Here is a 57,671-nt window from a genome sequence, read left to right as displayed (position 1 = left end):
TATTTAGATCCTTTCATGGATTTCTACAATAGTGAAATTCTATCTTATCGGATTTCTGAAAAACCAAACGCACTAGCCATAATGGAAGGATTAGAAGAAGCAATCCAGATGACAAATGATTGTCCATTTCGTAGAACCTTCCATTCAGATCAAGGATGGGCCTATCAAATGAATGCTTATAAGAATAAATTGAAGCAGCACAAAATCTTCCAGAGTATGTCTCGTAAAGGGAATTGTTTAGATAACTCACCTATGGAAAACTTCTTTGGTTTATTAAAGCAAGAGATTTTTCATGGAGAAGTCTATCGGAGTTTAGATGAATTGAAAACAAAAATTGACCAATATATCTATTATTACAACCATAAACGCATCACAAAGAAATTAAATTGGCGAAGTCCGGTTCAGTTTCGAGAAGCTGTAAAAACAGCTGTCTAACAGTTAATCTTATCGTACAAAAAAGGAGTGGATTTCTCCACTCCATAAAAGTCTAACTTTTTGGGGTCACTACACCCTCAAAGGAAGGGATCGTTGGTCTTTTTTTCATTACACTGTTTTTTTCAAGCCTCGTTTGCCCCACCAATAGAAGGCAAAAAAGAAGACTTCAATCAAGACGAAAAAGAGAATAAAGCAATGCATGAAAAACGTTTCTGGCAGCACGTTGATGATCGGATCGGTGGCTGGATTAAAGAGCCAATCGTCGTTACTGAAGAAAATCTCATGGAACGTAACGAAAAAGCGGTCAAAGCCGACAGCCATCAAAAAACCGAAAATCAGCGGCAAAATCATCCCCCATTGAAAGGGACGAATCAAGCGCCATTGCTGTTTTTTTTGCCGTAACCGATTGACGAACCAGATACTCGGCAGCAAAGTGACGATCATCACGGCATAATTTAATAGAAACAACTGCTTCACATCGTAAAAATGCCCAGCGCCAGCTTCAGACATTGGAAAATCTGGCAAGGCGAGCGTACTTGCAAAAGGATTGTTTAGAAAATCTAACAATAAGCCATAGTTCTTCAACAACTCTTCTCTTGTTAGCGAGGTATAATCCAACAGATTCAAGTGATCGACATCAAACCAATATAACGGTCGAAAATTGATCGTTAGGGTGATCGCTAGACTGACCAAAAACAAAAACAAGCAGACAAATCCTAAGCGTTCAAGCCACACTTGCTTTTTCATTGTTCAAAATCCCACTCATCTAAAGAATCCACCACATAGGTTGGTGCTACCGGTAATGTCGGAACCGCCGCTTTCGGGGTAAAGCCAGATAATACGAGCAAAGAATCGATCCCGTTTTGGATCCCCGAGCGAATATCGGTTTCGTAATTGTCCCCCACCATCAAGACCTCTTCTTTTGATAAGCCGATGTGTGCCACCGCTTTTTCCATAATGATGGCTTCTGGCTTGCCAATAAAGATCGGTTGAGTTTGGGTGGCAGTCTCCACCATTGCGATCAGTGAACCCGCACCTGGCAACAAGCCTCTTTCCGTCGGGATATTTTTGTCTGGATTGGTCCCGATAAAGGTAGCTCCTTTTTGGATCGCTAACGTTGCTAAAACAAATTTTTCATAGGTCACATGGTTGTCTAAACCAACCACGACATAATCCGGATTGGTTTCCTCCCACTCAAACCCAGCAGCTAAGATCAAATCGATCAACCCCGCTTCGCCGATCACAAATACTTTGCGGCCTTTGCCATGGTCTTTCATAAAATCGATCGTCGCCAAGCTTGCGGTATAGATCGTTTCTGGTGCCACATGGATTGAAAATTCATCCGCTAATCGCTGCGCCACGACTTCAGGACTGCGGGTCGTATTATTGGTCACAAATAAATAGGGCAGTCCTTTTTCTTGTAAGGATTCTACGAAGCGTTTCCCAGCAGGGATCGGCGCTTTTCCTAAATAAATCGTGCCGTCTAAATCAATCAAATAGCCTTTATATTTCATCTTATTCTTCCCTTTGTCGAATCGTAAACTCTTTTTTGCCTTTTTTCACCGTGGTTGTTTCGGTTTTTTTGACGTTCTTTTCTTTTGGTTTACGATTTTTGATCGTTGGTTTGCTTTTTTTCTGAGGTACTGTGTCACGCTTTTCTTCTATATGGGCGTTTTGTTGTGTGTTTTGATTTTGATTGTTTTGGGTTGGCTTTTTCTTGCGTCGGCGGGAGGTACTTTTTTCTTTCTTGCCGCCAACTCGTTGGATCACGAAAAAGGCACAACCGAAGTTGCAATACTCATACAAATAGTCTTCCAGCATGTCGATACGCTGATCGGGTAATGCTTTGCGGTTATCCTTTTCAAAAAAGCCCTTCAAACGCAGCTGCTCATAACCCCAATCGCCTACGATATAATCATAACGTGCCAACACTTCACTGTAACGCTCGCCAAGTTTTTCTGGATTGAAGCCTTCACGATAATCCATGACCAATTTGTATTGTCGATTGCCAATCATTAATTCTTCATCATTTAACAAAGTCACCAACTCGCCTTTTTGCGGTTGTTTCGCTGGTTCTTCAATAATTTCTTCTAGTACAGATGTCATTTCATCTGTGATCGTTTGTTTTTCGGTCATTTTTTCACCACCTGTTGTTTATTATACCTTGTTTTATTCCCCAATGATAGTCACGGTTTTCTCGCAAAATCCAGCTGGAGGAGTGACGAACTACTGGATGGGGTATTTCTGACTCAGGTAATCACCGACCACTGTGCGAATAAAGTCGGGAAAAAGAAACTCAACGGTTCCAGCAATCTCGATCGTCGGGAAAAACGGAATAAACAAGTAGTGATCCACAAGGGTCAACGTGTAGCTTTGAGCAGGATCGACGGGCTCTTGTTTCCACAATACTTGGTGGTTTTTTTCATCAAAGCGGATGCCTTCATAAACCAGTTCACCAAAAATCTTCCCTCGAAAGCCCATTCCCATAATTGGGAAATTGCGCAAAAAGTTGCGATTTTTTTCCATTTCTAAGACCAATCGAATGACATCTGCGCCTTGCAGCGTCACCCGAATCAAATGCATCGGATGGGGTAAAATCGTGTGCAGTTGATCTTGATCGACCCGTCCTTGCGGCAAATCATCTAAAAATAGCCCCGTATTTAAGATGGCGGCATCCGTCTGTCCTTTGGCACATAATGCCAAAAGCGCCTCCCGAACCAAGGAATGTTCACTTTGCCAATCCCTCGTAAATGCTGCTGGAATTTCTGCCACCTGATTTGCCCGCAGCAAGCGATGGCCGATCGATAGATATTCGGCGATCTCTTCCTCATCTTGCGGAAAAGCCACCAACGAATCCGTCGGAATCACACGGGCGCGATGCTTGATTGGGCGGTGGTGATCATCTAAGACCACTTCGACTTCGCCAATGTTAAAACCAAACTTGCCAGCTGCCCCAATTTGAACGCCATTGATGACTTCGCCCTTTTCAAACAAATGGTGCGTGTGAGAACCTAAAATAACATCTAGTTCTGGAAAGTCCCTCGCAATCTGGCGGTCAGCATTAATGCCTAGATGGCTCATCAAGACCAGCAGATCGACCTCGGGGCGCAAATGCTGCACCAATGAAGGCAAAATCTCCAAGGGTTCGCGAATGTCCCAGCCGTTTGGGGCATATGTCAGCGGAAACGGTGCTGTAAAAGCAATCAGGCCGATTTTAGCGCCTTGATTGCTTTCCATGATTTTGTATTCTTGTGCCCACTTTGGCGGACGCAAATCCTGTTTATCAAATAAATTGCCTAAAATGACAGGAAATTCTGCTTGGTCATATAAATGCTGCAAGACCTCTTTGGGATTGCCAACCCCTTCATTGTTCCCAATCGTCACCGCATCGTAATGTCCTTGATTCATCAAATCGACATTCGCCTTGCCGTCAGTTGCTTCTGTCAAAGGATGCCAACGATCGACAAAGTCGCCTAAGTCGAGTGCGATCACTGTCTCTTCGGTCGTATCCGCTTCTCGTTTTCTTTGATCCAAATAACGTCGCATCTTCGGCCAATGTTCTAGGTGGGAATGCAGATCGTTCGTATGAATAATCGTAATTTTTTCCATTGTGCGCCTCTTTTCAAATACGTCGCCTGAAATCACTATCCATTTCTCTTGGCAGCAAGGGTTGCCAGTAGAAAGGCGACGGAAGTCTCTACAAAATAAGCATAGCATAAAATCTCTGGGAAACCATTGGAATGCTTGGAAAAGAATGGTGACTTTTTGTAAAAAAGAACCAGCTGCAGTAACAGTTGTTCAAAAGAAAAAATCACTTTCTGACTGTAAAAAGGAAAGTGATTTTTTCTGGTTATTTTTGAGAAGTTCTATCGATAACACGGCGGCGGCAATTCGTTGAAGAGAAAATAAAGAGTTCTTGAAACGAAGATTCTATCGAATATCGAGAGCAGGTAATCCATGTTTCAGTTCGTCAGAACTACTGATTTTTTGAGAATATAAAAATCGTCAACGGAAAAGTTATCAGAGTAAGGTTCTAAACAGGAATAAAGCCTTTGTATCAAAAATACAACTTAACCCTCTGAGAGCTGCTATCGATTGCCTAGATTTAAAGCAGAATACAATTAGAACAGTCCTTGGTGTCACAAAGAATTTCAAAAATAAAAAAACCTAAGACAGTCTGTCTCAGGTTTGAATGATCATCGATTCAATTAGTACTACTGCTTTCTTCAAAACAAGCAGTTTTTCAATCAGACACATGGAGAATCCTGCTTAGTGCTGCTTCCTTCCGGATCTGACACGCTTCACAAGACCTCCATTGTCCTAGCCTTTCGGCAAAACTTAGTATAACGTATTTCGTTAGAGATTGCCAGCCTTTTTTTGTTTTTTCTTTTCTCGTAATGCTCGGAAAAAATCTGTCAGCAGCTGGCCGCATGCTTCTTCTAAAATGCCGCCTTCCACATAGGACCAATGGTTGAAGCGCTCATCTTCCAATAAATTCATCAATGTACCAGCAGTGCCGCCTTTGAGATCGTAGGCACCAAAATACACTTCTTCCACCCGTGCCAATAACATCGCCCCACTGCACATTGGGCATGGTTCCAAGGTCACAAACAGCTGCGCTTGTTCTAAGCGCCAACTTCCGACAGTGCGACAGGCTTCTTCGATCGCAAACATCTCCGCATGCGCTGCGGCTTGCTGCTGCGTTTCTCGTAGATTGTGCCCACGACCAATGATTTTACCATCCAAGACGACGACAGCACCGATCGGTACTTCTGCCAAATCTTCTGCTTTTCGGGCTTCTTTGATTGCTTCTTCCATAAAGAACGCTTTTTCCTCGGCAGTCAAGGTACTTGTTTTTTCCACGACTTCACTCTCACTCCTCTACCTCGCACCATTTCGTGCATTTCCTTGTTAGTATAACGAAAAACGCTTAGAAAGACGAGAAAAACTCGCAAAGACCGATGTCCCTGCGAGTTTCAAATGGAATGATTGGCTTAAAAGACGGAATCAACAAAGCTCGTCAACTTGTCTTTGACATGTTCTGTCGAATCTTTGATATTGTCTCCGTAAACAGAGATTTTGTTGCGGCCCTCATTGACTTTTTTCATCACACCTAACAACGAATCCAATTCATTGTCGGACAAGCCGTCTACGACATCCAGCAATTTTTCATTGCCGTTGAATTTGTCATCGACAAATTTCTTTACTTTGTGTCGGTTGCAAGCGAAGCGTACTTTATTGAATACTTTGTCTGATACAACGACGGCAGTAGTGATCCCAGCGATCGCTGCAATGCTTAATCCAATCGTTACTTTTGATGATGTTTTCATATCGATCAGCTCCCTTATTTTGCTACTTCCATCATAGCACGAGGACTGAAATAAAAACACTATTTCGTTTAAATCGCTTTGAATCTTAATCCTTTAGGAAAGAAGTTTTTCACGGTTCCTTGGACTTGTTTTCCAAAACCGACTGGGATCTCATCGACTGTCAAAATCACCCATCCAGCATTTCCTGGCACGCTCAAGGTTTCACCTGCCACATAATGCTGCCATTGCGGCAAAGTGATTGGCACTGTCGGTGCCCCTTCTTCTGCATGGATCGCCAATGCCAACGCATAACTTGGCTCGATCCGATTCTTCTTAACGACGCCGACGTGCAAACCTGGGCGCATAAACTTGATCCCTTTTAAAGAAGGCATTTCTTCAGGAACGAGCCAGAGGTTTTCTCCTAGCAGCTGAGGCGTCGCATTCAGTGCCTGTAAAAAAGGAAACTCCTTGCGAAAGGCTTGCCACAACTTTTGAGTCGCTGCATCCAATGGACTCTTGGCTGTCGCTCCTTTGCCTTTTTTCTTCTTTTTCACTGGCGCTGCTTCTGCTAGCGAGGTCAATTTCGCAGCGAAATGACCTTCTCCTTGGTTTAAATGCGGCCATAAGCGGATGGTTTTCTCAATCCCAGGTGCAGCTCCCCACTCCCTGCGCCCATGAGATACATTGTCCAAGTCGATCGCTTCGATCGTGAAGGGGTACTCCTCCATTAACCAAGCCATCATCGCTTCGTTTTCTTCTGGGGCAAAGGTACAGGTGGAATAGATCAGCTGCCCCCCCGGTTTTAGCATCGTAACGGCTTGTGCCAAAATGTCTTTTTGTCTGATCGCACACTGATCAGGTGTTTCTGCTTGCCATTCTTCTAAGGAGACGGGATCTTTACGAAACATCCCTTCACCAGAACATGGGGCGTCCACCACGATCTTGTCAAAAAACTGAGGAAAATGGCGGCTCAATTCTTGCGGTGCCTGATTGGTGACAACTACATTCGCGAAGCCCCAACGCTCCACATTTTCTGATAGGATTTTGGCACGCTTGGGGAAAATCTCATTTGCTACAAGCAGTCCTTTTCCTTGTAACTGGCTTGCCAGCTGCGTTGTTTTGCCCCCTGGTGCCGCACATAAATCTAAGACCAGCTCCCCTGGTTGAGCGGCTGCGATCGTTGCTACGATCATCGCACTAGGTTCTTGGCTGTAGACATAGCCAGCTTGATGGAGCAGCGAACGGCCTTTGACTTCGCCAATATAAGCAGCTTCTGCATAGGGGGCAGGTACAGCGGCTGGCCCATATTTTGCCAGCATCGCTTGTGCGTGCGGCTTAGCAACATTCAAGCGAAAGCCTTTGACTGGCTGATTATCGGTTAAAGCGGTAAAAAAAGCTGGTGCTTCTTCTCCTAGCAACCGTTGGTATTTTTCAATAAATGGTGTTGGTAATTGCATACTTACCCCTCCTCGGCTTTTTTATTCTAGCGACTGAGAAGCAATTATGCAAGAATTCCTTGATCAAATGGCAAAAAAACTGCAGCTGAGTGAAGTGGGCGACTAAATCGCTTCGACTTCTCTTTGCTGCAGACCTTTTTTATTTAAAAATCGCTTTTTTGACACTGCTTTCGATGAATGGCTGAGAGACACGGTTGTCCCAGAATTTGATCAGTGGGCCCACTAAAAAGGCACTGATGAAGGTTCCGATTCCAATAGGCCCGCCTGTGAAGAGCCCAATCAAGGCAAAGGCAACGTCTTGAATCACCCGCACCACTCGATAGTTGGCTTTCGTCTGATCGACGATGGTTGGGGCGATCGCGTCATAGGGGGCGCTGCCCAAATTCGCTGACATATAAAACGAAGCACCGAAGGTAAAGAAGATAATCCCGATCAACAAGAACAAGCCTTGCTGCCACCAGTTATTGGGACCGACGGATAACCAATCAAAAACATTGGTATAAAAGTCGATGAAAAATCCTGTCAGCACCATATTGATGACCGTCCCGATGCCGATATGGCGACGGCCAAAGATAAAAATCAATACTAGGACAGCGATATTGATCATCAATTGATAGACCCCAAGGGATAACCCTAGTAGCTCGCCGACACCGATATTGGCAGCTGTGTATGGGTCTAGCCCTACTCCGCCGACCCGCAGCAATGCCGCCCCGAATCCTAAAATGGCGACACCAATCAACGCATAAAGCGAGCGTAATCCTGTTTCTTTTTTCATTAAAATTTCCCCTTTTTTCTCATCTGTTCTTTCAAGTATAACGAGAAAAAAGGAAAATGGGAATTTCAACGCTTCCCAGGGCTCTTTGTAGGGATAAGATCTGGCTTCGTCCATCTCCTTTGCTTCTATTTTGCTTCCATTGAAAAGCCCGCAACAACCATTGCGATTGCGTATCTTGATTTTCGGTTCCTACAGATACGCGTGCCTCGTCCATTACTCGGGCTTCACTGGAACCATCACTTCAAATATCTGCAATTCTTTTTGGGCGGTAAAGACTTCATCTTGCCATAACAATTCCCAAACATCGCCATCGATCTTTAAATGATTCTCTTTTAGAAAGGCTTGGATGCGATGGGTAAAAGCAGCAATTTGTTCCTCTCCCTCACTGACAAACCCAGACACATACGTGCCAGTAGGACGCGTGATGATCAGCTTTTCAGGATAGAGATGCAGCCGATCTTGTGGAATCAAGATCAGTGCCCGATAAGGCGATGCGTGAAAGGTCTGATCCTCTAATGTCGTTCCAGCACTTAAAAAGCCGATGGGGTAGCCACTGAAAGCATCTTTATAATCCACTAGCGGATAAAAACGGGCGTACACTTGATAAGCAGATTCTGGATCATCGCCAGCGATCTCTTCGGAAACGATAAACGCCTCTGCTTCGTGGTGCGCTATCGTAAAGGTCTCAAAATCGGCTTTCTGTACTTTTTCATAGCGCTGGATGTAGCGATCGAAGGTTCGTTCCAATTCTTGCAGCGCAGCGATTTTGGTACGAACTTCTCCTCGCCGTTCCACAAGTTCCTTTTGCGTGTATTCAGGGTTGCGGTTTTTCAAAAATTGTCGAATGTCTTGCAAGGGCATGTCTAAAGAACGCAAGAGCAGAATCACGTCTAACTCAAGGCATTGTTCAAAGCCGTAGTAGTGATAGCCGTTTTCACCAATCGATTGCGGTTTGAACAAATCGATCTGATCGTAATAAATCAATGTGCGCCGACTCACGCCAGCATAAGCGGACATCTCACTGATGGTCAATTGTTTTTTCAAAAAAATTTCACTCCTTGCTTGACTGTAACGTAACGTTACAGTTTATTCTACCATAGAACGACATTTTTGGAGGGAAATCATGAAACAATTACAGTTATTTTATAAAGAAGAACGACGCTTCTTTTTCAGTTTATTTCTTTTGATGCTGGTCCAATCCTTCGGCACACTCTTGTTGCCGTATTTTTTGGCAAAAATCATTGATGAAGGGATCTTGAAAGTCGACACGACAGCCATTTGGCACAATGGCTGGTGGATGTTTGCCATTGCCATCGGCACCGTGATCGTCTCTGTAGGCGGTAGTTATTTATCTGCCCACCTTTCAGGAAAATTCGGGCATTTTTTGCGGATGCGCCTTTTCAAAAAAACACAAGAACTCTCTGTATCCGCCGTTGATGGCTATGGTACGCCCACTTTGCTGGCACGTACCACCAGCGACATCAACAACATCCAACAAATTTTGATGATGGCGCTGCAAATGATTTTGCCAGCCCCAATGATCGTCGCTGCTTCAATTTTTCTAACCGGCACCGTCTCTTTACGGATGATTTGGGTCCCAATCGTAGCGATCCTATGTTTTTCAATGATCGCTTATGGAGTGATTCGCAAAGCGATCCCATTATCACAAATCACGCAAAAACTAGTCGATAACATGATGCGGATCTTACGAGAAACCTTTACTGGCGCTCGGGTGATTCGAGCATTCGACAAAGCTGCTTACGAAAAAGAACGGACAGATCAAACACTGACGGAATATGCGAAAACCATGATCCAAGTCAATCGCCTCTTTGCTGTCTTGAATCCGACCGTCAATTTAGTAATGGGACTCTCGATTTCGACTATCCTTGTCTACGGCGGCTATCAAAGTCTGCAGGGCCACCTTGCTATTGGTAGTATTACTGCCATCATCGAATACACGATCCTGAGTCTCTGGTTTTTGACTATGGCAGCGATGGTGATCGTGATGGTGCCTAAAGGCTTGACTTCCTTGCAACGGATCACAGAAGTTTTGGAAGAACCAATTGATTTGATCGACGGTGACCAAACCTTAAACAAGACCGCCGTGTCAGAAACGATCGCAGCTTTCAATCACGTGCAGTTTACGTATGAAGGTGCCGAAGAACCTGTCTTAGAAGATATCAGCTTCGAGATCCATCGAGGCAAAACGACAGCGATCGTTGGTGGAACTGGTTCTGGCAAAAGCAACATCGCCAAAGCGCTGTTGCGTTTCAAAGATGTGACTGCTGGTTCGATCACGCTTTTTGGCCGCAACATCAAAGAGATCTCACAAGCCGAATTACGGGACTAAATTAGTTATGTCCCGCAAAAAGCGCTCTTGCTTAGCGGCACGATTCAAGAAACCTTGCGTTTCGGCAATCGTCCAGCAACCCATGAGGCGATGGCAAAAGCCGCTGAAGTTGCTCAAGCCAAGTCATTTATTGAAGGCTTGCCTGAAGGTTATGAAAGTCCAGTTGCTCAAAAAGGCAGCAATTTCTCTGGCGGTCAAAAGCAACGATTGAGTATTGCCCGAGCGCTGACAAAGCCAGCAGAAATCTACTTCTTTGACGACAGCTTTTCTGCTTTGGATTATCAAACAGACGCCAACTTGCGGCGTGCATTGAAAGAATACACGAAAGATGCCGCCGTCATTATCGTGGCTCAGCGGGTATCGACCGTCAAAAATGCCGATCAAATCATTGTCTTGGATAACGGCAAGATGGTCGGTAAAGGAACCCACGAAGAATTATTACGCAATTGCCAAACTTATCAAGAGTTTGCCTCATCTCAAGGAATGGGAGGAATGAAGGATGAGTAAACAAACAATGGATACCCCAAAAAACATGAAACATACAAGCCGACGCTTGCTGCGTTTGCTGATGGAACAAAAAGCCCGCTTTCTACTGATTATCGCTTCCGCCTTGTTCTTTTCCTTACTAATGTCCATCGCCCCTTTGATCTTGGGGCGTGGACTGGATAATCTGATTGCCTTGTTTCAACAAGAAGGCTGGCAGATCAATGATTTTTGGCAAAGTATTTTAGGTCCAGTCGTCCTTTTAGCGGGAACGTGGCTTTTGATTAGTCTCTTTTCCTTGCTGCAAGAGTATACGATGGCCAGTGTCAGTGAAACCCTGACCTTGACTTTACGCAAACAAATCAGTGACAAATTCAATCGCCTGCCTATCAGTTTTTACGACAAACATCATACTGGCGATATTTTAAGCCGAGTGATTCTCGATTTAGATAAAGTATCCGAAGTCTTACAAGTCGGTTTGATGCAGTTGATCACCGCAACCATCAGCATTACCTTCGGCTTGATCGCTATGCTTTATCTCAGCCCATTACTGACGATCGGCGTGGTTCTGATTTTGCTTTTGAGTGCTTTTGTGACCACCGTTCTCGCACGAAAAAACTTGAGCTACTTTACCAAAAACCAAGAAACATTAGGTGCAGTTAGCAGTCGTGCGGAAGAGTTTTATACCGCAAATCCGCTGATCAAATCCTACAACCAACAAGTTGCCGTTGAAGCGGAAATGGCGGAATTGAGTGAAGCCCAATTTAAAGCCTTTCGGAAAGCACAGTTCGTCAGTGCAGCTATCAATCCATTCGTGCGCTTTATCAATCAAATCGGCTTTATCTTAAGCGCCGTCGTTGGTGGTCTAATGGTGTTGCAAGGGCAATTATCCATTGGTCTCGTACAAGCCTATCTGCAATACATCAACCAAGTGTCTGAACCGATCACGCAAGCCTCTTATATTATGAACACCTTGCAAAGTGCCTTAGCATCTCTCGAACGAATTTTTGAGATCCTTGATTATCCTGAAGAAGAAACTGCGACCCAACAACTGCCAGTTCCACAAAACATCAAAGGAAAAATCGATTTTCAACACGTCTCCTTTGGCTACAGCAAGGAAAAACTCTTGATGGAAAACGTCGAATTTTCCGTCAAACCAAAACAAACGGTCGCGATCGTCGGACCAACAGGTGCTGGAAAAACCACCATGATCTATCTTTTGATGCGCTTTTATCCATTGAATGGTGGGAAGATCTTGCTGGACGATCAAGACATGATGTACTTTTCGGCACCGGCAGTACGGAAAAAATTCGGTATGGTGCTGCAAGATACATGGCTGTTCCAAGGAACCATTGCTGAAAATATCGCTTATGGCAATCCCGATGCCACTCGGGAAGACATCTTGGCTGCCGCGAAAGCCGCCCAATGCGACCACTTTGTGCGGACCCTGCCCAACGGTTACGATACCGTCATTGGTTCCGAAAGCGAACTGTCACAAGGACAACAACAATTATTGACGATCGCTCGGGCGATTTTAGCAGACCCAACGATCCTGATCCTTGATGAAGCCACCTCCAGTGTCGACACGCGGACGGAACAAATGATCCAAACGGCGATGGATCGTTTGACCCAAGGACGAACCAGCTTTATCATCGCCCATCGTCTTTCTACCATCAAAAACGCTGACTTGATTCTAGTGATGAAAGACGGCTCCGTCGTCGAAAAAGGCTCCCATACTCAATTGCTGGCACAAGATTCCCTTTACGCCCAACTATATAACAGCCAGTTTGCAACAGCTTGATGAAAAAGCCGAACCACCAACCTATGACTTTATAAACTGTCGAGGTTGTGGGTCGGCTTTTTTCTTTTTCCGTAAAAATCTGTGAGCACCAAGGCTAACTACTATTACCTTCAATTGCTTCTCTTTTACTAAACTTTTTTTAGTGCTACTTGGATAAGCGGTACTTTTCCTGGTTCTTTTTTTATGATTGACATTAATTTTCCTGAAAAAAGTTTTTTCTCTTGGCAATTATACCCGTCTAGATCTGCGGGATCGCCATTAGCAAGTCCGAGGATTGTTCCATTTTTTACCAAAACCGCTACAAGTTCGTCTGCAGTTGGCACCTCGATCCCTTCTGAATCGATTCCTTGGATCTCAAATAGAGAGTAGTCCGCTCCACAGAATCGTTCTTTAACTGTGACAGAATCAGTCGGACCGCTTGTTTTTCGAGTTGCTTCAATTGTTTGTTCCTCTTTGACACCAATGGCTTTTAAACAACCTGGTTCATAAGGAATATGCCAAGATAGGCCATCTTTATCATTTTTTTTCTTTCCAAAACTCTTCCCGTTCAGAAACAACTCAACAGTATGACAATTAGAAAAAGTCCTCACCTCCGTAACCCCTTGGTCAATTGTTAACCCTTCTTTGTTCCAGTGAGGAAACACATGAACCATTGGTGTTTCAGTCCACCTTGATTGATAATAATAAAAAGAATCCTTTTCAAATCCGACCGTATCTGTAATTCCAAATTGAGAACTGATTCCAGGCCAGTGAAACGGTGCTGGCTCACCGTAGTAATCCATAAATGTCCACAAGAAGACACCTCCCATATAGGCATGTTCTTCTAAGTAACGCAGTACTTCTTTCGGTTTAGCCGTACCACCGGTTCCTGGCTCTTCAGGCTTTCGTTTCCCAGGTAAGACCATAGAATAAAGAGAACCAAAGTTTGAAGTATGACATTTTTCGCTGTTATCTTGATAGACCCCTCTTGTCGAAAAGTAAGAAGCACTTTCCGTACTAAGATATGAAAATAGCGGATACTTTTCCTTTACAGCAACTAAACCTGTCCCATTTACAGCAGACTCAGGATAATTGACCCCGTTCACATCAAAAATACGCATATAAGAAGCATCCACCTGACCAGCAGGATTAAGTAATTCCGCTGAAACAATGAGACTTTGCGAAGTATGGGTTCGGATCACAGCTGCTAATTTTTGTGCCATTCGGTAAGCAAGCGGCGTATGACCAATCACCTCTTCATTACAAAGGGACCAAAAACAAAGAGAAGGATGATTACGTGTTTGCTTCACCATTTTTACCAGCTCATTTGTCCGCCACTCACTAGATTCCAAGATGCGGTTCTCGTTCATAACGATGATACCTAATTCATCACATAATTCAAGGAGATCTTTGGAAGCAAAGTGATGTGCACTGCGATAGGCGTTTACCCCCATTTCTTTCATTTTCAACAGCTTATACCGTAAAATATCTTTTGGTAATGCGACACCTAGACCACCAAAGTCTTGATGCTCACAGACCCCTCTTAATTCTTTACGTTCCCCATTAAGCAGAAAACCTTTCGTAGTATATGCGACTGTCCTAATACCAAAACAAAGCTGATAGTCATCGATTTGGTTCTCGCCATCAAATAGTTGAAAAGTAGCTTGGTATAGATGTGGATTCTCGAGAGACCATAGCTGAGGCGCGCAGATTTTTTGGCAATAACTCCATTCTGTTGTCGCCAAAGGATCTACGTTACACTCATGGATATTTTGTTGATCAGCCACCTGACTTTTGATCGTTATCTTTTGTTTTTTCTCAAAATGATGGTTAGCAAGACCAATGGTGATTTTAAGGAGCGCTTCCTGCTGGTTTATTTCAGTTGTTTCGATAAACGATGCTTCTGCCACAATCTGAAGCTTTGGTTTTATTTCTAAATATACATCCTTATATATACCTGCTCCCTCATACCACCAGCCTTCCGCGCCTTTCGTCGTATCCACTTTGATCAACACCACATTCACTCCCTCTGAGCCGATGCGTATCAGTTCAGAGACATCAAAAGAAAAATCAGAGTATCCACTGTAATGATCACCTAGAAATACACCATTAAACCAGACAGATGCCATACGCATGACGCCCATAAAGTGGAGAGTCACTTGCTTTTCGTTCACTTCATCTAGAGTTAACGCAAAAGTCTTACGGTAATAGGCAATGCCATCTGGCTTTGATCCACTCATCAGTAAATCGGGATCATTAACATACGGAAGTTCATTTTTCCAATCATGAGGGAGATCAACAGATACCCAATCTTCGTCAAGTTCACTTTCCAAAGCAGTGTTCGCCAACATTCTCAAGCCTTTTTCACGATCACCTTGAGCAATCAGCCGTAGAAAATGTTCTCCACCAGCACCTATCAAAACAGTATCCCCCGCTTCATTTTCAAGCGGAGCTGCCAAGCCACCGATAGCTGCGGCTTTTCTGACTGTTTTCATTGGCTCTTCTATCTCACCTAAGTGAAATTGCCAGCCATCATTCAGTAATCGATTTTGTCTCATTTTTTCTCCTCCTTCTTATAAAAGTTATTTTGCTCTAGCTAAAAAGTCCCCACAAAATGGATCGATCGGGCTCTTACCTTTAAACGGTTCTTTCCCTAGCAATTTCTGGATTACAGCCTCCACTGTTTCTGGATTTCCTGTATACGCATTGATAAAAGTTGAAACATAAGGGATGTCAAATAAGTGATAGGGATTGGCAGTAGAAACAAAAATGGTAGGGAGATCCTTTTCATACCAGGGAGCATTTGCGGCCATCAAATGATTCCAATCCAAACGAACTGTTGTCTGATTGCTGGCGGTCTCAACATTAGCAACATACAATGCCAAATCAAATTTATTTCCAAGATCCTCAACCCCTGCCTCGAAAACCTCTTGGAAATCCAATTGTTGATTATCGAAAAGGTTGACTTCAAATCCAGCAGCTTCTAATCCAGCTTTAAAAAGCGGACCCACTCGTCCTCCCTCTTTAAATCCACCGTCGTCAGAATCACCCAAAATAACGAGACGGATTCGAGGGTATCGTTGTGGGGTGAGTGGTAAGTGTTTTTCTCTGTCTTTGACCAATGTAATCGACTCATCAGCAATTTTTTTCGTTACCCACTGATATTCAGTACGATCGATGACACTTTTAGGAGTACTATTGACTGTCTCTTCCCTTACTTCAGTAAATAAACCATGGTACATCTTGACTGCTAAAATTCGTGCGACTGCTTCATCCAAACGTTCCATACGAATGCTTCCCTCTTTTACAGCAGATGCGATCACTTCATAATCTTCATCAATATTTTTATTAAAAAGCAACATATCGATTCCTGCATTGATTGAAGCAACGAGTCGCTCTCTATGAGGCATGATCGTCGTGTAACCGACCATTGGTGTTGCATCAGTGATAGCCAAACCATTGAAGCCCAGTGTATCTCTTAGTAACCCGTTAACTAGAAGTTTCGAGCAAGAAGCAGGCATCAATTCGGTTTCTCTGATAGTTGGTGAAAGTTTTCGCTCCCACGCAGGCTGATAAATGTGTCCCACCATGATACAGCTGACGTTTTTTTCAATAAACTGGCGATAAATAGTCCCATACGATTCCATCCACTCATTCGCGGAGAGTGAATTGATCGAACTCAGTAAATGTTGATCCCTTTCATCAACACCGTCCCCAGGAAAATGCTTGATCACTGGAATGATGTTACTCTCAGAAAAACCGTCTATCTGCGCTTGAGCCATGCGAATAATTCGTTTTTGATCACTTCCAAATGTGCGAGTATTCGTGATTGGGTTCTTGAAGTTATAATCAATATCGACAATCGGTGAAAAAGCCATATTAATACCAATTCGAGCCGCTTCCAGCCCAGCAATTTTTCCTAAGTAATAGGCATTTTCGGTGCAATCTGTAGCGGCGATCTGCATAGGATTACCGACCCATGTCCCTTCCGTAAGAATACCATTCCCACCTGACTCTAAATTTGCTGAAAGAAATAACGGTATTGTGCTAGCATCTTGGACTGCTCTTAGCTGATCCTTCAATTTTTCAGCATTGTCGGGGCGATACATCATTCCACCCGGTTGGTATTTCTTAATAAAAGCCGTCAATTCCTTTACAGAACCTGATTGTCCAATCACGAAAAAAAGCTGACCAATTTTTTCCATAACTGACATGTTTTCTACGATCTTCTGAATTTGTTTTTTCCTTGTCTCTGTAAATTTGAAAAGTGTTTCTCTTGTCTCTCTCACTGAGTTGTCCTCCAATCGATAGTTTCACAGACGACGAGCGCAAGAATCACTTCACTCTTGCGCTCGTTTGTTGTTATTATGGTTAACTGTAAATCCTGTGCGAGTTTCTTATCCAGCTTGTTCTTGTGCTAAACGTTCTTCTTGAACTGCTTGATTATCTAAGGTTTTAAAGAACGGGTAATAGATAGCCATAGAAATAGCAACTGCAAATAGTTGATAGATACCAAAAGAGAGACTCCCTTGAACGATGCCGTGGATCAGCGGAGGTAACGAGCCCGCCCCTAGGATGCCAATCGGTGCGGTAATGATTCCCATAGAAATCAATGCGTACCCAAGAGAAGTGATCACTAATGGCGTCAATAAGAACGGAATCAAAAGCATCACATTCAACATTACCGGCATTCCAAAGACAACTGGTTCATTTACACCAAAAAGACCGCTTGGAAATACGATTTTTGAAAATGATTTGTAGCGCTTACTCTTGGAAAATAAAAACATGTCAGTCACTAAACCAATCGTTGCACCGCTCCCCCCTAAACATGCCAAATCGTATAACCCAAAATTAATGGCATGAGGGACTGCTTCTCCCGCCGCCACAGCAGCACTATTGTCTGCAAGATAACCCAAGAAAATCGGCATGAGAATCGGCAATACGGTCATTGAACCATGAATCCCGAAAAACCATAAGAGATTCGAGATCAAAATAAGAATCAAAAAGGCAGTTAAGGAACCCGTCAATCGCTGCAATGGTTCTTGAAGCAATGTATAAACAAAATCTGTCGCTGAATTATAACTAGTTACGCTAAAACCAAATTTAACAATTCCAAAAAGTGACGCAATCACAACTGCTGGAATTAAAGAAGTAAATGACTTGGTCACCATTTCTGGCACCCCATCGGGCATTTTGATCGTAATATTTTTTTCCACAAACAATTTCATCAGTTGAATCGTGATCAGTGAAACGAAAATTGCCACGAAGACCCCGCGCGCGCCTAAATAATTGGTACTTAAAAATGAAGCTCTTGCTTCGGGATTTTCAGTGAGTGGCGTTAATAACAGGAAACATACCAATGAGATGAACCCCGTCCCCAAGGCTTGTTCTTTGATCCCGAATATTCCTGCTCCACAGTAGGCAATACTAAATGCCATATACAAACCTAATAAATCAATTGTGTAAGCTGGAATATAATTCATTACTGTCCCAATGTTGGTCACTGATAGAAAGTTTTGATACGGTTCCCAGCTTAAACTAGAAATAACTGTAAAGATGGCACCTAACATAATAACGCCTAGTAATGACATCGAACCTGTACTCACACTTTTTAAATAGCGATTCGAAGAAATTTTATTCGCAACGGGAATAAATCTTTTTTCCATAAAGTGGATAAATGCATTCATTTTTCTTACCCCTTTTTAGTGTTTTTTATTTTATTTTGGTACCAATAGTAACTGTCTTTGGGAATTCGTCGACATTCTTTTGGATCTTCATCTGTGCGATCAACAAAAATCAAACCATATCGCTTTTTAAACCCTTGGTGTGAACTAACCAGATCAAGTAGTGACCAAGGACTATAACCCAATAAAGGATATCCTTCCTCCATAAAACGCTCACATTGCTTAATATGCTGTTCTAAGTAATCAATACGATAGACATCGTGAATTTGCCCATCTTCAATACGATCAGAATACGCTAAACCGTTTTCAGTCACCATCATTGGTAATTGGTATTTTTCATAAATCGACCGCATACCTATATATAATCCTTCAGGGTCAATACCAAATTCCATCCATTTCGTCTTCGTTAAATAAGGATTGTTCCCTAAGGTAAATCGCTCATTTCGATAAAATGGTGGTAGTTTGCTTGTATCTTCTCCCGGTTCAACGGCACGTATACAGGTACTACAGTAATAGTTTATCCCTATAAGATCTGGTTTATTCTTCTTCAAAATTTCTTGATCAGCTGGTTCCGTTTCTGGATACCAACCTTTCTCATTCAAATAATTGCAGTAGCTTTTCGGGTACTCGCCGAATACTGACATGTCGAGAAAACAATTTTGTAAAAAGTCTTCGGCGTTCTTAGCTGCTAAGATGTTCCTTGGCGAAGGTGTTTCAGGATAAACAACTTGCATAGAGCACACCGGTCCAATTTTCCCATCTCTTACGATTTTTCGAAAAACTTGAATTGTCTTTTTCTCAGCTAGCGACATATTGTAACTCATTTGATACATCTGCTTCATTTTTTCATCTGCATCCGTTTCGTGATTGCCATTTAAATCAGAAGCTGCTGTGACGATCAATTGCTCGTTGATCGTTCCCCACAACTTGACTCGATCACCGAAATGCTGAAAGCAAACTTTTGCATAAGCAACAAAGTAATCAATACATTTTCTTGATTTCCATCCGCCAAATTTGGTTACCAATGCTTGCGGCATTTCAAAATGATAGAGGGTAGGAAAAGGTGTGATTCCTTTTTCAAGACACCCATCAATCAAACGATTATAAAAATCGATGCCTTCTTGATTCGGCTGATCACCATCACCCATGACACGTGTCCAATTGAACGAAAAACGATAGAGATCGATCCCTAAGTCTGCCATTAATTCAATGTCTTCGCTTAGATGATGATAGTGATCGGACGCGATCTTCGAATCTGCAATTCCCTCCGGTACGTGACGCACATCTGTTGTTGCAATCCCTTTTCCACCTTCACCAAAGCCTCCTTCTACTTGAAATGCTGAGGTTGATGCCCCCCAATAAAAATCTTTTTTAACCATTGTTCCTTCCACCTTTCCCTTATAAGAAAACGATACCATTCAGAATTAATTCTAACGACAACAAAACAAGACCTCTGGTTTCAAATCCAAAGGTCTTGTTTCAAAATATGAAACTATTGAGGCAAATAGAACTTTTTCATATACATATAAATCAGTAACTCCATCGTGTATAGAATAGCAATCCGTCCTTCGGTGTTTTCGTTGATCTCTCCACAGAGGATAATTTGGTCTGCACTTCGCTCAATGATTGGAGAATGCTTAAACGTAAAGACGATAATTTTGATTCCCTTTTTCTTCAATGCTGCAATCACTTTTTCACTAAAGTAAAAGAAACCACCCTCCATCGAAAAAATCAAAACCAAGCTATATGGCGAGCTTTCTTCCACAATTTTTAATTGCTCTTCCACTGTAAAACCAATCCGAATAATTTTATCCATGCTTGCTAATTTGCTTTGCAAATGCTGTCCCATAAAAGCAGCAAATTCTAAGCCAAACACTGCAACGTTTTCTGTTTCATAGATCGCAGAGACCACTGTTTCAAGTTCTGAAATCGAGAGATGTTCTTTGGCGTACCTCAAATTGATCAAAAGATTTGAGGTGAATTCGTCCAGAAATTTCTCCCTTTGTTCCACGGGCTGGATCACTTTTTTGGAATAATCGCTGACGATATCGATCTCTTTTTCAACCGCTTGTTTGAATTCCGTATAAGATGAAAAAGCCAAAATTCGAATGAATCGCGAAATCGCTGCAGTCGACACAAAGCATTCTTCTGCGAGTTCATAAATGGTCATCTTAGGGATTTTCGAAAAACTTCTTAGAATCGCCTGTGCAATAAAGTAATTATTGTCTTGTTTTTTTTGATTATTTAAATAGCGCAACAAAAGACTTCTGACTGAGGTTCCTTTATTTTCCATTCGTGCTACCTCCTAAATACGCTTTCACCTAAATATACAATGAAAGCTAGGGAAAGCAAAGTTGAATTGGTGAAATTCTCCTTATACTCTGCGCCCATTTCGATAATTTAAATCTAAAAACCTTTCCCTTGCCTTGCCCGTATCCATATTCCATAATCAGACGTGAGCGATGATCCATCAAACAGACCGTATGGGAGTGTTACGAATGAATAATTTTCAGATGACGTTTATTACTTCTACGACCACCAATCGTTGGTTGAAACTATTGAATCTTTTGGAACGGCATAAGACCCTTTCGAATCGTGAGTTGTCAAAAGCTGTCCAGAGTTCGCGGCGCACGATCATTTATGATATGGAGGGGCTACGGAACTACTTTGGAAGTACGCTAATGATCGAATCCACGTCGAATGGCTATTCTCTTCATGAATTACTACCGAAAGAATATCTGGAACGAAAACGAGCGCTCCTTCAGAATGAACCGTTATTCGTTATTCTTGAACATCTGTTTAAGGGAGAATATCGGACAGTTTCCGAATGGGCAGACTATTTTTATCTTTCTGAGAGTTCCCTTTTACGCTATTTGACACTTTTTGAAAAAGCCCTGAAGCCCTTTCAGTTATCTGTTGATCATAAGAATTTCCGTCTGATCGGATCAGAAGCGGATATTCGCAAATTTTTCCATGCCTTTTATTATGAGTCGGATGCTACGCCTCATACGGTACGTCCAACCATTGCTGTGCAAAATATCGTCTTAGATTTTTTTCGCAATATACGCGGCAAAACCAATAATACAGCTTCATTTTGGTATATCAGTTATTGGTTGTATATTATCCTTGAGCGTCATCAAGCGGGAGAAACTGTCGTTGTCTCCGAACAATTAAAAAAGATCGTCTTGGCAGATGAACTCTTCCAAGAAATCCAGCCCCTCAATCAATCTTTGCTTCTCTTCACTAGGAAACATTTGTTCCTCTAAGTTACTTCTTGTTGATGCAATTGTTTGCTGTGTTACACCTTCTTGTAGTTGCTCAAAAGTATCCCCTACAAAAAGATCATAGACACTTTGCCCGAATTGGCGATCATCTTCATAATAGCGATCTTCCATCAAGACGCCGGTAGCTGCCGCATGGATCGGATTACCTGATGGATTAAGATCTCTGATCGTATAAGTATCACCACGTCTCGGTCTCAATTGGTCATTTAAATTTACTTGCCAAATCATATGGGAGCCTGTCGCAGCATTTTTAAATGTCTGAGCCGACTGTCCATTGCTAAATGTAACCCTCGCGCCATAATTTATGAAATGCTTACTGATATCATGATTGAATACAGGTAACCCATTCGCATCTTCCTCTATCCATACATTAAAAATATAAGCACTACTTCCAGTTGTATTGAGTGTTTCTCTTTTGTTAAGACCCTTCAAAGAATAGATGGGGCTTCCTTGAGTATTCATCTGTAGTACTTGTTCAGATAATGCGTTTGTGTCCGTCATATCCCTAGCTTCTGACTTTTGGGTATCATCTGGTGCTAAATGTTGTTCTTGTGGATCGACTGGTTCATTTTCAGCTTGTTTTGCTGCCTCTGGCTGCTTCTCTTCTAACCCATCCACTAGTTTTTCTATGTTATAATTTTCTTCCAAATCCTCGTGCTCTTGTGCCATCGCTACCACTAGTAATGATGATAAATTCATTTGGCAAACGAGTAATAAACCTGTTGCTTTCAATTTAAAATTGTTTTTCATTTTATTTTCCCTTCCAACTCAACCTATATATCTTTCTATCGTTGTATTTCTTCATGTTCTCCGGTTAATGATGCTTGTACGAATTCATCCTTCCTCATCAGGTAGTTTGTCATAGAATGACTTCGCATTTTCTTCTGAGCCAATCACCGCTGCTAGAATGGAGAACATTGTCCGATGACTGATCATTAACAAACCTGTGACTTCATCACTAAATTAGTTATTCATAAGTCACCCCTGCTTCTCTATTCTTTCGTACGTTAAAGATTCATTTCACTTTTATCACGCGTCCTTTCTTACTCCCTTAAAAAAAATCTGTCTTAGACCTTATTGGAACAACCTATTCGATAGAAACTCACTAAATATCATAGATGAGCTCTAAAAAAAGATGTTTTTTTGACGAAATTTTATTGTTTTAATCGAGGTTAAATTTAACACGGTTGCTCATCGAGCAATAAATCAAGATTTGCAAACCTGTGTGAATAAATTGATTTTCATTTTCTTTTCAAATAAGGCATTTTGAAAGTTTGTGCAAAAAAAAGCGTTATAAAAAAAGACGATTCCTTATGATTTAAAAAGGATCGTCCATTTATGTTATTACCTGTAACCACTTGACTCAATACGATGGATACATTGTTTTTGCCTACTCATTCTTAGCATTGTCTGAAACATTTTTATCAACAGTTATCTTCAACAGAATGCTTCTTTTCTATAAAAAATGTCAGAAAAAAGCAAAATAAAAGAAATTATATGTAATTTTACACATCTTCTAAAAAAATTCATTTTTCTTTGGTATACTAAACGTAGATCTGCATATCATTAGATTTACGTTGCCCGTTAGTGAAGTTTCAGGCAACGTTTCTTTATGGGGGATAGATAAAAAATGGAAGAGAAAAAGATTTTTGAGAAGCGCTGGTTATTAGCTACCAGTGAACAACGAGAGAAATACCAAGCCTTGATTGCCTCTTACCCTTCAATCGAATGGACATTCAAAGAAAAAAGCTACCTTTTATGGCTGTGTCAGTTAGACAGTGATACGTTCAAAACCTTTGAAGCGATTTTTGATAAACTAGTAAATGCCAACTAATTATTTTCGCGTAGGCTGTTCTTTCACCAAAATAACCCAATCTTTTGGTATTCAGGAATAGTGGGCATATTTTCAGATAACTCCCTTTTTTATTAGACAAACGAATAAAAGCCGCACCCGTCGATCGTAACGGTTGCGGCTTTTCTCTTTGATCTATCCACCCATGTCCTCGTCATGCTGTGTTGCAACACGTGGATTAGGCTGTGGGAACGCTTAACGCTTGCCCTAACTGAGGATCGATTTTTTCAATCACTCTTAGCCAATCTTGATGATCGGGGATTGCTTTGAGTAAAAGAGAATCAGTCGATAAGATGAACTCTGATAAATATTCACTATAATTCGTGACCACAAGATCAATGGCGTTTTCCTTCAAATAATCGCTCGTCAATTCATTGATTTTTGGAAAAAATACCCGATGATCATTGCCGACATAACGCAAGAAGCGCGCACGAATCGTGTGACAGGCATAGAGATCACCTTCTATTATCAACGCGATCCGTTTGACTTTTTGAGCATAAAGCTCCCTGATTGCTTCACTGTAAAGGGTCAGTGCCGCACAAACATCTGACAGATACTCCTGTTTGACCCCTAGAATCGCTTGGTGCTGCTTCATAAATGCCAGATTTTTTTGATAAGCAGTAGAACCATGCTTTTGCGCTTCAGTTTTTACTTCTGTTAGCAAGTGATTTAAAACGGGCGCCAGCTGCTCATTGATTTTCTTTGACAGGAAAAAGGCGTGGATCATCGTCTGGACCTGTTGAGGCTCTTGAAAGGAAATGCCCCATTCTTGCACGAAGCGCTGACTCAGTTCTTCGAGTTCAGGATACAGCCCAAACGCTGCAACGAATTGCTGCTCTTTTTCAGGCTCGGTCAAAGTTCGTTTCATCACGGTCACTAAATAAAGCCACATCATTTCTTGTTGCGGTAGTCTTACTCGGTATAGCGCTTCGATTTTAGGCGCTAAGTTCTTCATTATCGCAAACGCCTCATGCGTTTCGACGATTGCTGCCAACGATCGAGGAATCTGAACAGTCTTTCCCAGTTGATAGCGCTTGATCGTAATATACAAACTATAATAAAAATCACTCGGAGAAACGCCTGTATTCACCAGCGCTGTGGGAATTTTTGAGAAGGCATCACTGACTAACGCGATCAGTTCTTTGGGGGGCAAGAGCGTATGCGGCGTGACATCTGATTCATAATAAAAATCTTTAAAAAACTTGCGAATATTGGCTTCTGATCCACTCAAATTCACCGGTTGCAAGATCCACTCTAAATGATACTTTCGTAACGTCGCAGAAGCGGTATTCAAATAACGACGCATCGTACTTTCTGATACATATAAGCGCTGCGCCCACTCTTCAACCGAACAGAATTCCCCGTGGAAAATGGCTTCCACGATTTGATACATGCCTTCTTCTGCAACAAGCTCCTTTTTTTGAGACAAGTATCTTTTCGGATCAGTTTCCCTAAAATGATAGCCATTGGCTTCAAGAGTAAATTCCGCTGCCTCCTGCAGATAGGTTTTCAATTCCTTGATGTCAGAGCTGATCGTCCGTTGGGTCACATCAAGCTTGTTGGCTAAACTTGCGATGGAACAAGTCCGTTCTCGCTCAAAGGTATTTAACATTTGAAGCCATCGAACGGTCGTTTTGTTTAGCATAAAATTTAACTGCAATTCTCTCATTTTGCCCTCCGTGTTTCTCCTTCACCGACTGGTTTCTTTTCTATAGTACAATATTTGCGTCTATAAAAAAACCTTCCTATTTCCCAAATTTACTTAAGTTGGTGTTAGAATATGTACTTAAGTGAACAAACAAGGTATTCTCTATGTAGACTCTTTTTGTGCAACTGGAGGAATTTGTATGACAAATATGGTTTATGGATACGCCCGTGTATCCACAAGACAACAGGATCTCTCTCGTCAATTGGATTTACTTGACCGGTATGAATGCAACAAAATTTATACTGAAAAGATCAGTGGTGTACGCGCAAATCGTCCTGAATTAAATAAACTAAAAAAACGAGTGAAAGAAAACGATAAAATCATTATTGAAAGTTTCTCGCGGCTAGGAAGAAGTACCAAAGACCTGATTGATCTCGTCTACTTTTTTGAAAAGAAAGGGGTAAAAGTCATCAGTATCAAAGAAAATTTTGATACACAAACCCCTCAAGGAAAATTAATGATGACTGTTTTCCAAGCCTTTAGCCAATTCGAACGAGACATCATCGTTGAGAGGACCAAAGAAGGCTTAGAATCCGCGCGTGCTAGAGGAAATATTGGCGGTCGTCCACGAATCGATCCCACACTGATCCAACACGCATTGCACCTTTATCAAAAGGAAGGAAAAGCCGTTGTGGATATCTGTGCCCAAACAGGCTTAAAGCGCTCGACTTTTTATCGCTATCTTAGTCTGGAGAAGGATGAGGTCATTTCATAAATACACGTGCTGGTTGAACTTCGTACTTTCGGCTGCTCACTATATAAAAAACAGGACGAACATTGCTGATGTTTGTGATGGCTTAAAGATCGATTTTTTTCTCTCTTATAAGCGATTCATCCAGCTTGTTCGTCCTGTATGTTTTATTCTGCTAGCTCTTCTGTTGATCCTATTGTTATTTTCTCCATGATTTCTTACGGAACAAGAACACCAGTCCGCCGATTAAGAATAAGATACCTGTCACACTTAGCAAGACACTGCTTGTTTCTCCTGTTTTTGGCAGTTGCTTAGCAGTGGATTGTTTGCTTGCTTTGATCCGTGCTTTCTGTTCCGTTGCTGAGGGTTTGTCTGATTGTTCTGATGGCCGTTTTCCGTTTCTCTCTTGATTGTTTGTTTCTGACGTCTCTGTCTCAGGACGTGTCTTGATCGGTTCTTCTATTATTGGATCAGACGCTTCAGTTTCAGGGATTTCAGTCACAGGCGACTCACTTTCCGGACGATTTTCTTCTGGTACTTCTGTTGGCGTTTCTTCAGGTGTTTCGTTAGGCGCTTCGCTGACTTTTGCTTGTACAGTAATCACGGCATAGGCAATCACTGCTCCGTAATGGTAGGAGACCGTGTACTGACCGACTATGTTGTTGTTCACTGTGCCGTTGACTTCTACTTCTGAAAAGGCTACTTCTTTGCCATCACGATCCATGGCAGAATCAATGTTTGTTTCTGGTAGCCATTCATCGCCTTGCTTGATCGTTGAATCGTGAACTTTCAGGGACGTTTGATCCGCTTTTACGGTGATAGTGGCTTTGCTTTTTAAACCGTGATAGCTGTAAATGACCACGTATTCGCCAGCTTTTGTTGTATCTGCTTTGCCTGTAACAGTGATATCCCCAAAATCAACAGGTTTACCATCCCGATCCGTTGCGCTGTCGAAGTTGTCCTTGGCTTCCCAGTGTTCCCCTGTGTACAACTCGCTATCGTGAACTTTAACTGTCGTTTGATCGGCTTTGACGGTGATAATGGCTTTGCTTTCTACGCCATGATAGCCGTAAATGACTTCATACTTGCCTGCTTGCGTTGTATCGACAGTCCCCGTGACAGTGATATCCCCAAAATCAACAGATGAACCGTCTCTATCTGTTGCACTATCGTAGTTGTCCTTGGCTTCCCATTGTTCCCCTGTGTACAACTCGCTATCGTGAACTTTAACTGTCGTTTGATCGGCTTTGACGGTGATAATGGCTTTGCTTTCTACACCGTGATAGCTGTAAGTGACCTCGTACTTGCCTGCTTGCGTTGTATCGACAGTCCCTGTAACAGTGATATCCTCAAAAGCAACAGGTTTACCATCTCGATCCGTTGCGCTATCGAAGTTGTCCTTGGCTGTCCAGTTTTCTCCTGTGTACAACTCGCTATTGTGGACTTTGACTGTCGTTTGATCCGCCTTGACGGTAACAAGGGCTTTGCTTTCTATTCCGTTATAGCTGTAAATAACCACATATTCGCCAGCTTTTGTTGTATCTGCTTTGCCTGTAACAGTGATATCCCCAAATTCAACAGGTTTACCATCCCGATCCGTTGCACTATCGAAGTTGTCTCTGGCTGTCCAGTTTTCCCCTGTGTACAACTCGCTATCATGGGCAGTCACGTTGGTTTGATCGGCTTTGACGGTGATAATGGCTTTGCTTTCTATCCCATCATAACGATACACTACCTCATAGGTCCCCGCTTTCTTGGTATCCACGCTTCCGTCAACGCTCACATCGGCAAAAGCAACTGGATGGTTGTCCCGATCGACGGCTTGGTCGAAGTTATCTTCTGGGGACCAATTTTCGCCGACGTACAACGAAGAATCGTGAACAGTAATCGTAGTGAATCGAGGTTTGACGAGGACCGTTGCTTCTTTGCTTACATTGTTTAAGTGGTAGCTGATTGTATAAGTACCCGCTTGACTAGTATCGACTTGCCCAGACACACTGCCGCCCTCAGCGAGGAATTCCTCGTAAGTCAGTATTTTTCCTTCTTTTGAGACTGCTTGTTCAAAATTATCCGCCGCTGACCATGTATCCTGTTCATAAATCGTGGTATCTTTCACGGATAGCGCTGTGAAATCCGTTGGTGCTTTTTGATAGACGTAGGTCACTGTCGCTTCGCCTCGAGGAAAATTCCCTTTTGCATTCGTCGGTAGTTGATTGGTATCAAGAACGTACCCTGGAATTTCTGGAATAAACGCACTTGTAGAGACATTATAGGGTTCATTGGTGCTATTATGGATGGTTTGAGAAGGATAGATTTCCATCCCTGATTCATCCACATATTTAACCGTCAAATGGCTATTCGTAAAGCGAACATTATATGTCGCCGTGAACAAAAGGTTTCCGTTAACGTCGGTATATTCTAAAACCGCTGTTAAACCGTAATAGTTGATCGTAAAACCTGTGAAGCTTGTCCAAGATATATTTAATTGATTGGTACCAGTCACTTCACTTGTATACCATAGCCCCACCAGCATGTATACCTTATCCGTTTTGTAGACATAAAAATCTTCTGTCAGCTGCGGGTCTTGGTATAGTGTTTGGTGTGCGTATTTTTCCGGGATTGGCAAATCCAAAACCAGTGCTTTATACTTGATCGGATCATATTCTACAGTCAGATCGTAGTTGAAACTCTCGATACTCTTCGTTGATTCTGCAGCGAAAGGTTGACTATCCGTAGATTCTACAATGGTTTCAGCAGATGGGGCAGTAACTGAAATTTGAGTTTTTTCTGCAGTATCAGATGCGTTAGATTGATTTGTTTCTGGGTTTGAAGGGGTAGTCACCACTTCACTTGCGGTTGTTTCGGAAGATACGACGTCAGCATTTCCTTCTTGGGAATCTGTCTTTTCTCCTGAGTCCATGCTTCCTGTTGAATCTGCCAGCAAGGGAACCGATGAGTCTATGGATGGTGTTTGCTGCTCTGTTTGTTGTGTTTCTGTTGCCTGAGCGATCGGCCATGTGCTTGGAAAGGTTGTCCCTAAAATCAGCATCCCTACTAAAGCGCTCTTACTTATAACTACGCGTTTTTTCATTTTCATTTTTTCTCCTTTTTCTTTTCCCCAACGTTATTCACACTTATCTTTGGACCAATCTATCCAAGCGTTTTAGGTCTGCAACTGGCAAGGTTGTTTTTTCTAAAAAGCTGTTTTCAATGACTGTTTCACACTCGATGAAACATGCGGCGCACCATTAACATGAAATCCGCCAATTTTCAAGGGATAAGACTTCTTGATTGGCGCAGAGTATTATATAATTTACTTAAAACGAGCGTAATTTCAATGGATAGGTGGTGACTTCAATGTTAGAAAATTTATCTATCAACTTGCATCGGGACAAAGCATTTTCTCGACAAGTAAAAATCTTACAAGTGCTAAATGCTGCACCGACAGGGTATCATCCACAAGAATTGGCGACATTACTAGGGCTATCTTTGCCTACAGTTACCAAAGAGCTGAATATTTTAAGTGACAGTTTGCCAAAAGACCTGGTCAAGATCACACTCTCAGAAACGAACATCGTCTCGATCGCTTATGCGCCGAACGCTTCCATCAATTCTGCCATCCAATACCTGGGGATGGAAACGCTGGAGTTTAAAATCATGACGAGTATTATTGATAATAAAAAATACTCTATTCACCGAGCAACGATTGAATTCGGTTATTCTCGCAGTCATCTTTTACGGACGATCAGCTACATGAACAAGTCGTTGCAAACCTATTCTGTAACTATTGCCACGAATCATCTTGACTTTATTGGTACCGAAGCGGACATCCGATTTTGTCTGTTCGTCTTTTTTTCTGCTTATGGCGATAGCACGATTTTAGATAAGGATAGTCCCGCGGATGCCCGCCTGCTGGTCCAAAAAGCCAAGGAAGCCAACACGAAAGATTTGCATTACAGCCATTACCGACTTGCTCTGTGGCTAAGTATCGCCAAGCGTAGGTGGCGCTATTCTTACTTTTTGACCTTGCCGCCGTCTTTAGAACGCAATCTATTGGAGAAAGAACGCTTCGCTATTTTCTCAGAAATATTAAACGAACATTACTTGAAAAAATACCGAATCATCCACTTGCCGCAACAAGAACTGCTTTGGATCTTTGTCAATGCGCTCCATTGTCTTTCCTATAGTACGATGGACATCAACGGCGAAAGCGATGCGGATTACATTTTTCACCATACAGAAAGACCAGAAATTATTGCAGAAGCGGCTGCCTTTTTAGAGAAATCTGGCGTCGCTATTCCACCTGCAGCCGCCCACAAGATCATCGCGTATCTCGTGAATCTTCGCCTGCTGACGATGATTTCTGCCAATTATGAGTTTGCTGATCCGCAGATCAAAGCCTTTGTTGAAACGACATTCAAGACGGATTACCTTGCTTGGAATGAGTGGTTGAAACCTTTCAACGATCAAAGCCGCTTCTTTTCCTTTACTCACTTGGAACATATCGCAGTCACATTGACTTTGTTAAGCGAGTTAGCGCCTAATCCCCAGCTGAAAAAACACCTCAAAGTAGCCTTTGCTTTTCAAGGCGGTGCTGGATTAGATGCTTTCTTAGCTGCATCAACGGAATTATTTAAAAACGACCATACAGAAATCAGTTACTTTTTTGAAGTGGCTCCTGATGAACAAGAATTGATCCATCGGGAAATAGATTTGATCGTCAGCAATTTTGACTTGCATCTGAAAAGCAACACCAAATTTCAGCAACTACGCATTTCAAATGTCCCCACCCTTTCGGACTGGACGATCATCCACAAAACGATTGAACAGCTGATTCAGCCAAGAATCACACCGATTCGTTGACCTAAGGAAACTGACGGCCTTCTTGAAGGAAGCGCCGCCAGTTTTTCATTGCGCGGTTTGCTATTTTGACCCTTTCCTAAGTATCCATTTTTCTTTTCTCTTAGCGTGTCTATTTTTTTCACATCAGAAAAAAATCAGACCTTTTTTGCAAGATTCCTTTCCTAATAAACGCTTTTCCATTCAAGCGCAGCGGAGAAAGCCACTGTCTTGTTTTTATGTGCTGTTCGTAATCCCTGAAAAGTTGCCTGCTTCGTGAATTTTTAATGAAAGAAATTTTAGCGGCTATTTTTAGCCCCAGCTGTGAGAAGTGTTATTTTAAAAGCAAAGAAACATACGGTCATAACAGACTGCATGTTTTAAATAACTTTTGTATCTAATTTTTTTATTTACTAGAAAAAAAAGAAATTTTCTCCCCGCTCCTTTTTTGTATAATAGGTAAAAAGAGAGGGGAACAAACGTGGATTTTATCAAGGAGCTGCAATCCTTCAAAACAATCGTCGAGGAAGGTACGTTTACTAGAGCTGCCGCCAAACTAAACTATGCCCAGTCGACCGTTACGAACCATATCAAAAAGTTAGAAGACGAATTAGAAGTAGCGTTATTTTTGGAAGGAAAAAGCAATGTATTGACCTTGGAAGGCGAATTGTTGAAACAGGAAGTACCCGAACTGATTGCCCACTGGGAGCGGGTCAAAGAACAGTTGATCAATGCTTCCCATACGGTCGAGTATTCGTTGCGGATAGGCATCCTTCAACCCTATGACATTTTGGTTTTGCCTGCACTGCTTCACGATTTTTCGCAGCACTATCCAAAAATAAACTTCGAGATCATCGTGGGCTCAACACTGGAATTAGCCAATGCACTAAATGAAAACCGAATTGATTTCGCCTTATGCTCACTTCCTCACGAGAAACATTTTGCCTACGAGGAATTGTTTCAAGAAGAGCTTTGCTGCATTACCTCAATCTCAAACCCATTAATCATCAATAAGCTAGCCGACCTTGAAGGGAGCCATCTCTATCGTTCCAAGTCTGATTGTCCAGCTCGCACAAAAATTGAAAGCTATCTTGACAATCAGGTTCCTTCGATCCATTGGGAGTCTGTCAGCAATATCAGTACGATTCCTTACTTGATCGAACGAACTGGATACTTCAGTCTGATCCCTCGTTCCATCATTGAGCAAACTTATGCTCGAGTAAAAATCGTCTCGCTTCCTTTGCCTGATCCCCACATGTCGATCGGCTTATTGTCAAAACATCCACTGATGCTTTCTCCCAGCATCACAAAAAATTTTGTCATCGAGCTAAAAATGCGCTTACTATCTTTGTTATAAAACGGTTTTAATCCGCATTGATTTTTATGCAATTATGCTTTTTCCGGAAAAATAATGTCAGTCATTTTGTAAACCTCGTCACAGCGAGAAACAAAAGAGCTGCACCAAGTCTTTACGTTTTAAAGACTTGGTGCAGCAAGGTTTTTGAATTCACTTACGGTTATAAAGTTACAAGATAGTATCTTTTCTCACGTTTCGATTTTTTGTTATTATTTTACTTTTTTTTATGCAACCTGATACGATTATTCATGTAAATCGAAGAAAAATCAGAAAAAATGTCGTTATTCTTAACATTTCCGATTTTTTCTCCGATTGTAAAAAATAGAAACGTTTTTTCATCATTTATAAAGTATACTCAATTTTGAAGCGACGGGTTCTCAAGAAACTGAGGCTTGTACCCCGCAGGGCAAAGTCTTTGGGTAGTTATTGCTCAAGGAATCTGTTTTTGCAATTGTCAGAAAAAATAGACGATGAGAAAAGGAGGAAAAACCATGTTTATCATTGAAGCGATCTTCAGCTTTCTAAGAGACGCATTAGGTGTGATCCTAGCTATTCTCTTAGGGACGCTTTGTTTGTCGATGGTGGTCAATTTGATCGTTATCATTGTAAAAAACACCTATTCAAAATTTAAAAAGAATTATTAACGAATCGCTATCTTCTAATAGATAGCTTTTTTAAATAGTTTTTTCAACCTCTCAGGTCTCTTTTTTGCCTTTGTAATATCTTTTTTCAAACTCTATCCAAGACTTGCTGAATTCATGGTTAGAAAAGGCACTTTTTAAACCTGAACGCTGCTTAAAGCGAAAGACCTCTTCGCGGTCCATCCCCAATTCCTTGGCAATTCGTTCATCCGACCACTCGTTAGCCACTAACTGCTGCACGATATTTCCAATCTTCTCGATGCCATGGGTACCACGTGCTCGATTGTGGCGAATCGTTGAAGCGATGCGATTCTCGAAAGGCTTATCGATCACCGTGACCGGAACGCTTGGCAATTCCAAGCGATCTTTTGCTACGATGTACCGATGAAACCCATCGATCAAAATATACTTGTCTTGCTCCTTATCGTGGTAACAAACCAATGGCTGGGTAAAGCCATCTTCTCGAATCGACAGTTCCAGTAGATCCATTTCTGGAGCAGCCACGGTGTTGGGGTTATACGTATTCGCGTGAATCTTGCTGACTGGGATCAGCTTCGCCGCTAACACTGGAAAATCGATATCGCTCATGAGGTACTACACTCCTTTTTAGAAATGAATAATTTTTTGTTTGTCGATAAACCGCAAACCCTTTTGACTCCAAAAGTGCAATTTCACTAGGCTGGTTACTAGAAGCGAGAATCTCTGCTTCTGGGTAGTTGCGGCTGATATCCACCAGCATCTTCCGTAAAAGAAACTTTTTAAATTGAGCGGCTGGATCTTTTTCATAAAATTCCCCTAGCTCCACTTTATTGGCGCCTTTTTCATAATAAGAAAAAGCAGTCACCCGTTTTTCGTCATCAAGAATCACGTACCAGTAGCAGTTCTCATCATTGACCAAGTACGGAAATTGCTGCTGATACACCCGTTCTGCAAAAAAAGCCCCCATCAATTGATAGAATTGGCTTTTCTTATACGGTGGAAAAAATAAAACCAATCGTTCGTTCACAAAACCCTTCCTCTCTAAGGACGCACTCGTCCATCGTTAGGTGATTTTTTTCGTTAAATACTCGTATTTGGCATTCAATTTTTTTAACTGATACTTGGGTAAATGCTCGATCCCCAAAGCCGCCCCAAAATCGACCGCCAACTCATACAATTCAGACTCATCTTTTTTCGTCAAACTATATTGTCGCGTACTCAAAGAAAAATCATTTTTTTCTAACGCACGAGCGATCCCTTTCCAGTCATGCCAGAGTACTTCGTTTTTCAGCCAGTCCTTACGTTTGGTCACATCGGGTATATCTTCCACTTCGATCCCGTGCTTTTCTCGATAATGATCAATCAAGATCGTGATTTTGCGGTAATAATGATCCTGTAATTTCTTTGAATAAAGTCCAATTGATTCCAGTAAAAAGACCGCATACTCTTGCCAAGTCATATGACTAGGCTTTCTCGTATTGTAATGCGCCAGCAATCCTGTCTGGGCATACAATCGACCAAAATTGGCTCCTGACACACGATTTACGACGCGTTCCCACGTTTCCGGTTCCACCAAAGCATATTGGTACAAGCCTTTTCGTTGCTGCATACCGTAAGGCTGACAGATCCGCATTTGATGGATCGGAACGCCATGATCATACAACTTTTCATAAAAGCCATTGATCGGCCAGTCAAAATGGGCATAGGCTCCCCACACATCTTCGGTCTTCCAATCATAGATTGGGTAAAAATTTACGACCTTTGAATCTGCTACTTGCCGTTTGATCCAGCATTGCTTCCGAAAGTTATACTTTGGCGATGTGATCGATCGATACCGATACAGACTTTCCTGGGTTCGTATCCCCACACCACAAGCAACCGGCTCAAACTGATGATAGCTTGCGTACCAATGAGCAAAGTTTCGTAAAAACTTATCAGGGTTCATATTTGCACTCTGATAGATTTCCATCAATGATTCATCCAAATCAGCAAGTGAAATCGCATCTTTAGGCATCGGCTGTACCCACTTCTCACGTTCTTGTTCATCCCACATCAGCCATTGTGGCTGAAAGACGCTGGTATTGTTGTCCTCGTAAAAGGGCAAACAGAAGTGGAAGGTTTGATTGATACTTGGTAACGCTTTGATTTTTTTCATGAACGTTCTCGTAGCATCATAATTTGCCTCGATATCTAAAATCAGCAGATCAAAGGTTTTCTTTTTTTTCTGTGCGACTTGGTCAGCCAACTGGATTATGGCCCCGCTATCTTTTCCACCACTGAAAGAGAAATACACATGGGGAAACGTATCAAAAATATATTCCAAACGCGTCATCGCCGCTTCTAGCACATTTTCCTTACAATATTTCTTCATAAAAGCTCATGTCCTCATTTTATTTGTCCTTTTTTTGAATAAGTATTACATTCTAGTATAAAGTTTCACTTGGCTTCTTACAAGGACTTAAGGGAGATTTCCCTGTTATTTCATACAGCGACATGTTGAAATACGCGCGCTCAGTATCGGATAATGAGTCAACTACAGGCTAAAAAAGCAGAGATATCAATTTTTTAAACTTCATAATCACTGCTTGCTACTGATACATCTGCTCTTTTTTGAATCACAAAAAGATAGCCTGTTTTTTCTATGATTTAGCTAATAGAAAGCAATACCATCAACCTGATTTTCCGTTCATTCATCACATGTACTTAATTTTCCATAACAGTGAAATTTCTTTGCTGAGGTCTTTGAGCTTCATAGCCTTTTGGATATTCTCAGACATCTTCTTGTAATTACTGATTTTTTCTTCTTTGGGCAGCAGTACATATTCTCGCTTGATTGCTTCAAACTTCTCTTCATGATCGATCACCAAAAGTTGCGTGATCAGATCATGGGCGATCCACCGATGATAGGAATTTTTGTGGGTATGCAGTGCCCAGATCCGTTCCCACTCATCATAAATCAGCTCAGGGTTTTTAATGGCTACTTCTTTAATGATCAAATAACTATTGAAATACTCATTGATATGATTTTGACCATCAACGACATTCTCCACTAGCTTCTCCCTTACCTTTCGATCATCGATCGCCGTTTGCACAAACGGTTGGGGATCAAACGATGTTGTCTGAAAATGACGCGCGATTTCTTGGTAGTCCATGCTTTCACCTTCTTTAAATGATTGATTTGCAGCAATTACTTTTTTTTATCCATATCTTCATTTTAACAGAATCTTTGTACGAAAAAGCGCTTTTTTGATTGCTTTTACGTTCCTTAAACGTTGGTCTCCTGTACCATTAGAGAATGATAATTCGTTGGCGCGTATTTTTCCTGGCAATATCCAATTTAAAATCGATCAAAAGAAACAGGGAAATCCCTCAATGAAAAGAAGGATTGTAGTCCCTTATCCAATGATCCATTGAGTGCTGACATTGGTTTCTTTGTAGTTTGTGATTTCTTATTCCATCGTATTCTTGACCTTGCGTCTGCAAAAGAGCGCCTGTACTAATAATTTTCTCAATGAAGAATGTGATAAAAATGACATAAAAAAGGAAGTCCCATGACGGGACTTCCTGAGTTTCGTTTCTTCGAATACTATTTCACGCATAGCTGCGAGATGCTGGATCACGCGTCCTTTCTCCGAATACCTCGGTCGGTAGGCATTTTGATCCATTGTTCGGGTGGACGTTTTCTGATTTTTTTTGGTGCAAACATCAGTTGAACCGTTCTTTTGACAAAGTTATTTCGGTATACGTTTTCCATAACTTGCACGCCCTTTTCAATTGAATTAGGAAGTGGTGACGCCGATCGTTCTTCCTACCTTTATTATAAGCGTGAAGACGGGACAAAACAAACAATATAGCTGGTAGTTTCTGGCTTTCTTTCCCTCAACTTTGTAGTCGATTGCTCAGTAAATTGGTACGATCCATTGAATAATATTCAACTAGCCATCGTATATTTATTGAAAAACCAAATGAAAAATTACAGAAAAAGTTGATTTCAACTCGAATAAATAGCCGAAAGGACGAGTTTTTGAATGAAAAATCGTTTCACTTTACTTTTTCTTAAATTTTAATTATTATTCTTTTGAAATAAGATTAATGAAGGAGATAAAAACATGGAAAAATACCAAGTGTTCCCTGGCCAAAACTATCAGGCAAATGTTATTGGCTTTACCGGTTTACAAGAAGTTAGTGTGATTCATGTTTACGAAAATACTGCGACTGTTCTAATCAAAGAAACAGCTGAAACAGGTGTTGCGAAATTATGTAATTTTCTAGTGGGTGCAACACAATTAGTTAGTTGATGCTTTGTAATTAATCAAAACATGATGGAGCAATTTGCCATCCAGCATGTTGTAGGAAATCGCTCCAGAGATACTCGTCTGTGAGATTGCCTTTTTCCTATTCATCAATTACAGTAGTATTTTTATTTATCTACTCAATATCTCTCTACTTTATATATAAATAGTGTTAGAATGAACAAAAGGAAACGTATCAGGCTTCCCCCAAGAGAATCTTCCCCAAGTACTCTTGTCTGATACGTTTCCTATTTTTGTGGCGAAAAAGCCACAGACCAATGGTAGCCCTTTACTTTGTGAAAAGCAAGCTTTCAAAATAAATTTTTTCTTTATTTTTTTATTTTATCTCTACAATTCCCCTTTAATAAGCAGGCAAAAACACACCTCTCGACAAAAAGGTGTGTTCTTTTTATAACAATGATTATTCACGAATAATAAGTTCGTAAGGCAGAATGATCTGCTCTTGTTTTCTTTCTTGAAACAAGCGAAAGGCTTCTTTGCCGCACTGATCCAGATGAAACTCAACGGAAGAAAAGTGCAGCATTTGACTGATGAGCAGGTTTTCTTGTCCGATCACGATGGGTGCTGTCCCGTGAGGGTATTGATTTAAGATCATCGCTGCGATCTCGTCCCCATTTGTGATCACCCCATCGATTCCTCGTTCCTTAAAAAATGCAGCTGCGGGAATCCCATCTTGTGCTTTGATGCAATCCCAATAAATATCCGCTTCAGAAAAATTTGGAAACAGCTCCTTGGCTTTTGCGATCGTGTTGACTGAATTGCAGCTGAGGCGTTTGCTGCGCCCTAGCGTCAGTCCCAAGCGTTTTACACCTTGTTCTTTCAAATACTTGATACTGGCTGTCACAGAGCCGACCAAGTCGATCGCAACGAAAGGAACGGCAGTACCGGTCGAATTTTCACAAAAAACAATCGGGCCTTTTTCCATGTAGGGATAAAATGTCTCGATATGATTTGCGCGGGTGATGACGATCAAGCCGTCAAATCCCTTTGCAGCGAATTCTTCTAGATATTCTAGCTCCAGCTTCCGATCAAAATTGGTCGGAAGCAACGTCACCTTGTATTTTTGGGCAAAGGCTTCTTCCATGATGCCATTTAAAATTCCATCAAAGAAGGCGTGATTGACAAACGGTACGATGACTCCAATATTATAGGTTTTCCCCGAGCTAAGTTTTTGGGCGATTTTATTCGGTTTGTAATCCAGTTCTTCCATCACCGCCAAAATCGCTGCTCGCTTTTGCTCATCAACATAAGGATGGCCATTGATCACACGAGAGACCGTCGTGATCGAAAAACCAGTAATTTTTGCTATATCGCGAATCGTTGCCATTTCTTTCATTCCTATCTGATTGTTTTGCTCGTGACCTAAGTCTACCATAGAAAACTAGTTGTTCCACTTTCGACAATTTTCTGAAAAGGTCTCTTGGTTGATTGTACGGTATGAAACGAGTTTCATAGCAAGACTTAGTTAGACTCCTTGAAAAGAAATTTATTTATAAACAAAAACTGACTGCCTAGCACGCTGCAAAAGCTGCTTAAGCAATCAGTTTTTCTATTATTTACTGAATCATTTCTTTTGATAAACTTTTACGTTTCTTCGTATATCTTCGCATCAGCAGCTCGATGCCCTTATCCGCAAAGCGTTGCATGTAGGCGGAAAAATTCAACAAGGCAATCAAGAGGATGAGGTTGAGATAGCTGGTATTGCCTAGGTTAAAGAGGTCGCGACCGACGATCAAAGCAGCAAAGTACAAGATCTGAGTGCTGAAAAAAATCATCGTTCGATAGCTGTTGATCGCTGGATAGACTTTTTTCTGGATCAAGCGATAGTTCCAAGCAGTAAAAATAATGCTCATGATCGATAGAGCTTTACTGCTGCTGTTGAACCAATAACCAAAGTTGATGATCAGCAAAGTTCCTACCGTAATCGTCAAGGCTGTTGGAAAAGCATTTTTGAAAATCGTCGTCATAAAGTCCCCTTTGATCCGATTGAAGTCTGGTTCAAAGTTTAAAAAGAAGGTCGGAATGCCGACAAAGCAGGCATTGATGATCGTTAATTGGATCGGCTCAAAAGGATAGGTCGTTCCTGATAACAACGTCCCCATGGTGATCATGATGGAGAATAAGACTTGCACTAGCACCAATGAACCTGAGCGGGTAATGTTATTGATCACTCGGCGGCCTTCATCCATGACCGATGGCAAAGCATCAAATTGATTTTCCAAAAGCACCAAATTTGATACTTGGCGCGCAGCATCAACACCAGAAGCCATCGCGATGGAGCAGTCGGCTTCTTTCAGCGCCAAAACATCGTTGACGCCATCGCCAGTCATTGCGACGGTATGCCCTTGTTCTTTCAAGTAGAGCACCATTTCTTTCTTTTGTTGCGGCGTCACTCGACCAAAAATCTGATAGTTGCTGACAGCTTCTTTTAATTCGGCTGCAGTTAATTTTGATACATCGATAAAATCAGCAGCCCCTGGTAGATTGACTTTTTTCGCGATTTGACTGACTGTCACTGGATCATCGCCAGAGATGATCTTGCATTGGATTGCCTGTGAACGAAAATACTCCAAGGTCTCTTTGGCATCTTCACGAATCGTGTCTGACAGTAAGTAAAAGCCCAGCGGTTCAATATCCGTCGGCAGTCCTGCCTCCTCATAGCCTTGCGTACTGTGAGCCAAAACGATCACTCGGTAGCCTTCTTCTGCCAGCTGCCTTTCCTGTTTTAAGACAGCTTCATGGTTGGTTCCTAGTAAAATCGACGCAGCTCCGATGAAATAAGTGCCTTGTCCTTCAAACGTGACGCAACTGAATTTACGATCTGATGAAAAAGGGACGACTTGCTGCATCTGGTACGTCGTTTTTTCTGGGAAAAAGGTTCGCAGCGCCATTGCCGTTGGGTTCTGATCGGGTAGCTGCGCCATTAAGTTACCAGTGATTTCTGCCAACGGTGTGTCCGATTGAAAGGAAATCGTCTTTTCCACCGTCATCTTGCCCTCGGTGATCGTGCCCGTTTTATCTAAGCAAAGAACATCGACCCGTGCCAAGGCATCAATGCAGTTCAATTCCTGCACCATCACTTTTTTGCGCGCCAGATAGACGGCACTGATGGTCAATGTGACACTGGTCAATAAAAACAAACCTTCGGGGAACATTCCCACAGCTGCCGCCACCGTCCGTAAGATGGCGGTGTTGAAAGTTGCATGAGAGAAATAGAACTGTTTGACGAACAAGAGGGTACATAACGGCACCAAAATCAGACTGATCCAACGAATGATTTTGTTTAAACTGCCTTGGATCAAGTATTTTTGTCGTTTGATGGTTTTGGCTTCTTTGTTGATTTTTGCGATATAGTTGTCAGCGCCTACGTGGATCACTTGGCATAACGCTTCGCCAGCAGTGATAAAACTGCCAGAAAACAACTCGTCTGCTGGCTGCTTGTAGATCGTATCCATTTCACCAGTCAGCAAGGATTCATTGACTTCTAAAGATCCTTGAATGACTTTGGCATCCGTCGGCACTTGATCCCCGCTTTTCAGTCGTAACACATCATCCATTACGAGTTTGTGGATCGGCAAGTTCTCCAGCTTGCCATCCCGATAAACATCGGCTTTGGCAACTTTTAGCAATGCCAGCTTATCCAGCGTTCGTTTGGAACGAACTTCTTGAAAGAGATTGATGATCACATTGCTGAAGACAACAAAGACGAACAAGCCGTTTTGGTAAGAACCCGTCAAACAGACGAGAAAGAATAGGACACAGTTGATCAAATTGAAAAAGGTAAAGATATTGGTAAAAAGGATTTTCGGGTACGTATTCGTCGTATCCTTTTTTGTCTTATTGACTTGACCGCGCTGCACCCGCGCCTTGACTTCTCCTGACGTCAAGCCAATGGTTTGGTTGTTTTCGATGATCCTCACCCTTTCTATTCTTGGTCATTTACTTTTATTTTGCTGAATATTCAGCAAACTTGCATCAGACTTGGGAATGGTTTTGTGTTTTTTCTATAAAAACAATTGGCGTCGATTGCGTAAGATGCGCCATCGACTCCCCGCTTTTTTTCTGTAAAAAAACAAGTACTGTTTAAAATATAGCATACCCTTTTACGAATTGGCGTTTCATTTTTGTCACCTTCGCGTCACTTTAGGAATTAAAATAACAGTTTATTCCTTAACCTGAACCGACTAGACAATAAGCTATCATAGGCTTTCCAGGTGGTTTCTTGCGATGACACAAAACAAAAAAACAGCTGATCTTCGCAGATCAACTGTTTAACAATTCTTTAAGTTAGCTGTTCCCTCAGTTGCTAAAAAACGCTCAACCAGCTTGCTTCTTTTATTGATCAATGCAGTGCTTCCTTTTTCCATTTTCGGATTTTCGTTCGGAAATTGGTAAAGGGTGCTACTGTATTGATATGGATCCATTTATAGACTGGCCACTGTGCTTTGGTGGTTGCCCAATCCCGTTGCCCTGCTTCAAACAATTCCTGATCGGATAAGCCTTCGATCCACTGGCAAAGTGCCGTCACCTTTTGGTCTAAGAGCTCTTGCTGCTGTGCTAATGTCAAACTGCCATATGTCTGATAAAAGGATTGATACAATCCGCCAAGGTTGTTCCATTTGTACCCTTCAGCAGGTGTGTGAACGCTCATCCCTTGTTGTTCCTGTGTTTCCCATGACAATAACAAACTGACCCAGCCGATTTGGTAAGACAAGTTTTCTGAAGGGGTCTTGTCGACACTTGCTATCCGTTGATTTCGCAAGGCTTCAGGAATTTCATCAAATTCTTGGCGAAATTTTTGGTAACGTTCTGTGATCTCTTGGATCAGCGCTACTTTGCTTTCATACTGTCTCATTGTTTGTCCTCCTATTCAGGAAAATGGCTGCTCTTTGTCGCTTTCAGCAATGGCGATAAAAATCGTTACTTCGCCATCTGGCGCATATTGTTCAAAATCAAAGGAATACTTGCGCTGCAACTGCTGGTTTTCTTCCTCAGACCAGACTTGACGCCAAGTAGACAAAATGCCCTGCGCATCGCGCCGATCGACCAGATACTTTTTCCAAGTATATTTTTCTGTATCAAAGTCTGCTTGCTCCGTTTCTTCGAAACAAAGCGAAACGGCATAGTCTCCTTGATAGTTTGACTCATACTCGTGGTAAACGCAAGCGATGACCGTTCCTTTTTCTGCGGCTTTCTTGACCGCCTCGCTGTTTTTCTCCCATAAGCCAGTGATTTTTGCTTGAATCGCTGGATCAGTAAAATTATTGGTTCTTTCCGTTGCCATTATCGAAAATTTCATTGGAGTTCCTCCTTCTTTGTCTTTATGATACGATAGAAACCTAGACACCTTGTGTCAGTGTTTTATCATCTTTTTATAAAAGGAGCAAACCAAGTGAGCACGACACGCCTATTCGGCCTTATCTATCACCTGTTGAATCATGAAAAAGCAACCACTTCTGAATTAGCCAAACAATTTGAAGTCTCGACTCGCACCATCACCAGAGATATCAATACCCTAAGCAGTATTGGCGTGCCCATCTATACCGAAACGGGTCGAAATGGCGGCGTTTATCTGTTAAGCAGTTTTGTGTTGGATAAAGTGTTATTATCAGAAGAAGAACGGAAAAACCTGCTTTTGGCGTTGAAAGGGATTCGCCAGCTGACGCCACAGATCAGTGGGCAATCACTGGCAAAACTGCAATCCTTGTTTAAGCAGCCCGATGCTGATTGGCTAGAAGTGGATTTTTCCACTTGGCATCGGCGAGAAAACGGCAACGACACGTTTGATTTATTAAAAAAGAGTATTTTAACAAACCACGTGATCACCTTTGACTATGTCAGTAAACAGGGCCTGCAAAAACGCATCTGCCAGCCTTATAAACTGCTTTTTCGCTCGCAAGCTTGGTATCTGCAAGCCGTCGACCAGCAAAAGAATGCCTTTCGGACATTTAAAATCAGCCGCATGAGTCAGGTCCACGTCACTGACCAGCATTTTTTCCCAGTCACTGCGCCTGATTCTGCCATTGAGTTGACTGTTGACACCTATCCTGCGCGTCTATTCTTTCAAGCCGACGTTCTTTATCGGGTATATGATGAGTTCGATCATCAGGATATTACTTTGACGGAGGAAGGCACTGCTGTGGTTACCGTTGATTTGCCCGAGGAAAGCTGGGTAGTGCCCTATTTGTTCTCTTTTGGGAAAAGCCTACGCATTTTAAGTCCCCCTCGACTAAAGAATCGTTATCAAGAAGAAGTTGCTGCGATTTATGCCAATTTGTCCGAGAACGAGGGCGCGAACTGATTTTTTAGGAAAAGGATCTCTATTGAAAGGAGTGTTTGATTTGAAGGAAGTGATCGTACAGTATGGCGGGGTTTCGCTAAACCGCCTCTGCCAGCAGTTGGAAGAAAATCAGATTCACTTAAACGCGTATGCCAACCAGCTCTTGCGCCATCCCCAGCTCTCCTTCAGTGCCGATAAACAGCGTGCTGCTTGTGTGATTGTTCCCCTTAAAGAACTGGGACTCCCCCAAGGCGGCTCTTTGACGGAGATTTTTGCAGCTGCGCCTTCTTATGGATTGACTTGTTGTACATTGGAAATGGCCTTACACTTTCGTCTGGGCTATCGCCAACTGGCAAATAGTACCGGATTGAAATCCCAAGGAAAAGCGCCAGCTGCCGCAATCACGATCGCTTCTGTGCCTTTGGAAAAAACCGACGATTTCCCCAAAGGATTCTACGTTCGCCGCATCGATGGGGTTGACTGGCTACGAGGCTATACTTGCGATGCACGCCACCAGTTTGCACCGGATGACCTGTTTTTGTTTCAACGACGAGACCCGTTGCCAGAGCGCCTCAACTGAAGGGGAAACAAACCGTTTCATATCAAATATTCTTGTTTCTCATTGCCTACAATCATTCTGTAGGTTAAGAAGAGCCGACAAGGACAAAAGGAGAAATAGATGAACTTAATCCCAATGAAAGACAGCGACTATGCTGCTTACTTAACCAATGCAGTTTTCGAATACGCCAACGACAAAGTCCAAGCAGGCACATGGGCCAAAGACGAGGCCCTCGCCCTAGCCAAAGAAAGCTTTGCTTCCCTGCTTCCTCAAGGGACTGCCACCGAAAACAATCACTTGTTTTCTTTATTTGCAGCTGATTTTAGTGAACCGATCGGGGTGATTTGGATCAACACAGCTGCCCAGAAAGCCTTCATCTATGACTTTATCATCGAGGAAGACCAGCGAGGAAAAGGCTATGGCACCGAAGCGTTACAGGCTTTGGAAAAGTGGGCGATCCAGCAAGGCATCACTGAGATCGGCTTGCATGTTTTTGCCCATAATCAGTCTGCGTATCAGCTATACAAAAAAATGGGCTATTTGGAAACAGATATTACGATGGTTCGACGTTTCGCTGAGTAGTACGAAAAGAGCCACATCATTCGTACCTAGGAATCAATCGACCAGACCTGCGCCAAACAAAAAGAAACGACAGAAAATCGTCGTTTCTTTTTGCTTCTATTTACATAAAAACCACTCTTTCAATGAGTGCATGGTTTTTTCAGTAGTATCGCCATTGTTGAACCTTCTTCGCTATAAGGACTGCCTTTGACATCGCCAAATACCTCACAGATATCAAAGCCTGCAGCCTGAACTTCCCTCAGCAATGCATCTTTTGTAAAATAGGTCGTCCATAAATAATAATTGGTGAGCTCAGTTTCTGCTAAAATCGTTGTTTGCTCCAGCAAGACGTGATCAGGATATTTCCATCGTTGATTCAGCACAAGATGGGGCTTCCCCCGCCAAAACCCTGCTGATTCGTGACTTTCCCAGGTCTGCTCTTCATTAAGCGTTAAAAACTGGGCAATCGTAAATACATCGAACAAAAATTTGCCACCTGGTTTTAGATGCGCCAGCACATTATTTAGCAGCAGTTTTCGTTCCTCTGGATTTAAGGCACCATAATCACAATAAATCAAGGTAATAAAGTCAAACTGCTGAGGCAATGCCATCTCCAAATAATTATCAAATAGATAGGAAATGTTTAATTGCTGCTTACTCGCGGAATCTCTCGCATAGGCGATGGACCTTCTGGAGTAATCAACGCCTGTCACTTGATAGCCCAGCGCTGCAAATTTTTCCGCATAGATCCCTGGTCCGCAACCGATATCAAGAAGTTGCGTCTGTTTTTCTGGTGGAACAATGCGACTGATCCAGCGAACGGATTCGTCGATAAAGTCAGCCTTTCTACTCGCTCCCTCAAAATCAGGATCCAAATGAGCCTTTAACATTTGCTTGGAAATATACGCATCATCCCAAAACGCCCCTGCCATTTTTTTATAGAGCGGTGGCCGCTCGATTGCCTTTCTCAATTCTTGGTACATTTTATTTTCCCCTTTCAAAATAATCGAAAAACAAAAAAGACCGCAGATTTTACTCTGCGGTCAATCTTCAAGCGATGAAGATCAAAAAGCGAAGAGTAAAATAAAATCAATGATAGGCACTTCAAATAACACTGCATGCAGTCAATTTTTTGCCTATGAAATTGATTTTATTTACTCTTTTCCAGTCCTACCCCTGTTAACGAAGGAATAACAGCAGATAGGCCGGAGCCATCACCTTTTTCTCTTGTTTTTCTGCCTTTAGTTTAGAAGGCGCCAGTCGATTTGTCAATGGGAATTGACTGTAGACGCTCGATTAAACGATGGTCTTGCCGAAATTCGCACCTTAGGGGGAGAAATTTTGCAAGAACGCTGAATGTTTACTTCCCTTCACCTGCTGATTTTTTCAACAGGAAGCTGGATCTCAGTCAGCCATTCCTCTTCACTTTCTTTATTCCAAATGCCATCAATATAGCTTTCACGAAAAGGCCCTGTGATTCGATAGCCGTTATTTTCAGCAAACTGGATCACTGCAGCATAGGCTCCTTTATGGACCGTGCAAACTGCCTCTGGTACTTCTTCTATCTGCAATTAAATCACAATTAACTATTTTTAATTTCTAAGCTTGTTTTTTTCTTCTATCTCCACTATATTTGTGGGTAAACCAGTTATTTCTATGTAGAAAGGACGTTTCCCTTGAATTATCCCTTATTAAATGAACAAATGCCTCAGACCATCATCCGTGTTTGGCGGTTGCGGACAATTACTTCACTAATCATTTTCAGTTTACTTTTCGCTGCTTCTTTTTGGTTTTTATCCATGCAAAACTGGCTTCATTTCTGGGTGTTCGCCCTTTGGTCAAGCCTATTGGCACTGACTTTGATCAGTCATCTGCTTTCTTTTGTGCTGATGAGCTACCGTTACAAATTCCATCGCTACGAGATCCAAGAAAAGGATATCGCTATTCAACGTGGCTATCTATTTCGCAGCACCACGTATATTCCGATCCGCCGAATCCAGCACATCGAAACGGACCAAGGGATCTTTTTGCGAAAATACGCTTTAGTCTCCTTACAGATCCATACGGCTGCCACCAACCACACCATTGAAGGCTTGCCAGTGGCGCAAGCCGAACGCTTGCGAGAAACCATCATGAATTTAGTCGAGGTGGTCAAAGATGATCTATGAAAAACAACGACTGCCGTTGCTGTGTATCGGTCTTTATTGGTTCAAAAATTGCAAAAATTTTCTGGTACTAGCATTTCTGCTTGTATTCAAATTATTCAACGACGCCCCTTCTTTTCCGATGATTCTGGGCGGCATTCTGCTATTTTTACTGGTCTGTCTGATTTTTGCGGTACTGTCTTACGCCCGCTTTACCTTTCAAATCGATCAAACGAGTGTGCTAGTCAACAAAGGACTCTTTATTCAAAAACAAACGATTTTGCCATTTGAACGCATCCAAACCATTCAAGAGAATCATTACTTTTATTTACGTCCGTTTAAATTAGCTGAAGTGAAGTTGGAAAGCGCCGCAAGTTCGAGTGGTGAAGCCGAAATTCTTTTCCCTGCATTGCCGCTGACTCTCATTGCCTCCATCGAAGCGTCAAAAAAGGCGGCTGCGACACCACAACAGCCGAATGCCCAAGCAGCTAGTGGAGAAGAACCAACCGACGATTACGCTGCGTTTTCAGCTGAGAAGTCAGCCAAGCCGCCGCTAGAAACATTCACTTTGAAATTCAAGGAGATTTTCTTGTTTTCTCTCACTGATTTTTCTGTTTTCACCTTGGTTCTAGTCATCGGCTACAACGTGATCGACAACATTCCCAATTTCTTTGCCTATGCATCGGAATTGCAGCAACTTGGCCTTTTATTAGGTGCTGCACTTTTACTCGGGCTACTGATTTTGTTTTTCTTCCTTGCGATCGCCAGAAATCTTTTCCGTTATTATGGCTTTACGGTGGAAACGAACCAACAACAGCTGCTGATCACGCAGGGCTTGTTTTCTAAACGACACCAAACGATTCCCCTCGCTAGGATCCAAGGGCTGAGTGTCGAACAAAACCTTTATCGAAGAATCTTTCATCTAAGCTCCGTCAAATTACTGCTGGCTGCTGGCAGTTCGTCAGAAAGCGACGATACGGTCTATCTGTTCCCCATTTTGAAAGAGGCGCAGCTGACCGAAACATTGGCCCGCTTTTTGCCCGAATGGTCGTTTCAACAACCCGCTCTAGTGAAAAATCCACGACCCAACTTTTGGTACTTCTGCCGTTGGCCGCTGCTGATCGGACTGCTTGCTGTAGGAATCTCTGCCTTCTTTTTCTGGTGGTTAGCCCTGATTTTCTTCGTGTTCTTTGGCTCCTTCGTGTTATCAAGCATCTGGCGAGGCAAAATACAAGGCTATCAATTTTTAGATAACCACGTATTGTTGTGCCAAACGATCCGCGGTCTTACGAAGGTGACCGCTTATCTGAAGAAAAATAAAATCCAAGATTTCACTGTCACCACCACGCATTGGCAGCACAAAAGAGGGCTTGGCAAGTCACAGCTAACCATCAAAACCGAAGATACTCTCACCGAAAGTAAGCTGTTCTATTTTCCATTAACCGAAGCAGAAAACTTACGGCGCTGGTTTTTGTCTTAGTTCATAAAAAAGCATCAAACAGCAGGACTGACACGCTGTTTGACGCTTTTTTTACAAGATCTGAAAGGAATGAAAAGGAAGCATCAACCATTGAGTCGCTGATACTTCCTTTTTCTATCCCCTGGCCTTCCCCTCGACTATTTGCTGCTTGATTGAAGCAGCATCTAAGCCATATTCTTTTTGCAAAAAATCGGGTGTGCCGACTTGACCGAATCGTTCATTGACACCAATGCGTTTTAAGGGGACAGCACTGCCAGTTTCAGCAAGTACTTCGGCGACGGCACTTCCTAGTCCACCGGTAATAGAATGATTTTCGATGGTGATGACTTGCCGTTTCCCCTGAACTTCGCGGAGGATCAATTCTTTATCGATTGGTTTGATGGTAAACATGTCGATCACTTCGCAGCTAATTCCTATTTCTGCTAATTCTTCTGCCACTTGCAGTGTTTCAGAAACCAATTGGCCGCTAGCAATCAACAACAGTTCATCGCCTGGTCTTAAAATATTGCCTTTTCCTAGTTCAAAGGTCGAGCCTTTTTCATAAATCATCGGAACCGCTTTCCGATTGCCTCGTACGTAATGAATGCCTGATAATTGGCTAAAGGTTTTTATGATCCACGCCATTTGGACTTCATCCGCTGCATCGCAGACGACCGATTGGGGAATCATTCGCATCAAAGCCACATCTTCCCATGTCGTATGGGTGCCGCCGTTGTGCCCGACTGCAAACCCTGGATCAGAACCGTAAATATTGATCGTATTGCCGCCATAGCCGCCAGAAATAAACAGCTGATCGAATACCCGACGCGTCGCAAATGGCCCAAAGGTGTGGATAAAAGGTGTATAACCAGTTAAACTCAAGCCAGCTGCGACACCAACCATATTGGCTTCCGCGATCCCCATGTTGATAAAGCGTTGGGGATGTTTGTTGGCAATCGCTGTCCAGCCGCTGGCAGAACCAAGGTCGGCATCTAACGCAACTAGCTGGTTATTTTCATCCATGAGTTCCACCAATGTGTCAACGACACATGTTCGTAGCTCTTTACCAGCAGCAGTGGTTTTGCTTAATGTAAACATGCCTTAGCGTCCTCCTTCGATTTTTATCGTCAATTCTTTGATTGCCGCTTCTGCCGCTTGATTGATCTCATCCGTGGTAAACTTCACGGAGTGATTGGCATCTAGTTCTTCAAAGAAAGGAACGCCTTGTCCTTTCACGCTGTCCAAGACAATGCAAACCGCTTGGTCTTCGATTGCTTTGCAGCGCTCGATTGCCTCATCAATGGCTTGCATGTCTGCCCCTGGAACTTTTTCTGTATAAAAGCCAAAAGCAGTCATCTTCTGCTGTATATCAAAAGGATCAAGAATGTCTTTGGTTGGCCCATCTAGCTGTTTTTTGTTGTCATCAATAATGACGATACAGTGATTCAGTTTAAAGTGGGCAATGTATTGGAAGGCTTCCCAGCACTGTCCTTCATTTAGTTCACCATCTCCAACGATCAAATAAACAAAATTGTCCTTGCCTGCCAAGCGCAGGCCTGTCGCGATCCCAGCAGCCATGGAAGTTCCCTGCCCCAGTGAACCTGTGGTGGCATCAACCCCCGGCGTTTTCCAGCGATCTGGATGGGAAGGCAGTCTCGTGCCGCCCTCATTGATCGTCCATAACCACGACCGATCAAAATAGCCCGTATTTGCTAATGCACTATACAGGGCGGCGCCAGCATGCCCTTTTGACAAGACGAGTCGGTCACGATCCGCCCACTGTGGATCTTGTGGATTGATTCGCAGCTGTTTGCCGTACAAAACGGCCAATAATTCAACAATTGAAAAGGAGCCGCCCAGATGGCCTTGTCCCATTTTCTTGATGCTGCAAAGGGTATCTAAACGAATCTTTGCCGCTAATTCTTCAAGCTCGTGGTATTTTTGTTCACTGATTGCCACTATTTATCCCTCCATCCTCTATTTATTCAGAAACAGATTTTGTCCGACTGTTTTTCTTGAAAATCGTCAATCCGATCAAGACCGCGACTACCGCAATTATCCCTGAGAAGATGGCGATTTGACCGCCCATATTGGCTAAGTTTCCTAGGAAGATCCCTGCAACCCCATAGTCGGTATCAGAGAAAGTTGATCCTTGGAACCCAAGATCCCCCATGACTGGCATCAACAAGATCGGCATGAAGCTGATAATGATCCCATGAATAAAGGAACCAATGACGGCGCCTCGCACACCACCCGTTGCATTGCCGTAAACACCTGCCGTTGCGCCACAGAAGAAATGGGGTACGACCCCTGGAATAATAACGGTTGTTCCTGTGAAGACCATGATGATCAAACTAACGATCCCACCGACAAAACTGGTTAGAAAACCAATCAGAACAGCATTTGGCGCATAAGGAAAGACGATTGGACAATCCAATGCAGGAATCGCATTAGGAACAAGCTTTTCAGAAATCCCTTTAAAGGCTGGTACGATTTCTGCCAAAATCAAACGGACACCAGCTAAAATCACAAAGACACCAGCGGCAAACGAACCTGCTTGCTGCAACGAATAAATGATCGAGTTCGTGCCATTGCTAAGATTTTCCGTAATAAATTCACTCCCAGCAAAAATTGCTACGATCACGTATACAACCGCCATCGTAATCGTGATACTAACAGTAGAATCCCGCAAGAAAGACAGGCCTTTCGGAAAATTGATGTCTTCGGTAGATTTTTCCTTATTGCCGACGTATTTCCCAATCAACCCGCTCAATGCGTAGCCGAAGTTCCCCGTATGCCCCAATGCGACGGAATCATTTTTAGTAATTTCTCGGGTAAACGGTTGTGCGATCGCTGGGAAAATCGTGTTACAGATCCCTAACGCTAAGCCGCCAAATAAAACTAGATTAAAGGTGTTCATTCCAGTAACGCTCAAAATCACCGCAATCATGCAAGCCATATACAACGTGGCATGCCCAGTCAAATAAATGTATTTAAAGCGAGTGATACGTGCAATCAAAATATTGAAGGCCATTCCTGCTAACATAATAAGTGCGGTATAGGTGCCGTAAGTCGTCAAAGCCAGCGCAACGATCGCTTCGTTATTCGGTACGACCCCTTGCATGTTAAAGGCTGCTTGGAACATCTCCCCAAATGGCGCCAGAGAGCTTTCGATCACCCCAGCCCCGGCAGTGACCACGAGAAACCCAACAAAGGTTTTGATCCCCCCTTTGACGATCGTGGCAATGTCTTTTTTCTGCAGCACATTCCCCAAAACGGCGATCAGCGCAACTAAGATCGCTGGGGTACTCGCGATATCAACAAGAATATCTAAAAATTCGTTCATGACTGTCTACTCCTTTTTATAGTAATCCTTTTTCCTGACAAACGGCTTGAACCTTTTGCTTCAATTCATCGAGATCGATAATACTGTCTAAAACTACGATCTCACCTAGATGCTGCGCACTATCGGCTAAATCGCCGCCAACGAAGAAAACATCCGCCATATCGGGTGCAGCACTTCCTAAATCATAATGGGACACTTCCACGCCTGAGACACCCAGTTCATTTAAAACAGAATTGATATTCATCTCCACCATAAAACTTGATCCTAATCCTGACCCACACACTGCTGCAAATTTCATTTTTCATCTTCTCCTTCTCTAATCACTTCAATTATTTGATCCGCATTGGTTGCGGAAAGTAACGCAGTTAGTTTTTCATTATTCGACAAAATTTTAGTTAAACTCGCTAACGCTTTTAGATGGAGTTCATTGTCAACCGCCGCCAAACATATAAACACGTGAATGGGGTGTTGCGGATCATCATTCAAAAGCACTGGTTCTTTGACTTTTAATAACGACATCCCGATGGCATTGACCCCATCTTCTGGACGTGCATGAGGCAAAGCGATGCCTTTTCCAATATGGATAAAAGGACCGTGATCCACCACTTTATTGATCATGGCGGTAATATACTGCTCCTCAATTTTATTGGTCTTTTTTAATGGCGCAGCAGCTTCTCGAATGGCTTCTTGCCAAGTCAGCGGCACCTCGGTAAATTGGATGGTTTCTGCTGTTAATAAATCTGATAACATCGGACGTTGGTCTTCCCTTCTATTCAATTCTCGATTGATTTTTCTTTGCAAAATTTTTCTCAGCTTTTGCTTACTGATTCCTGCTTTTAAATCAACATAGGGCAAAATCACTTCTAACACATCGTCAATGGAATGCAATCCAGTTTTTGAAGGGAAAAATGCCGCTTGTACGTTTTTAACCAGTTCATCCTTCTCAATGGGTGTCATAATCGGATTGATCACATAACAGGGTCGTTTGGTTTTGATCGGCGCACTGGAAAAAATCAGATCAATCTCTTCATTAAACCGAACATTTTCGTACTCTTCGATCGAACGAGCCGGCAAAAAATGGATCTGGGGAAACAGTTCCTTTAATTCTGATTCCAAAATCAAGGATGAACTGATGCCACTGGGACAAACGACTAATGCATTCAGTTGGAAGTAATCACGTTTGGCCTTTTGTTTACTGATTTCTCCACCAAACAAAATCGTAAAATAACCGATTTCTTCATCAGGGATCGTGCCGACTAGGTCTTCTAAAGAACCCAGTGCTCGTCTCGTCAGTTCAAACAACTCATTGTATTGCAGCTTGATTTCTTCAATCAGTACATTCTCCAGTGGAAAACCGTAGCGGATTCGAAAATACGCTGGTACAAGATGATAGAATGTGTTCATCAAAAGGGTGCGATAGTCCACAAACTCGATAGCTGCCAGCCGTTCCATTTCATGAATGATCTTACTGGCACATTCCAATAAAAACTCTAATGAAGTATCTTCGATATCTCCTTGCAGAATCGTTTTCAACAGGATCGTTACATAAAGTTCTTCTGTTTTCCGATCTTTGATGTCAGGAAATTCTGCTAAAAACTGCTGACTGACTTGATGGACATTCAGCGACTGGAGCAGCGGTATTTCTGTCTCCGCTAAAGAAACAGCCGTTTCTGCCATCCGAAAGGATAGATAATTAAGAAAATAAAGCATTTCTTCGAAGCGACTCGGAACGATCACCAGATTGAAATCAGTCAGTGTTGCGGACAAACGATCTCTGATTTGAACATAGATCGTTTTATCCTGCTCATAGATTCCCTCAAATAAGAGCAAGTTCCCGTTTTTCGTATTGGATAACGTGCTGACCTTTCGAAAGGCAAGAGCGCGAATCTGATATTCCTCTCCCTCTAGATAAAAGCCATATTTTCGAGAGTACAATAGTTGAATCTTGAAAGCTGCAAGTTCCTCTCTGATCCCCTTTACATCCTTCAAAATCGTATTTTTACTGACATAGAACAGCTCTTGAAACTGATAGACGGATAAATCTTTCACTGCTGAAAAAGTCAGAAGATAAATCATGGACCGCCGCTCTTCTTCCGAAAAAAACAACGTATTCTTCTGGACATCGAAAAGAATTTCCGGCCACTTTCGTTGAATCAGTGAAGGAATCAAAACTTCTCCCTCATGAATCATGATTCGTTGATTCAACCGCTGTTCAGTGATTTGATTGATTTTGGCAATCTCAGCCAAAAATTCCTCATCCCTCCACTTCGTCAAATCAAGAAACGCCTCAACATTTGGTTCTGAAAACAGATACGTCAATTTGAAATGAATCATATTTGCTACCCCCACCTAAACTATAGCTTGCACAAAATGAAATCGCCATCATTTCTCGGTACAACTGAAACTTCGTTTTTTTTTAACGATGGACCGAAGAGGTGATCTCAAGGATTACCATAACATCCAATATAGTATCCGAGAAGGTTTTGTTGATAGAAACAAATGGATAAAAAATACAACATTAAAAAAAGCGAATCATTTACTGATTCGCTTAGATACTGATGCTATTTGTTGTTTTATTATTGAAACTATCAGAATCATTAAAAGCAATCGTCATTTTTCCAATATACTTTTTTAAAGTTATTTTCTGATACCTAAAAGACTTATCTTAATAAATGATGGAAAATAAGCTTTTTCTATCTACTCACTTATACTAACAGGAATCGTTGTTTCCGTTTCCTGTGTCTTTGCGGCTTCGTTTTTTACTTGCTGCTTTTCCAATATTTTGAAAAATGGCATATAAATAAAATATGAGATAGCAATTGATACAACAGACCAAACAGCTGCTCCAATACTACCATTAGTAGCTAAATAAGGACCAATAATAGGAGGAATAGTCCATGGAACTTGAATAACAATCGGTCCTACTATACCAATATTCATTAGGATATACGTACCGATACATAGGACCATAGGCGTTGCTATAAAGGGAATAAGCATTACAGGATTCATCACAATAGGCAAACCAAAAATAACCGGTTCATTGATACAAAAAATAGCTGACGGCAATGATAATCGTCCAATCGACTTATACATCTTACTTCTGGAATGGAGCATATTTAACACTAGACCTAGTGTTGCTCCAGTTCCGCCTAAACACATAAAGACAATCCAAAATCCATCGGCAAAAACATGAGGAACTTCTACACCACTTTGAAAAGCTGCCGTATTATCAGCAAGATAACTTAGGAAAACAGGGGTCGCAATTCCGGACAAAACATTGTCTCCGTGGATTCCACATATCCATAGCATACAAACGAGAAGTGTGTATAGCAGCATGCCTGGGAGTGTTCCCATCCCTTGCATTAAAGGTTGGAAAACAATAGTAATGATTTCATTGATATCAACCCCTAATAAAGTTCTGACGATCCATATAACGGTCAGAATAAATGCTCCTGGGATTAACGTTGCAAAAGAAGTTGCTACAGTGGGCGGCACACCTTCTGGCATTTTTATTACAATATTATGAGTGACAAACCATTTAAAAGCATGAGTGACAAATACCCCAACAATGATCGCGGTAAACATACCACTAGCACCAAAATTAGCCAAATTTATCGTCCAGTCATCGTTTAATGTTGCTAGAAGAAAGCCGATAGTTGTGAGCATCGAATTAGAAATAGCATCAACACCAAACTCTTTTCCTAAATGATAGCCTATGCCAATTGCAGATATCAGTCCAAGGATTCCGAACGTAACATTGACTGGTGCATTCAACTGCGGCCCCCAATTTGACACAAAATCCATCCATGACTGTATTGGAAAGTTACCAATGATTAGGAAGATACTTCCAACAATAGTAAAAGGAATCGTCATGGAAATCCCATTTCTTATAGCAACTAAGTGTTTACTATTGCCTATTTTCAGCAATATAGGCAATACCTTGTTCTCAATGACCTGCATCTTTTTTCCTCCTTTTAGTTCACGACTTCCTTATCAACCACCAATACAGGATCTTTGTGCAACCATAGAGAAGTAACTGGACACTCTTTTGTAATCGTACCGCTTAGAAATTGTTGTATCGCAGATTTCTTTTTTGCTCCACTAGCTTGTACGATCATTGTTCCAGATTGTAATAATTGTCCTATCCCTAACGTAATTCCTTTCGTACGATCAACTTTCACGTCTGAAAAATATTTTTTCCCAACACTTTGGGTTGATTCGTCTAAGTTCACTATATGAGCTTTATCTTCGAAGGACGAACCAGGCTCATTAAAACCTAAGTGACCATTTACTCCAACCCCAAGCAAACTCAGTGTTAATCCTCCATTCTCCTCGATAAATTTATCAGCTTTTTTGCATTCCTCATTTAAATCATCGGCTAAAGGATCAAATGTGTGAAGTTGCTTTAGGTCAATAGGAACCCGATTGAATAAGTTTCTTTTCAAATAGGATATACAACTGCCTTCATTTTTCGGATCGATTCCAACCCATTCATCTAGTTCAATAAACTTTGCCTGGGATAAATCTATTTCTTTATTGATTGCTGCTTCTGCAATGATGTTAAGCGTTCCTACGGGTGTATCACCACCTGCAAAGCAATATAACCCATTTGGCTTTTCTTTCAAGACATCTAAAATGAGTTTTGCACAGATCTTACTGACTTCCTGGTAATTTGCCTCAACATAGTATTTTATATTCATTGTCATTCTCCTTTAAAAAAATTCGGCAGATATTCTTTGTGTGCCAAAAGCATTTCATCAAGTAGTTGCTTTGCTGTCCTATCACTTGGAACTAAGGGATTGATCGTCATCGCTAATAAAGCAGTGTTATAGTCTCCCGTAACAGCTGCTTGGGCCGCTATACGTTCAAAAGACTTAATTTGTTGAACTAGCCCTTTGATAGGAATAGGCAATTCACCTGTAGTCAAAGGGATCGGTCCTTGTTTTGTAATCAAACAATTTACTTCAACCGCTGAATCACAATCGATATCACTGATGGCTCCATTATTTCTTGTATTGACCGTTTGAATATCACGTTTGTCATTATAGATGGAATTAATTAAATTACATGCTGCTTCACTATAATAAGCGCCCCCACGTTCTGATAATTGAGGTGGTTTGATTGCTAGATGTTCATCTTTATAAAGTTCAAACAATTCATGTTCGATTTTCTGCACAACTTCTGCACGAGTTCCTTCTTTTTCTGCTGATTGTTTTTGCTCAGACAACATAGTGGCTGTCTGATAGTAATACCTTAAATAGCCGATGGGAATCATGCCAAGTGTTCGGAAAAAATCTGGTTCCCATTCTAAATCAGCAATGTTTTTCAGACCAACTGCATCACCAGCATCTTGCGTCATCAATGTAAGTACTTTTTGAGTCACATCAATCCCTTTATGATAAATCTTTTTCGCAAAAACCATATGATTTAGTCCAGTAAATTCAACATATAATTCTTCTTTGGGTACTTTTAATGTTTCTGCAATGCCACGTTCTATTCCAATTGGTCCATTACACAAACCTACTACTCTACGCATATTGCTATGGCGTAAGACAGCTTCTGTCACCATGCCAGCTGGATTAGTAAAGTTGATCAGCCATGCTTCTGGGCAAAGACGCTCCATGTCTTTCACTATTTCTAAGATAACGGGAATCGTGCGTAATCCTTTAAAAAGCCCTCCTGGACCATTCGTTTCTTGTCCAATCGTGTCATATGTTAAAGGGATTCTCTCGTCTTTCGCTCGCGCTTCCAAAAGACCTACACGAAATTGGGTCGTAACGAAGTCCGCACCCTTTAATGCCGCTTCACGATCAAGAGTCATATAAATTTTCATTGGAAGTTCCGCTTTTTTTACCATACGTTTAGCAAGTTCCCCAACAATTTCTAATTTCTCTCTTCCTTGTTCAATATCCACAAGCCATAATTCTGAAATCGGTAATTCAGCATATCGTTTAATAAATCCTTCTATCAATTCTGGTGTATAACTTGATCCACCGCCAATTGTTGCAATTTTTATTCCTTTATCCATCCTGAAACACTCCTTTAACTTAACTACATGGTCAGTATAGATTATTTTTATCTCCATAAATACCGCCTTTAAGTAAACGGTTACAAAAGCAAACGATTGACACCGGTTACAATCCTGTTACAATTTGTAACAGGAGGGGATTACTATGTTGTTTCTTGACTATCAACCAGACTTAAATGAAACGGATATTGAAGTATATAAAGCAATAATTTCAGACGTAAATGCAGTTGCTTCCATGAGTATTCGTGAATTAGCTGAGAAAAGTCATACGAGTACTGCCAGCGTACTACGCTTTTGTAAAAAATTTCGCTGTACCGGTTTTTCTGAATTTAAAATTTACCTCAGTGCGTATCTCGA

At 42.0% G+C, this 57,671-nt stretch carries 50 protein-coding genes, 1 other RNA gene and 1 pseudogene (2 of these 52 cut by a window edge); 16 read left to right on the top strand and 36 right to left on the bottom strand.

The window, feature by feature from the left end; all coding sequences use genetic code 11:
- Positions 1 to 435, top strand: partial view of an IS3 family transposase gene (locus tag IGJ25_RS04085; RefSeq protein ID WP_438779440.1) — the 3' portion only. The gene continues 453 nt to the left of window position 1, outside the view; the window shows 435 of its 888 coding nt (coding positions 454-888); the start codon falls outside the window, past its left edge; its stop codon occupies positions 433 to 435.
- A gap of 108 nt (positions 436 to 543) precedes the next feature.
- Here IGJ25_RS04085 and IGJ25_RS04080 read toward each other — a convergent pair whose 3' ends face one another.
- The 10 genes from IGJ25_RS04080 to IGJ25_RS04035 form a co-directional block, all read right to left on the bottom strand.
- Positions 544 to 1,182, bottom strand: a complete 639-nt coding sequence (locus IGJ25_RS04080) for a TIGR01906 family membrane protein (protein WP_081116958.1) — start codon at positions 1,180 to 1,182, stop codon at positions 544 to 546.
- Entirely contained in the window at positions 1,179 to 1,949 is a 771-nt protein-coding gene (locus tag IGJ25_RS04075; protein WP_010748835.1) for a TIGR01457 family HAD-type hydrolase, read from the bottom strand. The genes IGJ25_RS04080 and IGJ25_RS04075 overlap by 4 nt, the downstream gene beginning before the upstream one ends.
- A gap of 1 nt (position 1,950) precedes the next feature.
- Positions 1,951 to 2,571, bottom strand: a complete 621-nt coding sequence (locus tag IGJ25_RS04070; protein ID WP_081116959.1) for a YutD family protein — start codon at positions 2,569 to 2,571, stop codon at positions 1,951 to 1,953.
- Between the two features lie 90 nt (positions 2,572 to 2,661).
- Positions 2,662 to 4,044 carry a bifunctional metallophosphatase/5'-nucleotidase gene (locus tag IGJ25_RS04065; RefSeq protein ID WP_081116960.1) on the bottom strand — a complete coding sequence of 461 codons (1,383 nt, stop codon included), beginning with the start codon at positions 4,042 to 4,044 and terminating at the stop codon, positions 2,662 to 2,664.
- A 631-nt stretch (positions 4,045 to 4,675) separates the two neighbouring features.
- Positions 4,676 to 4,762: signal recognition particle sRNA small type (gene ffs, locus IGJ25_RS04060), an RNA gene on the bottom strand.
- 29 nt (positions 4,763 to 4,791) lie between these two features.
- Entirely contained in the window at positions 4,792 to 5,298 is a 507-nt protein-coding gene (gene tadA, locus IGJ25_RS04055) for a tRNA adenosine(34) deaminase TadA (protein ID WP_438779117.1), read from the bottom strand.
- A gap of 131 nt (positions 5,299 to 5,429) precedes the next feature.
- Positions 5,430 to 5,765 (bottom strand): hypothetical protein, encoded by a 336-nt coding sequence (locus IGJ25_RS04050; protein ID WP_005227636.1) that lies wholly within the window; start codon positions 5,763 to 5,765, stop codon positions 5,430 to 5,432.
- Between the two features lie 68 nt (positions 5,766 to 5,833).
- Positions 5,834 to 7,201 (bottom strand): RsmB/NOP family class I SAM-dependent RNA methyltransferase, encoded by a 1,368-nt coding sequence (locus IGJ25_RS04045; RefSeq protein WP_081116962.1) that lies wholly within the window; start codon positions 7,199 to 7,201, stop codon positions 5,834 to 5,836.
- 139 nt (positions 7,202 to 7,340) lie between these two features.
- A complete protein-coding gene (locus tag IGJ25_RS04040; RefSeq protein ID WP_081116963.1) occupies positions 7,341 to 8,090 on the bottom strand; it encodes a YczE/YyaS/YitT family protein in 750 nt (249 codons plus the stop codon).
- A 99-nt stretch (positions 8,091 to 8,189) separates the two neighbouring features.
- Positions 8,190 to 8,993, bottom strand: coding sequence for a MerR family transcriptional regulator (locus IGJ25_RS04035; RefSeq protein ID WP_225001305.1), 804 nt, complete (start codon positions 8,991 to 8,993; stop codon positions 8,190 to 8,192).
- 106 nt (positions 8,994 to 9,099) lie between these two features.
- On the opposite strand from IGJ25_RS04035, the pseudogene IGJ25_RS04030 reads away from it, so the two are divergent.
- A pseudogene (locus tag IGJ25_RS04030) lies at positions 9,100 to 10,833 on the top strand (ABC transporter ATP-binding protein).
- Positions 10,826 to 12,610 carry an ABC transporter ATP-binding protein gene (locus IGJ25_RS04025; protein ID WP_208788466.1) on the top strand — a complete coding sequence of 595 codons (1,785 nt, stop codon included), beginning with the start codon at positions 10,826 to 10,828 and terminating at the stop codon, positions 12,608 to 12,610. The pseudogene IGJ25_RS04030 and the gene IGJ25_RS04025 overlap by 8 nt, the downstream one beginning before the upstream one ends.
- Before the next feature lie 128 nt (positions 12,611 to 12,738).
- On the opposite strand, the gene IGJ25_RS04020 is transcribed toward IGJ25_RS04025, so the two are convergent.
- The 5 genes from IGJ25_RS04020 to IGJ25_RS04000 form a co-directional block, all read right to left on the bottom strand.
- Positions 12,739 to 15,147 carry a glycoside hydrolase family 2 TIM barrel-domain containing protein gene (locus IGJ25_RS04020; protein ID WP_438779116.1) on the bottom strand — a complete coding sequence of 803 codons (2,409 nt, stop codon included), beginning with the start codon at positions 15,145 to 15,147 and terminating at the stop codon, positions 12,739 to 12,741.
- A gap of 24 nt (positions 15,148 to 15,171) precedes the next feature.
- Positions 15,172 to 16,878: a glycoside hydrolase family 3 protein gene (locus IGJ25_RS04015; RefSeq protein WP_010748826.1), complete on the bottom strand. Its 1,707-nt coding sequence runs from the start codon at positions 16,876 to 16,878 to the stop codon at positions 15,172 to 15,174.
- Between the two features lie 108 nt (positions 16,879 to 16,986).
- Entirely contained in the window at positions 16,987 to 18,276 is a 1,290-nt protein-coding gene (locus IGJ25_RS04010; protein WP_008378054.1) for a PTS sugar transporter subunit IIC, read from the bottom strand.
- 5 nt (positions 18,277 to 18,281) lie between these two features.
- Positions 18,282 to 19,652 (bottom strand): glycoside hydrolase family 1 protein, encoded by a 1,371-nt coding sequence (locus IGJ25_RS04005; RefSeq protein WP_081116966.1) that lies wholly within the window; start codon positions 19,650 to 19,652, stop codon positions 18,282 to 18,284.
- Positions 19,653 to 19,765: 113 nt separating this feature from the next.
- Positions 19,766 to 20,566: a MurR/RpiR family transcriptional regulator gene (locus IGJ25_RS04000; protein ID WP_438779115.1), complete on the bottom strand. Its 801-nt coding sequence runs from the start codon at positions 20,564 to 20,566 to the stop codon at positions 19,766 to 19,768.
- A gap of 205 nt (positions 20,567 to 20,771) precedes the next feature.
- Between IGJ25_RS04000 and IGJ25_RS03995 the strand changes: the two genes are divergently transcribed.
- Positions 20,772 to 21,539 (top strand): helix-turn-helix domain-containing protein, encoded by a 768-nt coding sequence (locus IGJ25_RS03995; RefSeq protein WP_228077446.1) that lies wholly within the window; start codon positions 20,772 to 20,774, stop codon positions 21,537 to 21,539.
- Here the strand turns inward: IGJ25_RS03995 and IGJ25_RS03990 are convergent.
- Positions 21,444 to 22,307, bottom strand: a complete 864-nt coding sequence (locus tag IGJ25_RS03990; protein WP_225001301.1) for a hypothetical protein — start codon at positions 22,305 to 22,307, stop codon at positions 21,444 to 21,446. The two genes, IGJ25_RS03995 and IGJ25_RS03990, sit on opposite strands and share 96 nt — an antisense overlap.
- A gap of 880 nt (positions 22,308 to 23,187) precedes the next feature.
- Here IGJ25_RS03990 and IGJ25_RS03985 point away from each other — a divergent pair.
- Positions 23,188 to 23,391 carry a hypothetical protein gene (locus IGJ25_RS03985; protein WP_081116967.1) on the top strand — a complete coding sequence of 68 codons (204 nt, stop codon included), beginning with the start codon at positions 23,188 to 23,190 and terminating at the stop codon, positions 23,389 to 23,391.
- 196 nt (positions 23,392 to 23,587) lie between these two features.
- Here IGJ25_RS03985 and IGJ25_RS03980 read toward each other — a convergent pair whose 3' ends face one another.
- Positions 23,588 to 25,078, bottom strand: a complete 1,491-nt coding sequence (locus tag IGJ25_RS03980) for a helix-turn-helix domain-containing protein (protein ID WP_438779114.1) — start codon at positions 25,076 to 25,078, stop codon at positions 23,588 to 23,590.
- A 178-nt stretch (positions 25,079 to 25,256) separates the two neighbouring features.
- Here IGJ25_RS03980 and IGJ25_RS03975 point away from each other — a divergent pair, with 178 nt between their 5' ends.
- Positions 25,257 to 25,832 (top strand): recombinase family protein, encoded by a 576-nt coding sequence (locus IGJ25_RS03975; RefSeq protein ID WP_438779113.1) that lies wholly within the window; start codon positions 25,257 to 25,259, stop codon positions 25,830 to 25,832.
- A gap of 175 nt (positions 25,833 to 26,007) precedes the next feature.
- On the opposite strand, the gene IGJ25_RS03970 is transcribed toward IGJ25_RS03975, so the two are convergent.
- The gene (locus IGJ25_RS03970; RefSeq protein ID WP_438779112.1) at positions 26,008 to 28,899 is read right to left on the bottom strand and encodes a bacterial Ig-like domain-containing protein; all 2,892 of its coding nucleotides are present in this window, start codon (positions 28,897 to 28,899) and stop codon (positions 26,008 to 26,010) included.
- A gap of 266 nt (positions 28,900 to 29,165) precedes the next feature.
- Between IGJ25_RS03970 and IGJ25_RS03965 the strand changes: the two genes are divergently transcribed.
- The 3 genes from IGJ25_RS03965 (at position 29,166) to IGJ25_RS03955 (ending at position 32,648) form a co-directional block, all read left to right on the top strand.
- On the top strand, positions 29,166 to 30,671 hold the full coding sequence (locus IGJ25_RS03965; protein ID WP_438779111.1) for a helix-turn-helix domain-containing protein: 1,506 nt from the start codon (positions 29,166 to 29,168) through the stop codon (positions 30,669 to 30,671).
- A 457-nt stretch (positions 30,672 to 31,128) separates the two neighbouring features.
- Complete coding sequence (locus IGJ25_RS03960; RefSeq protein WP_225001299.1) at positions 31,129 to 32,004, top strand: LysR family transcriptional regulator; 876 nt, start codon at positions 31,129 to 31,131, stop codon at positions 32,002 to 32,004.
- 491 nt (positions 32,005 to 32,495) lie between these two features.
- Entirely contained in the window at positions 32,496 to 32,648 is a 153-nt protein-coding gene (locus IGJ25_RS03955) for a hypothetical protein (protein ID WP_179135471.1), read from the top strand.
- Positions 32,649 to 32,699: 51 nt separating this feature from the next.
- On the opposite strand, the gene IGJ25_RS03950 is transcribed toward IGJ25_RS03955, so the two are convergent.
- The 4 genes from IGJ25_RS03950 to IGJ25_RS03935 form a co-directional block, all read right to left on the bottom strand.
- Positions 32,700 to 33,233 carry an IbrB-like domain-containing protein gene (locus IGJ25_RS03950; protein WP_225001298.1) on the bottom strand — a complete coding sequence of 178 codons (534 nt, stop codon included), beginning with the start codon at positions 33,231 to 33,233 and terminating at the stop codon, positions 32,700 to 32,702.
- The gene (locus IGJ25_RS03945) at positions 33,160 to 33,651 is read right to left on the bottom strand and encodes a hypothetical protein (protein WP_005227570.1); all 492 of its coding nucleotides are present in this window, start codon (positions 33,649 to 33,651) and stop codon (positions 33,160 to 33,162) included. Before IGJ25_RS03945 ends, IGJ25_RS03950 begins: the two co-directional genes overlap by 74 nt.
- A gap of 36 nt (positions 33,652 to 33,687) precedes the next feature.
- Positions 33,688 to 34,995, bottom strand: a complete 1,308-nt coding sequence (locus IGJ25_RS03940; protein WP_225001297.1) for a DUF3440 domain-containing protein — start codon at positions 34,993 to 34,995, stop codon at positions 33,688 to 33,690.
- Between the two features lie 322 nt (positions 34,996 to 35,317).
- The gene (locus IGJ25_RS03935; protein ID WP_081116972.1) at positions 35,318 to 35,776 is read right to left on the bottom strand and encodes a hypothetical protein; all 459 of its coding nucleotides are present in this window, start codon (positions 35,774 to 35,776) and stop codon (positions 35,318 to 35,320) included.
- 957 nt (positions 35,777 to 36,733) lie between these two features.
- Here IGJ25_RS03935 and IGJ25_RS03930 point away from each other — a divergent pair.
- Complete coding sequence (locus IGJ25_RS03930; protein WP_005227564.1) at positions 36,734 to 36,922, top strand: hypothetical protein; 189 nt, start codon at positions 36,734 to 36,736, stop codon at positions 36,920 to 36,922.
- Between the two features lie 415 nt (positions 36,923 to 37,337).
- On the opposite strand, the gene IGJ25_RS03925 is transcribed toward IGJ25_RS03930, so the two are convergent.
- The 4 genes from IGJ25_RS03925 to IGJ25_RS03910 form a co-directional block, all read right to left on the bottom strand.
- Positions 37,338 to 38,264 carry a LacI family DNA-binding transcriptional regulator gene (locus tag IGJ25_RS03925; RefSeq protein ID WP_179135473.1) on the bottom strand — a complete coding sequence of 309 codons (927 nt, stop codon included), beginning with the start codon at positions 38,262 to 38,264 and terminating at the stop codon, positions 37,338 to 37,340.
- Between the two features lie 229 nt (positions 38,265 to 38,493).
- Positions 38,494 to 40,857 carry an HAD-IC family P-type ATPase gene (locus IGJ25_RS03920; RefSeq protein WP_194185670.1) on the bottom strand — a complete coding sequence of 788 codons (2,364 nt, stop codon included), beginning with the start codon at positions 40,855 to 40,857 and terminating at the stop codon, positions 38,494 to 38,496.
- Between the two features lie 422 nt (positions 40,858 to 41,279).
- Complete coding sequence (locus tag IGJ25_RS03915) at positions 41,280 to 41,792, bottom strand: ClbS/DfsB family four-helix bundle protein (protein WP_081116974.1); 513 nt, start codon at positions 41,790 to 41,792, stop codon at positions 41,280 to 41,282.
- A gap of 15 nt (positions 41,793 to 41,807) precedes the next feature.
- Positions 41,808 to 42,236 carry an effector binding domain-containing protein gene (locus IGJ25_RS03910; RefSeq protein ID WP_438779110.1) on the bottom strand — a complete coding sequence of 143 codons (429 nt, stop codon included), beginning with the start codon at positions 42,234 to 42,236 and terminating at the stop codon, positions 41,808 to 41,810.
- A gap of 93 nt (positions 42,237 to 42,329) precedes the next feature.
- Between IGJ25_RS03910 and IGJ25_RS03905 the strand changes: the two genes are divergently transcribed.
- From IGJ25_RS03905 to IGJ25_RS03895, 3 genes are all read left to right on the top strand, one after another.
- Complete coding sequence (locus IGJ25_RS03905) at positions 42,330 to 43,238, top strand: helix-turn-helix transcriptional regulator (protein WP_194185669.1); 909 nt, start codon at positions 42,330 to 42,332, stop codon at positions 43,236 to 43,238.
- A 40-nt stretch (positions 43,239 to 43,278) separates the two neighbouring features.
- Positions 43,279 to 43,797 (top strand): helicase, encoded by a 519-nt coding sequence (locus IGJ25_RS03900; RefSeq protein WP_228077443.1) that lies wholly within the window; start codon positions 43,279 to 43,281, stop codon positions 43,795 to 43,797.
- Positions 43,798 to 43,896: 99 nt separating this feature from the next.
- Positions 43,897 to 44,358: a GNAT family N-acetyltransferase gene (locus IGJ25_RS03895; RefSeq protein WP_081116978.1), complete on the top strand. Its 462-nt coding sequence runs from the start codon at positions 43,897 to 43,899 to the stop codon at positions 44,356 to 44,358.
- Positions 44,359 to 44,477: 119 nt separating this feature from the next.
- Here the strand turns inward: IGJ25_RS03895 and IGJ25_RS03890 are convergent, their stop codons facing one another.
- Together IGJ25_RS03890 and IGJ25_RS03885 are read right to left on the bottom strand one after the other, a co-directional pair.
- Positions 44,478 to 45,320 (bottom strand): class I SAM-dependent methyltransferase, encoded by an 843-nt coding sequence (locus tag IGJ25_RS03890; RefSeq protein ID WP_081116979.1) that lies wholly within the window; start codon positions 45,318 to 45,320, stop codon positions 44,478 to 44,480.
- Positions 45,321 to 45,707: 387 nt separating this feature from the next.
- A complete protein-coding gene (locus IGJ25_RS03885) occupies positions 45,708 to 45,908 on the bottom strand; it encodes a transcriptional regulator (protein WP_081116980.1) in 201 nt (66 codons plus the stop codon).
- A gap of 105 nt (positions 45,909 to 46,013) precedes the next feature.
- Between IGJ25_RS03885 and IGJ25_RS03880 the strand changes: the two genes are divergently transcribed.
- Positions 46,014 to 46,505, top strand: a complete 492-nt coding sequence (locus tag IGJ25_RS03880; RefSeq protein ID WP_005227545.1) for a PH domain-containing protein — start codon at positions 46,014 to 46,016, stop codon at positions 46,503 to 46,505.
- Complete coding sequence (locus tag IGJ25_RS03875) at positions 46,495 to 47,961, top strand: PH domain-containing protein (protein WP_081116981.1); 1,467 nt, start codon at positions 46,495 to 46,497, stop codon at positions 47,959 to 47,961. The genes IGJ25_RS03880 and IGJ25_RS03875 overlap by 11 nt, the downstream gene beginning before the upstream one ends.
- A gap of 114 nt (positions 47,962 to 48,075) precedes the next feature.
- On the opposite strand, the gene IGJ25_RS03870 is transcribed toward IGJ25_RS03875, so the two are convergent.
- The 8 genes from IGJ25_RS03870 to IGJ25_RS03835 form a co-directional block, all read right to left on the bottom strand.
- On the bottom strand, positions 48,076 to 49,038 hold the full coding sequence (locus tag IGJ25_RS03870) for a transketolase family protein (protein WP_081116982.1): 963 nt from the start codon (positions 49,036 to 49,038) through the stop codon (positions 48,076 to 48,078).
- Positions 49,039 to 49,041: 3 nt separating this feature from the next.
- Positions 49,042 to 49,899: a transketolase gene (locus IGJ25_RS03865; protein WP_005231438.1), complete on the bottom strand. Its 858-nt coding sequence runs from the start codon at positions 49,897 to 49,899 to the stop codon at positions 49,042 to 49,044.
- 22 nt (positions 49,900 to 49,921) lie between these two features.
- On the bottom strand, positions 49,922 to 51,286 hold the full coding sequence (locus IGJ25_RS03860; protein ID WP_015508967.1) for a PTS ascorbate transporter subunit IIC: 1,365 nt from the start codon (positions 51,284 to 51,286) through the stop codon (positions 49,922 to 49,924).
- A gap of 16 nt (positions 51,287 to 51,302) precedes the next feature.
- Positions 51,303 to 51,584: a PTS sugar transporter subunit IIB gene (locus IGJ25_RS03855; protein ID WP_005227537.1), complete on the bottom strand. Its 282-nt coding sequence runs from the start codon at positions 51,582 to 51,584 to the stop codon at positions 51,303 to 51,305.
- Positions 51,581 to 53,620: a BglG family transcription antiterminator gene (locus IGJ25_RS03850; RefSeq protein WP_081116984.1), complete on the bottom strand. Its 2,040-nt coding sequence runs from the start codon at positions 53,618 to 53,620 to the stop codon at positions 51,581 to 51,583. The genes IGJ25_RS03855 and IGJ25_RS03850 overlap by 4 nt, the downstream gene beginning before the upstream one ends.
- A gap of 363 nt (positions 53,621 to 53,983) precedes the next feature.
- On the bottom strand, positions 53,984 to 55,246 hold the full coding sequence (locus IGJ25_RS03845; protein WP_081116985.1) for a PTS sugar transporter subunit IIC: 1,263 nt from the start codon (positions 55,244 to 55,246) through the stop codon (positions 53,984 to 53,986).
- 14 nt (positions 55,247 to 55,260) lie between these two features.
- Complete coding sequence (locus IGJ25_RS03840; RefSeq protein WP_081116986.1) at positions 55,261 to 55,986, bottom strand: glucosamine-6-phosphate deaminase; 726 nt, start codon at positions 55,984 to 55,986, stop codon at positions 55,261 to 55,263.
- A 2-nt stretch (positions 55,987 to 55,988) separates the two neighbouring features.
- Positions 55,989 to 57,314 carry a 6-phospho-beta-glucosidase gene (locus IGJ25_RS03835; protein WP_060792763.1) on the bottom strand — a complete coding sequence of 442 codons (1,326 nt, stop codon included), beginning with the start codon at positions 57,312 to 57,314 and terminating at the stop codon, positions 55,989 to 55,991.
- 145 nt (positions 57,315 to 57,459) lie between these two features.
- Between IGJ25_RS03835 and IGJ25_RS03830 the strand changes: the two genes are divergently transcribed.
- Positions 57,460 to 57,671, top strand: the 5' end (the start) of a protein-coding gene (locus tag IGJ25_RS03830; RefSeq protein ID WP_005227526.1) for a MurR/RpiR family transcriptional regulator. It continues 541 nt past the right edge of the window; only the first 212 of its 753 coding nucleotides appear in the window; its start codon is at positions 57,460 to 57,462; its stop codon lies off the right edge, out of view.

This window comes from Enterococcus sp. DIV0240d (assembly GCF_051711245.1).
Taxonomy (GTDB): Bacteria; Bacillota; Bacilli; order Lactobacillales; family Enterococcaceae; genus Enterococcus_D; species Enterococcus_D casseliflavus.
Note: the sequence above shows the minus strand (reverse complement) of the source record. Positions and strands in the feature narration are given on the sequence as shown.

Coding starts and splice junctions, on each gene's coding strand:
- IGJ25_RS04080 (WP_081116958.1), bottom strand. CDS start 1,182: ATGAAAAAGCAAGTGTGGCTTGAACGCTTAGGATTTGTCTGCTTGTTT.
- IGJ25_RS04075 (WP_010748835.1), bottom strand. CDS start 1,949: ATGAAATATAAAGGCTATTTGATTGATTTAGACGGCACGATTTATTTA.
- IGJ25_RS04070 (WP_081116959.1), bottom strand. CDS start 2,571: ATGACCGAAAAACAAACGATCACAGATGAAATGACATCTGTACTAGAA.
- IGJ25_RS04065 (WP_081116960.1), bottom strand. CDS start 4,044: ATGGAAAAAATTACGATTATTCATACGAACGATCTGCATTCCCACCTA.
- IGJ25_RS04050 (WP_005227636.1), bottom strand. CDS start 5,765: ATGAAAACATCATCAAAAGTAACGATTGGATTAAGCATTGCAGCGATC.
- IGJ25_RS04045 (WP_081116962.1), bottom strand. CDS start 7,201: ATGCAATTACCAACACCATTTATTGAAAAATACCAACGGTTGCTAGGA.
- IGJ25_RS04040 (WP_081116963.1), bottom strand. CDS start 8,090: ATGGACGAAGCCAGATCTTATCCCTACAAAGAGCCCTGGGAAGCGTTG.
- IGJ25_RS04035 (WP_225001305.1), bottom strand. CDS start 8,993: ATGTCCGCTTATGCTGGCGTGAGTCGGCGCACATTGATTTATTACGAT.
- IGJ25_RS04025 (WP_208788466.1), top strand. CDS start 10,826: ATGAGTAAACAAACAATGGATACCCCAAAAAACATGAAACATACAAGC.
- IGJ25_RS04020 (WP_438779116.1), bottom strand. CDS start 15,147: ATGAGACAAAATCGATTACTGAATGATGGCTGGCAATTTCACTTAGGT.
- IGJ25_RS04010 (WP_008378054.1), bottom strand. CDS start 18,276: ATGAATGCATTTATCCACTTTATGGAAAAAAGATTTATTCCCGTTGCG.
- IGJ25_RS04005 (WP_081116966.1), bottom strand. CDS start 19,652: ATGGTTAAAAAAGATTTTTATTGGGGGGCATCAACCTCAGCATTTCAA.
- IGJ25_RS04000 (WP_438779115.1), bottom strand. CDS start 20,566: ATGGAAAATAAAGGAACCTCAGTCAGAAGTCTTTTGTTGCGCTATTTA.
- IGJ25_RS03995 (WP_228077446.1), top strand. CDS start 20,772: ATGAATAATTTTCAGATGACGTTTATTACTTCTACGACCACCAATCGT.
- IGJ25_RS03990 (WP_225001301.1), bottom strand. CDS start 22,307: ATGAAAAACAATTTTAAATTGAAAGCAACAGGTTTATTACTCGTTTGC.
- IGJ25_RS03985 (WP_081116967.1), top strand. CDS start 23,188: ATGGAAGAGAAAAAGATTTTTGAGAAGCGCTGGTTATTAGCTACCAGT.
- IGJ25_RS03980 (WP_438779114.1), bottom strand. CDS start 25,078: ATGAGAGAATTGCAGTTAAATTTTATGCTAAACAAAACGACCGTTCGA.
- IGJ25_RS03975 (WP_438779113.1), top strand. CDS start 25,257: ATGACAAATATGGTTTATGGATACGCCCGTGTATCCACAAGACAACAG.
- IGJ25_RS03970 (WP_438779112.1), bottom strand. CDS start 28,899: ATGAAAAAACGCGTAGTTATAAGTAAGAGCGCTTTAGTAGGGATGCTG.
- IGJ25_RS03965 (WP_438779111.1), top strand. CDS start 29,166: ATGTTAGAAAATTTATCTATCAACTTGCATCGGGACAAAGCATTTTCT.
- IGJ25_RS03955 (WP_179135471.1), top strand. CDS start 32,496: ATGTTTATCATTGAAGCGATCTTCAGCTTTCTAAGAGACGCATTAGGT.
- IGJ25_RS03950 (WP_225001298.1), bottom strand. CDS start 33,233: ATGAGCGATATCGATTTTCCAGTGTTAGCGGCGAAGCTGATCCCAGTC.
- IGJ25_RS03940 (WP_225001297.1), bottom strand. CDS start 34,995: ATGAAGAAATATTGTAAGGAAAATGTGCTAGAAGCGGCGATGACGCGT.
- IGJ25_RS03935 (WP_081116972.1), bottom strand. CDS start 35,776: ATGGACTACCAAGAAATCGCGCGTCATTTTCAGACAACATCGTTTGAT.
- IGJ25_RS03930 (WP_005227564.1), top strand. CDS start 36,734: ATGGAAAAATACCAAGTGTTCCCTGGCCAAAACTATCAGGCAAATGTT.
- IGJ25_RS03925 (WP_179135473.1), bottom strand. CDS start 38,264: ATGGCAACGATTCGCGATATAGCAAAAATTACTGGTTTTTCGATCACG.
- IGJ25_RS03915 (WP_081116974.1), bottom strand. CDS start 41,792: ATGAGACAGTATGAAAGCAAAGTAGCGCTGATCCAAGAGATCACAGAA.
- IGJ25_RS03910 (WP_438779110.1), bottom strand. CDS start 42,236: ATGAAATTTTCGATAATGGCAACGGAAAGAACCAATAATTTTACTGAT.
- IGJ25_RS03895 (WP_081116978.1), top strand. CDS start 43,897: ATGAACTTAATCCCAATGAAAGACAGCGACTATGCTGCTTACTTAACC.
- IGJ25_RS03890 (WP_081116979.1), bottom strand. CDS start 45,320: ATGTACCAAGAATTGAGAAAGGCAATCGAGCGGCCACCGCTCTATAAA.
- IGJ25_RS03875 (WP_081116981.1), top strand. CDS start 46,495: ATGATCTATGAAAAACAACGACTGCCGTTGCTGTGTATCGGTCTTTAT.
- IGJ25_RS03870 (WP_081116982.1), bottom strand. CDS start 49,038: ATGTTTACATTAAGCAAAACCACTGCTGCTGGTAAAGAGCTACGAACA.
- IGJ25_RS03860 (WP_015508967.1), bottom strand. CDS start 51,286: ATGAACGAATTTTTAGATATTCTTGTTGATATCGCGAGTACCCCAGCG.
- IGJ25_RS03855 (WP_005227537.1), bottom strand. CDS start 51,584: ATGAAATTTGCAGCAGTGTGTGGGTCAGGATTAGGATCAAGTTTTATG.
- IGJ25_RS03850 (WP_081116984.1), bottom strand. CDS start 53,620: ATGATTCATTTCAAATTGACGTATCTGTTTTCAGAACCAAATGTTGAG.
- IGJ25_RS03845 (WP_081116985.1), bottom strand. CDS start 55,246: ATGCAGGTCATTGAGAACAAGGTATTGCCTATATTGCTGAAAATAGGC.
- IGJ25_RS03840 (WP_081116986.1), bottom strand. CDS start 55,986: ATGAATATAAAATACTATGTTGAGGCAAATTACCAGGAAGTCAGTAAG.
- IGJ25_RS03835 (WP_060792763.1), bottom strand. CDS start 57,314: ATGGATAAAGGAATAAAAATTGCAACAATTGGCGGTGGATCAAGTTAT.